Consider the following 43,537-nt stretch of genomic DNA (forward strand, 5'->3'; position numbering starts at 1 on the left):
AACGTGAACACGTGGACGGAATCGGCGCGACTCGCTGTCGTCTCTTTCGCGATTTCGAGCTGCGCATCGAGCGCGCGCAAATTGACATAGCCCGATGCGACCGATGCGACGAGCGCGAGAATCGTCGCGCGGCGGCCTTCGACGCTCGACAGCACGCTCGCGCGCGCCGCCTCCGTTTCGCGGCGGATCCGCCCGAACAGATCGATCTCCCATGACACGCCGAGCGTCGCGTCGAATGCGTTGCCGACCGGACTCGCACCACGCGGCAACAGCGCCGCCTGCGTCTGATCGAGACGCTGCCGCTGCGCGTCGAAACCCGCGCTGACTTGCGGAAAGAATTGCGAACGCGTCTGCACGAATTGCGCGCGATATTGATCGACTCGCGCAGCGGCGATCTTGACGTCCTTGTTGTTCGCCAGGGCCGTCGCGATCAGATCGTTGAGCACGGGATCGTTGAATTGCTCCCACCAAGCCGCGTCGGCGACGGCCGACATCTCCGTGTCCGCGAAGCGGAAGTTCGCGGGCACTTCGACTTTCGGCCGCGCATAGTCGGGGCCGAGCGTGCACGCGCCCAGGCTCATGATCATCGATGCACCCGCGAGCACGGCGCGTATCGATACGCGCCGCGCCGCGCGGCCTCGCGAACCCGGCCGTTGCCCGCTCCCGGTTTTGCCGGACGCGTTCGCATGCATGACGATCGGGGCCTTCATCTCAGTCGTCCCGCGTCGTCGCGGACGCCACCGAAGCCCCCGACGCGGGCGGCGCCACTGGGCCGGATCCGCCTTCGGATTCATGCGGCTCATGCTTCGATTTGTCGCCGCGCTCGGACAACGATTCAAGCAGGAAGAAGAACATCGGGATAAAGAACACGGCGATACAGGTCGCGCCGATCATGCCGCCGATCACGCCCGTACCGATCGAATGTCGGCTGTTCTGCGAGGCACCGACTGCGATCGCCAGCGGCACGCAGCCGAGAATAAACGCGAGTGACGTCATGACGATCGGACGCAGACGCTCTTTCGCCGCGCCGACCGCCGACTCGTAGACCGACTTGCCCTGCTCGCGATTGAGCACGGCGAATTCGAAAATCAGGATCGCGTTCTTCGCCGCGAGCGCGATCAACATCGTCAGGCCGATCTGGAAATAGATATCGTTGTCGAGTCCGCGCAGCAGCACCGCGAGCAACGCACCGAACAGCGCGAACGGCACGGCCATGAGCACGCCGATCGGCAAGCTCCATTTCTCGTACTGCGCGGCCAGGATCAGGAACACCATGACGAGGCCGAACACGAAGACGAGCCCCGACGTGCCGCCCGATTTGACCGATTCGTACGCCTCGCCGCTCCATCCGACGTCGTAGCCCGACGGCATTTGCGCGGCGAGTTCCTGAAGCGTCGAAATCACCTGACCCGAGCTGTAGCCGGGCGCGGCGTTGACCGTGATCTTCACGGCGGGGAAGTTGTTGAACCGCGTGATCAGATCGGGCCCGGTCACGTACTGATACGAGACGAACGACTTGAGCGGCACCATGCTGCCCGATACGTTGCGCACGAAGATCTGATCCAGATCGTTCGGCGTGAGCCGATACGACGGCTCGGCTTGCAGAATGACCTGCCAGAGCCGGCTCGACCGCGTGAACTGCGAGACATAGAGCGAACCGAACATCGTCTGCAACGCACTATAGGCATCGCTGATCGGCACACCAAGCGTCGAGGCCTTGTCGCGATCGACGTTCGCGCGCAATTGCTGAGACGCCGCGTTGAACGTCGACGTGACCCCCGTGAGTTCGGGCCGCTTCTTCGCGCGCGCGACGAAATCCTGCACGACCTGCGCCAGTTGCGCGATCGTGCCGTCGCCCGTGCTCTGGATCCACATCTCGGTGCCGCCCGTCGTGCCGAGCCCCGGAATCGCGGGCGGATTGATCGGCAGCACGATCCCCTCCTGGATCGTCGACAAGGACTTGTACGCGCCGACGAGCAATGCGCGCACGTTCTGCGTGCGAATGTTGTCCGACGAATAGCGCTCGTCGAATCCCTTGAGTCCGATAAAGAACGTGCCCGCGTTGTTCTTGATCTGGCTGTCGAGCAGGCTGTAGCCCGTGATCGTCGTCACGCTGTCGACGCCCGGCTGCTTCGAGAAGTAGTTCGTGACGTCGCCCGAGACCGCCTCCGTGCGATCGAGACTCGCGGCATCGGGCATCAGCACCGCGCCGAGCAGATAGCCTTGATCTTCGGGCGGCAGGAACGCACCCGGGATCGAACGCATCATCAGCACGGCCAGCGCGATGACGCCCGCGAACAGCAGCAGGCCGATCACATAGCGCTTGATCACAAGCTCGACGAGATTGCCGTACCCGTGCGTCATGCGCGAGAACCCGTTTTCGAACCATTTGAAAAAGCCGCGCTTTTCCTTGTGCGTGGGCTTGAGCAACACCGCGGCCAGCGCGGGCGACAGCGTCAGCGCGACGATGCCCGACAGGACGACGGAGATCGCGATCGTGATCGCGAACTGCTTGTAGAGCTGCCCCGTGATGCCACCGAGAAACGCGACGGGCACAAACACCGCGCACATCACGAGCACGATCGCGACGACCGGCCCCGAGACCTCGTCCATCGCGAGCTTCGCGGCGTCCTTCGGACTGAGCTTGCGCTCGGTCATATTACGCTCGACGTTCTCGATGACGACGATCGCATCGTCGACGACGATGCCGATCGCAAGCACCATGCCGAACAACGTCAGCATATTGATCGAGAAGCCCAGCGCCGACATGCCCATGAACGTGCCGACGATCGAGACCGGCACGGCGAGCACGGGAATCAGCGTCGCCCGGAAGCTCTGCAGGAAGATGTACACGACGACGACGACAAGGATGACGGCCTCGAAGAACGTCTTGACGACATCGGAGATCGACGCGCGCGTGAACTCGGTCGTGTCCATCGCGATCTTGTATTCGATGCCCTGGGGAAACGTCTTCTTCATGCTCTCGAGCGTCTTGCGAACCTGCTTCGACACATCGAGCGCGTTCGCGCCCGGCTGCTGATAGACCGCGATGACCGTCGCGGGCTTGCCCTGGAAACGGCCGCGAATCGAATAGTCCTTCTGCCCGAGTTCGGCGCGGCCGATGTCCTTGAGCCGCACGATCGCGGCCGCACCGCTTTGCGCGCGAATGATGATGTTCTCGAACTCCGCGGGATCGACGAGACGTCCGGACGTCGTGACGGCAAACGACTGTTCGACCGCCGATCCCGTCGGCGACTGGCCGAGCCGGCCGACCGCGAACTGCTGGTTCTGGTTCGCAACCGCGCTCTGCACGTCGGCCGCAGTGATGCCGAGCTGCGCCATGCGATCAGGCCGCAGCCAGATACGCATCGCGTAGTCGGGCGTGCCGAAGATGCTCGCCTGGTTCGCGCCCGGAATGCGCTTGAGCGCGTCGAGCACATAGATGTTCGCGTAGTTCGCGATATAGGTCGCGTCGTACCGCTCCTCGGGCGAGTAGATCGCGATGACCATCATGAAGGCCGACGATTTTTTCTGGACCTGGATGCCCTGCGACTGCACCGATTGAGGCAACTGCGGCAACGCGAGATTCACGCGGTTCTGCACGTCGACCTGCGCGAGTTCGGGGTTCGTGCCGATCTCGAAGTACGCGTTGATCGTCAGGTTGCCGGTCGACGAACTCGACGAGCTCATGTAGATCATGTTGTCCGCGCCGTTGACTTGCTGCTCGATCGGCGCGGCCACATTATCGGCGACGACGTCGGCGCTCGCGCCCGGATACGTCGCGGAGATCGTGATCTGCGGCGGCGTGATGTCCGGGTATTGCGCGATCGGCAACGAGAACATCGCGAGAGCGCCCGCGAGCGTGATCACGATCGAGATCACCGACGCGAAGATCGGCCGGTCGATGCAGAAGTGCGAAATATTCATTCGGCGGCCCCTTGGGCCGTCTTGCCCGGCTCGCCTGTGATCTTGAGTTGCGACTCGGCCGAGACGCGAATCGCGCCGTCGACGATCACGCGCTCGCCCGCATGCAGGCCGTCGGTGATGAACCAGTCGTCGCCATGCCACTCGCCGACCTCGACGACACGCTGATGCGGCTTGCCGTCGCTTTCGACGACCCACAGGAAGTGACTCTTCGAGCCTTGCAGCACCGCGCGCTGCGGCACGAGCAGCGCATTCGGCCGCACCGCGCCCGAGACGCGCGCGCGCACGAACTGGCCGGGCCGCAACGTGCCCTTCGCGTTCTCGAACACGGCGCGCACGAGGAAGGTCCCCGTCTCCGAACTGAATGCGGGGTTCGTGAAATCGATGTGCCCCTGCCCCGGAAAAACCGATCCATCGGCGAGAATCAATGTCACGTCGAACTGGTTATGCGGCGGAAAGCGCAGTTGACCGGTCGTGATCTGGTCGCGATACCGGAGCAGCTCGTTTTCCGAAATGCTGAAATTGACCCACATCGGGTCGAGTTGATAGACGTAGGTCAGCAGGCCCGAGGTCGTCGGCGTCACGTAGCTGCCTTCCTGTTCGCGCGCATAGCTCGACAGCCCGGTCAGCGGCGACTTGATGATCGTGTAGCTCAGATTGAGTTCGGCGGTTTCGACCTGGCCCTGCGCGGAAATGACGGCTGCCTCGGCCTGCTTCTCGTCGCCGATCGCGTCGTCGCGGTCTTTTTGACTCAATGCGTTCTGCGCGGCCAGCGGCAGCACGCGCGCGAGGTTTGCCTTGGAGACCGTCAGCCGCGCCTGCTGCTGCGCGAGCGCGCCCTTCGCGGTCTGCAACGCCGCTTCGAAAGGCTTGCGGTCCATCACGAACATGACCTGACCCGCATGCACGAGCGAGCCTTCGGTGTACGCGCGCTTGTCGAGAAAACCGTCGACGCGCGCGCGGATCTCGACCTCGCGCGAACTCTGCGTCTGCGCCGTAAAGATGAAATCGACCGGGGTTTCCTGTTGCGTGACCGTCATGACGGTCACGGGCACGGGCGGTATCGCCTGCGCAGGAGGCTTCTTGTCACACGCGGACAATGCGAACGCGAGGGCAAGCGCAGCAATGCGTGCGATCGCCACGCATCGGCGCCCGCCGCGATCGGCTAGCCGCCCTTCGTCTGAGACTCCCCGTCGCTGCGGCCTGACTCCCATTGACGCCTCCACATCGAACTCGATTGCGAGCACGTGAATCGCGCATGAAATACGGGTGCGTGATGCGTTCTTGAATACGGCTTTGGTCTGGAGCCGTTAAAGCCTAGCAATCGACTTTTCAAATAACAAGCGAGTGGAAGAAGACACTGCGACGACGCTAACGATCGCGGATCGCGATCGTTCGGACTGCGGCTCGAACGACGATTCCGCGGACGTCGATCCGGTTCATCAATCTGTGTCTGCAATGCACACAGTTTGAACGTCGGCAATCGGAGGGTATGAGGAACAGTACGTCGCAAACGGAGGAAAACGGGGGAACACGGCGGAAACGCGCATGACGAACGCGGCGTTGCAGCAATACCGCAACGCCATGCGGTGTGCGGTGTGCGGTGTGCGGTGTGCGGTGTGCGGTGTGCGGTGTGCGGTGTGCGGTGTGCGGTGTGCGGTGTGCGGTGTGCGGTGTGCGGTGTGCTCAGGCCTGCGGGACCGCGAAGAGTTCCGAGCGCAAGGCCTTCGCGCGCGCGGAGCCGAACGATGCTTCGAACTCGTGCTGGGCGACGCGCCAGCATTCGCGCGCCTCGCCGAACTTCGCACGGCCCGCATCGGACAGATTGAACACATGCGTGCGCGAGTCGTGCTCGGCCGTGCCCGTCACGATCAAGTTGTCGCGCTGCAGCGGCTTCATCGCGCGCACGAGCGTCGTGCGGTCCATCACCATCGATTCGGCCAGCTCCGCCATCGTCCAGTCGCCACGGCGCGCGAGCTTCGCGAGCAGCGAAAACTGCGCGGCCGTCAGGCCGACGGGCGCGAGATGGCGTTCATACAACTGCGTGACATAACGCGCGGCTTGACGCAGCGCGAAACAGTTGCATTCGTCGAAGGCAGGCGAGTCTTTGTTCATGCGGGCAAGGATATCTGTGCGTACGCACAGTGTCAAGTCGAAAGGCAGGATCGCGCAGCGCGCGCAGGGTCTTCGTCCCGCGTCAGTTCCGTGAATAAATGACTGCGCCGCCTTGCAGCGAAAGTTCGACGTGTTGCCCGGCCGCGAGCGGAACCTGGCCCGATACGCGCGCCGAAATCCAGCGCGACGGGTCGCGGTCGATCTGCAGCCGAATACTCGCGTCGTGGCCGAAATACGCGATATCGGCAACCCGTGCGGCGACTGTCTGCGCGGTGCTCGCATCGGCGCGCGGCGCGCGTGAGGCTTGCGCCGCCGCGCTCGACGGCTCGATCCGGATCTGTTCGGGCCGGATCATGACTTCGACGTCGGACGAACGATCATGTCGCAGATCGGCCTGCACGCGCACGCGGCCCAGTGCGCATTCGACGGTGCCGCCTTCGACGACGCCATCGAGCAGCACCGCCTCACCGACAAAGCGCGCAAGTGCCGAGGTCACAGGCGTCCGGTAGAGCGTTTCGGGCGTGTCGACCTGGATCAGACGCCCATGCCACATGACGGCGACTTGCGAGCCCATCGACAACGCTTCCGACTGATCGTGCGTGACGAGCAGCGCGGTCGCGCCCGACGCGGCGAGCGCGTCGGCGACGGCCTGCCGTGTTTCCTGACGCAGCGCCGTATCGAGCGCCGAAAACGGCTCGTCGAGCAACACGAGGGCCGGCGACGGCGCGAGCGCGCGGGCAAGCGCCACACGTTGCTGTTGTCCGCCCGAAAGCTGCTGCGGCGCACGCGTCGCGAACGACGCAGGCAAACCGACCATGTCGAGCAACTCGCTCACGCGATGGCGCGCCTTGCGCTGCGCGCGCGGCAGGCCGAACACGATGTTGTCGGCGACGCTCAGATGCGGAAACAACCCGCCTTCCTGCGGCACATAGCCGATCTGCCGCCGATCGGGCGGCAGATGCACGCCGGGCGCCGAGACGATCGTCGAGCCGACGCGGATCGAACCCTGTTCGGCGCGATCGAATCCGCAAATCAGGCGCAGCAACGTCGTCTTGCCGCTGCCCGAAGGCCCCAGAAGCGCGACGAGACGCCCCGATGCGACGTCGAGATCGACGCCGCGTAGCACCGGCACGCCGTCGAACGAATGCGTGAGACCTGCAATGCTGATCGCGGCCATATTCGAGTTATGCATCCTTTCCAAGTACGGCCGATCGCCCGAACAACACGATCAGCATCCAGGTCGCCGCGAGCGAGAGACCGACGAGCAGCGCCGCATACGGCGCGGCCGCGGCGAATGCGAGCGTCGACGTATCGGCCCAGACTTCGGTCGCGAGCGTATGCGTGCCGATCGGCACGAGCAGCAGCGTCGTCGTGAGTTCCGTGATGACGGTCGTGAAGACCATCGCCGCGGCCGCGCCGAGGCCCGGGCCCGCGAGCGGCACCATGACGCGCCAGACCGCCGCGAACCAGCCGAGCCCGAGCGAGCGCGCCGTTTCTTCGAGCCGCGGCTGCGCCTGCACGAGCGCGGCGCGCACGTTGACGAGCGCGAACGGCAGGAACATCAGCGCATACGTGAGCACGAGCAATTCCCAACTCTGGTAAAGCGGACGCAACGCACGCACGGCGAGCGACACGACCGCAAGCGCGATCACGATGCCCGGAATCCCCTGCATCAGATAGACGATGCGTTCGAACAACGTCGCCCATCGGCCGGGGTATCGCACGAGCAGCACGCCTAGCGGCAACGCGATCACGGTCGCGACAACGGCGGCCGATGCGCCGAGGCCCAACGACGCGAGCGTCGCGTCGAACACGCGGTCGAACGAGACTTCGGCGGGCGTCAACGCTTCGGCGCCCGGCTGCGTGAGCCAGAACACGATCATGCCGATCGGCACGCCGAGCGTCGCGACCGCGAGCGCGACGAAGCCCGTGAGCACGGGGACCACGCGCCAGCCGAGCGCGTAGATCACGGGCAAGCGGCGCGCGCCCCGTCCCGTCGTCTCGTATCGCGCCGCGCCGCGCACGCGGAATTCGAGGCCGATCAGAATCAGGCACAACACGATGAGCACGCACGCGAAGACGGCCGCGCCAGCGCCATCGAACGTCGTGCGGTATTCCGCATAGATCTCGGTCGTAAACGTGCGGAAGCGCAGCAGCGTGAACGCCCCGAATTCCGAGAGCACACCGAGCGCGACGAGCAACATGCCGCCGAACAACGCGGGCCGCAGTTGCGGCACGATCACGCGCGCGAACACGACCCACGGGCCGCAGCCAAGCGCGCGCGCCGATTCCTCGAGCGACGGATCCATCCCGCGCAACGCGGCGGCGACGGGTAAATACACAAGCGGGTAGTACGAACACGTGATGACGATCAGCGCGCCCGCGAAGTCCTGTAGATCGAGACTCAGCGACACCCACGCGTAGCTCGAAATGAAAGCGGGCACCGCGAGCGGAATCGCGACGAGAACCGCCCACATGCGTCGGCCGGGCAAGCGCGTGCGTTCGACGAACCAGGCGGCCGCGGTCCCGATGACGGCCGACGCGGCCGTCGCGCTGACGACGATCAGCACGGTGTTCCAAAGCAGTTCGCCGACGAGCGGCCGCCAAACGAGATCGCGGATATCGTCGAGCGAGAACTCGCCCGCGCGCAGGACCGTATAGACCAAAGGCGACAGCACCCACAGCGCGAGCAGCGCGCAGATGCCGAACAGCGCCCACGGCGCGCGTTTCGCGCGCCGTGCCGCGGGTGCATCGAGCGGCGCGGGCAAAGAGGCCGCGATCGGCTGCGAAGTCGGCTGTGAGGTCGACTTCGCAGTCGGCTGTGAAGCGCCCGCGTCCATCAAAGCAGACCGGCCTCGCGCAGCAGCTTCGCCGCCTGGCTGTCGTCGCCAAGCTTCTGCACGTCGATCGGCGGCGGGCTCAACTGATCGAACGGCTTGAGGATCGGATCGGCCGCGACGCCGGGCCGTAGCGGATATTCGAAGTCGATATGGCTGGCGGCCATGAGCTTCTGCGCACGTTCGCTGACGAGATAGGCGAGGAACTGCTGCGCCGCGTCACCGTTCTTCGACGCCTTGAGCGCCGCCGCGCCCGAGACGACGACGAGTGCGCCGACATCGCCGGCCGGGAAGTGATAGATCGCGCTATGCGTCGCCGCGTCGCCGATGCCCACATGCAGACGCGCCCAGTAATAGTTGTTGATGATGCCCGTCGCGACCGCGCCGCGATTGACGGCCGCCACGACGCCTTCGTCGTCGTCGAACATCTGCGCGTTGGTCTTGAGGCCCTTGAGCCAGGCGACCGTCGCATCGTGACCCTTCGTCGCGAGCACCGCGCTCACGAGCGGCAGGAAGTCGGCATCGCTCGGCGCAATGCCGACCTTGCCCTTCCATTGCGGCTGCGCGAGATCGAGCAGAGAGGCCGGCAGCTGCGATGCCTGAACCTTCGTCGTGTTGTAGGCGAGCACGTTCTCGCGCGCGACGACGCCGAGCCACGCGCCGGTCGGCGAGTTGTAGTGCTCGGGCACGGTCTTGAGCGTGTCGGCCTGCACGGGTGCGAGCAGGCCCTTCTCCTCGAGCAACAGGAGTTCGGGCGAATTCTCGGTCAAGTAGACGTCGGCGGGCGTCGCCGCGCCTTCGGCGACGAGCTGCGCGGCGAGCGCGGGACCTTCGCCGTCGCGCACGCGAACCGAAATGCCCGAGGCCTTCTCGAAGTCCTTGGCGAGCATTTCAGTCAATTGCTCGTGCTGCGCGCTGTACAACGTCAACGTCGCGGCGCCCGCTTGCATCGCGAAGCAGGCCGCGGCGACGCCGGCGAGCGCGAATCGCACAGGGAGGCGGCGAACCGGATTGAGCCACGAAAAGGCCATATCGATGTCCTGAGAGAGAAAGTAGAAGTGTTGTGACGACAGATACAGATACGTGGATACCGTGCCCGATCAGGCTTCGAACAACGCGGCGCCGATAAACGAACCGGGCTTCGCACCGGGCGGCAACGCGAAAATCGCGCTGCCGACATGGGTCGTGAACTGATTCATCAGGTCGGTCGCGGCGAGCCGCGCGTTGATCGGGACAAAAGCCGCGCGCGGGTCGCGCTGATGCGCGACGAACAGCAATCCCGCGTCGTATTCGAGTTCCTGGCGCCACGGCGGCCAGCGCTCGATATAGAAGTTCGCGCCGTCGTTGTACGAATACGACCGGCGCAACAGCTGCATGCCGTTGTTCTGTGCGCGATTCGACAAGCGCACGTGCGAGTTCTCGGGAATCACGGGATTGCCGTGCGGATCCTTCGCGTCGAAATCGAGCGCATCGAATTCCTTCTGTTTGCCGAGCGGCGCGCCCGAGTACTTGTGACGGCCGAACACCGCCTCCTGGAAGCTGACCTCGGTGTTGTCCCAGTGTTCGAGCGTGATCCGGATCCGGCGAAACACCGTATAGGTGCCGCCGCGCATCCATGCGGGTCCTTCGTCGCCGGCCCAGATGAATTTCTCCATCGCGGCCGGATCGCGCGTCGGCGGATTGTTCGTGCCGTCGCGAAAGCCCATCAGATTGCGCGCGGTCGTGCCGTCGCCGGGCTGCGACAGAAAGCCCGACTGAACCCACTTGATCTGCGCCTTGCCGTTCGCGAGCCGCGCGAGCTGACGCACCGCATGGAACGCGACCTGCGCATCGTTCGCGCACGCCTGAATGCAGAGATCGCCGCCGCTCTTTTCCTTGACGATCTGGTCGCCGTTGAAACGCGGCAGATCGACAAGCGCGTCGGGCCGGTGCTTCGCGATGCCGAACCGGTCGATACCGTCGCGCGTGAACAGCGTCGGCCCCAAACCGAACGTGAGCGTCAAGCGCGCGGGACCGAGACCGAGCGCTTCGGCCGAGTCCTCATAAATCGCTGCGCCATACGCGGGCGTCGATGCGCCGCCGTACCCGTCGCCGTTCGCCGCCCCGCCTGCGTTCACATCCGGGGCACTCGCACCTTGCGCCGTGTCGGGCAAGGTCGACATGGCGCCGAGTTCGGCGTTGTCGCCCGAGGCCGCCTGCGCGCCCGCACCCGCGACCGAGGCGGACGCCGTATCGGGATCGATCGGCTTGGCCGTGTCGCCGCGCGTCAGACGCGCCGACGCATCGGTCCAGGCCTTGAGCAGCGCGATCAGGTCGGCGCGCTCGTGCGTCGTCACGTCGAACGCCGCGAAATACGTATGCGTCTGCTGCGGCGTGACAATGCCCGCCTGATGCTCGCCATAGAACGGCTCGACCTGTGCGGCGGCCGCCGTATTCGCGCGCGCGCCCGGCGCGTGGGAAGACGGCTCGGTCGCGGCCTGCGCGATCCCCGTCATGCCCAGGCCCGCGCCGGCGGCGGCAAGTCCGCCGGCCTTCAGAAAAGCGCGCCGCGACGTCGGCCCGCCAGAAAACGGACAACCCGCCTGGGCGGGTTCCGTGGCGCTCGACCGAGCGTCTGCGTCGGGATCCGCCGCGCTCGCGCGCGGCGGATCGTCGGATTGCTTCGGGGTGTTCATCGTGCGAGTACCAGTGTGTTCACATCGTCTTCCACGTAGTAGAAGCCATCCCCTTCAGGCGTCATCACGATGCCGAACAGATCGCCGTTGCCCGGGGGCGATTGGGCCTTGTCCGTATCGATCCAGCGCGCATAGATTTGTCGGCCGTTCTCGGGGTCGATCTCCACGACCTTACCATTGAGCCCGTTCGTCACGAGCAAATGACCCGCGGGCGTCAGGCACATCGCGAGCGGACGCTGGAGCAGACCGTCGGCCGTCAGCGTGCGGCCGACGCCGGCGCTCGTGTCGCGCGTGAGCGCATCCTCGATCACACTGATCCGGTTGCCGATCGCGTCGGACACGTAGAGCTTGCCGTCCTTGAACGCGACGCCCGTCGGTCCGATCAGGAAGACGCCTCGGTCGGCGCGCTCGGAGAAGCCGCTCGCGACGATCGTCTGGTTCTTGACGACCGGCGGCTTGCCGGCCTCGATCGCGAGATCGACGCGCAAGACGGTCGCTTGCTTGAACACGGGCGGATCGACGTAGCCCGTGACCTTGCCGACGCCGAAGCCCGCATTGCTGATGAAGAGCGACGCCGTATCGCCGTTGTCGACGACGGCCATATTGCCCCACGGATCGTTGATGTTCTCGCCCGAGAACACGGTTGCGAGGTTGCCCTGCATATCAAAGACGAGCAGGCAGCCCGAACCCTTCGTATCGGTCGTGCCGTCGTTGCTCGGCGTACTGCCGACGACGACCCAGCCGCTCTTGAGCACGGTCATCGCGGTCGACAACCCCACGCCGCCCGGGCATTCCTTGAGATCGTGCGGCACGTTCGCGAACAGCGAGAGCTTTTGCGTCGCGGGGTTGTAGTCGACGATCGTCGTGCCGACGCCCTGAAGATTGGCCGCGTTGTTGAAATTGTCGATCAGCACGTCGTTGCGCTGAACCTTGCCCGCCGTAATCGGCGAGATCGCAAGCGCGTACGGATTCTGGTCGCCGTTGTCGGGTACGGTCGACGTCACGGTCTGCTGTTGGTGGATCGTCTCGAGCAGGCCTTGCGGATCGGCGCTCGCCGTCGCGGGCACGAGCAGCGCCGCACAGCACGCCGCGATCGCCGCAGCGGCAAACGCACGCGCTCGGTGCGCGACGCCGCGGTGCGCGCGCAATGTCTTCGGGTTCGAAAGGGCGGAGTGCTTCATCGCTTCACTTCCTGAATATCGGTCAATAAAAGTCATTGTCATGGTCGGTCCCGGCGCGCACGCTCGGGTTAGAACGTGATGTTGGTTCGCAGCCCGAGCACGAGCTCGTTCTTGATCTTTTCGGTCGGGTCATTGGGGTTGACGATCCCGCCGCCCGGGTTAAACGTGTACTGCACGTCGGCCTGCAGCATCCACCATGGCGTGACCTGGTACTGATACGTCGCTTCGAGCACGGTTTCCGAGCTGCGCAGCAACGCATACGTACCGGGGTTTTCGTCGATGAAATCCTGATCCGATTGGCGCACGCGATCGCTGACCTTGATATACGTCAGCGCGAGGCCGAGCGAGTCGTTGTCGCGGCCCGCGAACGGCGCCTTGAGCGTGGCGCCGAGGTTCGCGCTCGCGCGCACGAAGTTCTGGTCGGTCGGCGCGTACATCACGCGCGCGAACACGCCGAGCGCCTTCGGCTCGCCCGGATCGGGCCGCCAGACCATTTGGTCCGCGACCGCGTAGATGCTGTAGTCGCCGTTATGCGGCGCGCCGATGCCGTTGCTGGCGCTGCTCACGAGCGGGATGCCGTTCGTGTCGAAGCGCTGATCGGCAAATGTGCCATTGTGGTACCACGCACCGACCTTGTACATGCCGGGCAGCGCGTTGTTGTTACTGCCGTTCGAACCGAAATCCATATCGCCGTCGATCGGCTGATTGATCCCGTATTGCAGTTCGCCGATGAACAGCGTGCCGCCGCTCAGGCTGAAGTTCGTGCCGCTGTTGTCGGGACGATTGCCCGACGGATCGCCCGCGTACACGCCGAACAAGCCGGTCAGCGACGGCGTGATCTGGCCGCGCGCACGCACGCCGAGGCCCGACAGCGGATAGGCGGGGCCGCCCGACGGAAGATCGTACGACGGCACGCCCGGCCAGCCGAACATCGTGTTCATGAACGTCGCGGCATACGTGCTGACCATGAATTCCTGGTCGATGCTCTGCTGACCGATCTTGAAGTCGAGCTTCTTGTTCAGGAACGACTGTTGATACCAGAGTTCCCAGAGACGCGTGCCAGCCGGCGCTTCGATGCCGCTCGCCGTATTGAGGCTGTCGAGGTAGTACGTGCTCAGGCTGCGGCCGTGGATCTGCTCGGCGCTCACATTGAACAGACCGCCCTGAAGGCCGAACGCCTTTTGCGTGTCCATCTGCAGCGTCGCGACCGTCAGGCCGTCGTACGTGTAGCCCTTCTGCGTGCCGCCCGTCACGTTGCCCATCAGTTCGCTGGTTTCAGTCAACTGAAACGTGATGCCCTCGCGGCCGAGGAACGACCGGAGCCCCCCCATGTCGCCCAGCAACTGCTGGCGCGCCCAGATCCCCGAGAAAAAATCGGTCGGCTGAGCCTTGATCGCGGTATCCGCTTCGGGCGCCGCAATGGCGTCGGGATTGGCCGTGCTGGGATCGTCGGCCATCGCGGGCGTCGCGCTTGCAAACGCGACAGCGCAGGCCGAAGCGAGCAAACCCCGCTTGCAGAGTCGAGGCGACAGTCGACCCTGACGGGTCGTCGCGGCTTTACGCACGAGGCGCGGGCGTGTGCTGGTCATTCGTCTTCCTTATTGTCGGCGTGGATATTCCACACGTGGCACATGCTTGACGGCCCCTGGAAATATCTGTATTTCCGGTCGGCCCGTTTGAATGAGCTAAGAACGGAACGAAAAAATGGTATCGAGTGCGCATTAAACTGTCAACGCAAATACGAATGATTACCATTGCCAAGGACAGGACCGCGGCTTTTTAGACAATCATCAATATTCATTAGCTTTCAAATATCTTTCCGGATAATGCAAAACACTGAAATCCGTATGGATTCAATACTCACATCCGATGACAAACGATTGCGTCTGCGATCCGTCCCGCGCGGGCCCATAAGGCACGCGGCAAGCGCCGGAGGCGGCGCGCGCGCAATCCGCAGCAGGCACTTCAGATCGAAATCGTTTCCGGCGTGTGACAGCTTCGCGGAAATCGTCGATTCGAAAAATAATTGAATGGGATCTGAAAGATCGATGTATTTGGAGGCAGTGTGCCGAATTGCAACATTTCGGCATACGCTAAAGATTTAATCGGATTTATCTGATTAATCAGATCTAAAGAATCGACGGAAATCGACCGGGCGGCCGAATCGATTTTTTCAGCACGCGGATATTACGAACTGAAAGACATTATTTTTTAATAAAATACTTCACGGGCGCGCGCATTTTGAAACCGATCTATCTCGTACGCGCCGCCCCGAGGCTTCGCACGCGTGCGATCAGATGCCGAAGTAACGCGCCGCCAGCGCGAGCAAGGCGGGCACGGTCTGCACGAGCGCGATCCGCGGCGAGACGGTCCATGCGCCCCAGATGCCGGCGACACCGACGCAGCCGAGCGCATAGGCTGCAAACGCGGTCGAGAGCCGCGGATCGGACAGCGCGAAGCCGAGCAACAACGCGACCACGAGGAACAGGTTGTAGAGCCCCTGGTTCGACGCCATCGGCGCGGTCTGTTCGACGAGCGCCTGCGGCATCCGGAACACGCGCGCCGCGCGCCGTTTCCAGAAGACCATCTCGAGCAGCACGATGTACAGATGGATCAGCACGACGATCAGATAAAGGATCTTCGCGATCATGGCGTCTCTCGGCGTGTCAGGTAGGCGGGTTCAAATGGGACGGGCATCGTGTCAGATCTCCGCGGTCAGCGATTTGACCATCGAGATATGCGATGCGTGATAGCCGAGCTGCCGATAGAGCCGGAACGCGGCTTCGTTGTAGCCGAACAGGTGGAGGCCGATCTCCGTCAGACCGAGTTCGCGCACGCGTGCCTCGACCGCGCGAAACGCGCTCGTCGCAAAGCCTCTGCGCCGGTGGGCCGCAGCGATCTGGACATCGAAGACATAGGCCGTGCGCCGTTGCTTGTTCGTGACGATGCCGATCCAGATCGTGCCGACCGCCGCGTCGTGCTCGACGCTGTGAACGGTGTAGAGAAAGTGATCGCGCGTCGCCTCGCGTTCGGGCAGCAGTTTAGCGAGCGACTCGCGCGCGTAGTCGAGGGCGGCGGCAGGCGTTCCGCCGTCGGTACGCAAGGTGTCGGCCGCGTAACGCGGAATCGTCACCCGTTCGAATGCCTCGAAATCCGCCGCGGACATCGCGCGGAGTTCGATCGTTGGTCTGGTCTTTCGGGATCCCGTCGTCCCGTCCTCGCTGCGCATGTCGAATCTCGTTCTTATCGGCGCGATGCGCCGTTTTTGTTTCGCCGGATTCGCCGCGACCCGCGCGGCGCACCCGTCATGCGTCACGCATCGAAGCCGGCGGACGCGATGCGCCCGCCGTTCGACACGATCAGTTTTCTTCCGACCACGTCATGTTGTAGCGCGCCATGAGCGCCGACGACGCCGCCGGCCCCCAAGTGCCCGCCGTGTACTGGCGCGGACGATCGTTCGACTGCGCCCATCCGTTGAGGATCGGCTCGACCCACGTCCAGGCTGCTTCGAGTTCATCGCGGCGCATGAAGTGCGTCAGCCGGCCGCGCACGACGTCGATGAGCAGGCGCTCATAGGCCTCGGGACGACGCAGCGTCGACGCCTGCTCGAGATCGAGGCTCAGGCTCACCGGCAGCATCTGCATGCCGCTGCCCGGCTCCTTGGCCATCATCTGGAGTTGGATCGACTCTTCGGGCTGCAGCCGGATCACGAGACGATTGCTGCGATCGCTCGGGCCGTCGGGGATGATCGAGAACGGCAGGTCGGCGAATTCGATGACGATTTCCGACTGACGCTTCGCGAGACGTTTGCCCGTGCGCAGGAAGAACGGCACATTGGCCCAGCGCCAGTTGTCGATCTGCACCTTGAGCGCGACAAACGTTTCGGTGCCGCTCTCGGCCGGCACGCCGTCTTCCTGCAGATAGCCCTTGACCGGCTCGCCGCCGACGGCGCCCGCCGCGTACTGGCCGCGCACGGTGTCGCGCGCGAGATCGGTCGACGACATCTTGCGCAGCGAGCGCAGGACCTTGAGCTTTTCATCGCGGACCGCATCCGAATCGAGCGAAACGGGCGGCTCCATCGCGACGATGCACAGCAGTTGCAGCAGGTGGTTCTGGACCATGTCGCGCAGCGCGCCCGTGTGGTCGTAGAACCCCGCGCGGCTGCCCACGCCGACCGACTCGGCCACCGTGATCTGCACGCTCTTGATGTACGGCGCCTGCCAGAGCGGGCCGAACAGCGCGTTGCCGAAGCGCAGGACCATGAGGTTCTGCACCGTTTCCTTGCCGAGATAGTGATCGATCCGGTAGATCTGCGGCTCGGCGAAATAGCGGCCGACGTCGTTGTTGATCTCCTGTGCCGACGCGAGATCGTGGCCCAGCGGCTTTTCGAGCACGACGCGCGCACGCGCGTCGACGAGACCCGCCGACGACAAGCCGTCGCAGATCTGCGTGAAGAGTTCGGGCGACGTCGCGAGATAGAACACGCGCTGCACATCGCCGGCCGACACGGTCGCGAGCCGCTGATAGTCGGCGGCCGAGGTCACGTCGATCTTCACGTATTCGAAGATCGAGAGGAACGCCTGCCAGGCATCGTTCGACAGCGCCTTCGGTTCGATGAACGGCCGCGACTTCGTTTCGACGAATTCGAGGTAGCGCTCGCGCGTCCAGTCCTGTCGACCGATCGCGAGAATGCGCGTTTGCTTGGGCAGCGCGCCGTGCAGATGCGCCATGTAGAGGGCGGGCAGGAGTTTTCTTGCGGACAGGTCGCCGCCTCCGCCGAAGATGACCATGTCCAACGGGAGATCGGGCGATGCTGCGGAGCTTATCGTCATGGCTGTCGAACGCGTGGCAAATGTCTTCATCACGCGGCACGGGCAGGAGCTGACCGGATCCGCGCAATGCCGGATGGAATGTGGATGACGCCGATACAAGCAGGCGCAAGGATGTGCCGGAGCGCGCCGGGGCGCGAGCACGCTGCACTATAACGCAAAGCACGGGGTTTCTTCATGGCTGGCGGGCCGGCCGCGCAGGCTCCCCGCGCACGAAAACACGGCAATGGGCGGGCATCGCCGCGCGGCTGCTTGCCGTGCGTCGATCCGGGCCGGCTGGGCTACCACTCGAGCCAATGCCGCAAAGTCTCCTGCCGCTCGACGAGCTCTCCCGGCGTGCCCGCGAACGCGATCTTGCCGCGGCCCATCAGATAGACACGCGCCGCAAGGCGCAACGCGATCGAGAGCTTTTGCTCGATGAGTAACACGCCGAGCCCGTCGGCTGCCAGCGTCGCAAGCCAGTCGGCGATCTGTTCGACCATCGAGGGCGCAAGCCCTTCGGTCGGCTCGTCGAGAATCACGAGCGCGGGCTCGCCCGCGAGCGCCCGCGCGATCGCGAGCATCTGCTGCTCGCCGCCGGACAGCACGCCCGCGCGCGTGCCGAGACGCCGCGCGAGCGCCGGCAGCCTCGCAAGCATCGGTTCGCAGACTTCGCCGAAGGTGCGTCCGGGCCGCAGCCCGAGCAGCAGGTTCTGACGCACCGTCAGCGTCGGGAACACGTCGCGCGTCTCGGCGACATAGGCGACGCCGTGGCGCGCGAGCGTATCCGTGCGCCAGTGCACAGTCTCGACGCCGTCGACGCGCACACTGCCCGTGCGCGCGACGAGTCCCATCAACGCCTTCGCGAGCGTCGAACGGCCCGCGCCGTTGCGGCCGAGCATCGCGACGATCTCGCCGCGCCGGACGTCGAGCGCGACGCCGCGCAAGACCTCGACATCGCCGTAGCCGGCGCGCAGATCGTCGGCGGCAAGCAAGGGCGGCGGCGAGGCCGTCGATGTCGAAACGACCGTTGCGTCGCTCGTCGCGTTGGTCGTCGCGTTGGTCGTTGCGTTGGCCATTGCGTTGGCCGTTGCGTCGCTCATCGCGCTCGTCGTCGCGTCGCCCATCGAATGCGTCGTCGGACGTGTCATCGCGGCGCCTCGTCGAATGCGCCCGCATAAACGCGGTGCACATGCGGATTCGCGCGGATCGCGTCGGGCGCGCCGGTCGCGATGACCGTGCCTTGCGCCAACACGCTGATCCGGTGCGCGACCTCGAACACCACGCTCATATCGTGCTCGACGATCAGCAAGGTCGTCTCGTGCGCGAGCGCGCGCAGCATCTCGACCGTATGACGCGCCTCGTCGCGCGTCATGCCCGCCGTCGGTTCGTCGAGCAGAACCAGGCTCGGCGCGCCCGCGAACGCGATCCCGAGTTCGAGCAGCCGGCGTTGCGCGTACGGCAGCGCCGCCGCGCGGACCTCGCGCTCCGCGGCCAGCCCAATCGCATCGAGCAGACGCGCGGTCTCGCCGGCGAGATCGACGCGATTCGCGACCCGTTGCCAGAGCGTATCGCTGCCGCCATGAGCATGCGCGGCACCCAGCGCGGCGATCCGGAGGTTCTGCGCGACGCTGAGCCCGTCGAACAACGACGACATCTGAAACGCGCGCGCAAGCCCGCGCCGCCGGATGGCATGCGGCGGCAATCCGCGCAACTCATGGCCATCGAACACGATCCGCCCCGTTTGCGCATGTTGACGGCCGCTGATCACGTCGAACACCGTCGATTTGCCCGCGCCATTGGGCCCGATCAGCACATGCCATTCGCCGTCGCGCACGTCGAGATCGACCCCCTGCAGAATCTCCGTGCGCCCCGCGCGATAGCCGACGCCTTCAAGAGTCAACACGGACATCGCCGACCCTCCTCCTTGCACGCCCGAGCCGCGCCCATCCGAGCGCAAGACCCGCCAGCACACACGCCGCCGCGGCGATCCACGACCCCGCGGCCGTCGCGTCGATCCGCAGACCGAATGCGGCGAGCGTCGTACCGTCGCTCGATGCAAGCGTGAGCCGATAGAGCATTTCAATGCCGAGCACGAGACCCGCCGCGATCACGAGCGCGCCCGCGCACCGGCGCGGCGACGGCCACGCGCGCAACGTCTGCGGCAAGCCCACGATGCCGCGCGGCGCGAACGATACGACGCCGATGAACATGAGTCCGAGATAGAACGGCCAGGCGCGCGTGTAAAGCGCGAGTACGACCGAGCATCCGACATAGAGCAGCGTGCCCGCGAGCGGGCCGCCCCATCCCGACGCGCCGCCGAGCACAACCGCGACGAGCACGGCGCCCGAGCGCGCGAGACTGAACGCATCGGCCGACACCTGTTCCGTGGCGAGCGTCAGCAACGCGCCCGCGACACCCGCGAAGCCCGCGGACACGATCGACGTCCGGTACCGCACGCGCCGCACGTCGAAGCCGACGAACGCGGCGCGCATCGGCTGCTCGCGCACGGCGTTCGCCGCGAGCCCGAGCGGCGTGCGCGCGAACGCCCGCATCGCGGCGACGCTCGCAAGCGCCCAGATCGCGATCAGCACATACACGTGCCGCGGCGAACCGAGATCGATCGGAGACCAGCCATAGGTGCGGTCGGTCGCGATGCCGCCCTCGCCGCCGAACAATGCGGGCCATGCGGTCGCGCCGGTCGCAAGCAGCTCGCCCGTGCCGAGCGTGATCATCGCGAACGCGATACCGCCGCGGCGGCTCGCGAACCAGCCGAGCGTCGCCCCGCCGGCCACGCCCGCCAGCGCACCGACGAGCGGCACGAGCGGCGTCGGCAACGGCCAGCCTTGCGCACCCGCGAAGTTCAATGCATGCGCGGTCGCGAATGCGCCGAGACCCAGATAGACCGCATGCCCGAACGAGAGCAAGCCCGCCTCGCCGAGCAGCAGCGCGAACGACTGCGCGAAAACGAAGAGGATCATGCACTGCGTCGCGAACGTCAGCGCGACGCCGCCGGTCCAGACCGGCACGCAGGCGAGCACGGCAAGCAAGACGAGCACGACGCTCACGGCGTAGCGCAGCCGCGCCTGCGACGACATGCGCGCGTCGTCGGGGGCGCCCACCCCGGACACGGACGCCGCGACGGGGACCGAGCCGTCGAGCATGCGGTCCGCGGGCCGAAGCCGGTCGAGCGGGTTCAATTGTCCCCTCCGGCCAGGCGTGCGCCGAGCCAGCCGTTGGGCCGGAACAGCAGCGTCACGATCAGCAGCACATAGGGCAGCACGGGCGCCAGCCGCGCGAGCGTGACGCCCGGGTCATTCTCGGTGGCCGGAATCAGCGGCACGTCGAGCGCGACGGCGAAGGTCTGGATGCCTCCGATCGCGAGCGACGCGAAAAATGCCCCGCGCAGCGAGCCGAGCCCGCCGACGACCGCGACGACGAACACGATCGGACCGATCGACGCGGCCATCGTCGGCTCGACGACAAATGCGTATCCGCCGACGACGCCCGCGAGCGCGGCCAGACCCGCGCCGAGCGCGAACACGAACGTGAAGATCCGGTCGACGTCGTAGCCGAGCGCGGCGACGGCGTCGGCATGCGTACGCGCGGCCTCGATGACGAGCCCCGTGCGGCTGCATCGCATCGCAACCGTCAGCACGACGAGCATGGTCACGGAGACCGCCATCATGAACGCGCGGTAACGTGGAAACGGGACGCCGAACCATGTGAAGAGCGGACCGTCGAGCGCTGCGGGCAGCAGACCCGTCTGCGGCGACAGGCCCCACGCGAGTTTGACGATCTCGTCGCACAGATAGGCGAGACCGAACGTGAACAGGAGCTCGGCGCCCTGACCGTGCGTGCGCAGCCGCCGCAGGCCCGCGCGCTCGATCACGGCGCCCACGAGCGCGACGGCCAGCGGCGCGATCACGAGCGCAGGCCAGAACCCGATCTGCCGCGCGAGCGAAAATGCCGCGTACGCGCCGAGCATGTAAAAGCTCGCATGTGCGAAGTTCATGACGCCCATGAGGCTGAAGACGAGCGTCAGGCCCGCCGACAACATGAACAGCAACAGGCCGAACGCGAGCGCCGTCAGGCTATTCGTGAGCCAGAACGCGAGCGGTGCGGCAACGGTCATGCGGGGCTCCGGTCAAGAGTGAGGTCGGCGTAAAGCGACGCATGGTATCGCGCCGGGTATTGCTCCAGGTACTGCTCCGGGTGCTGCACGGGTATCGCACCGGATATTGCGCCGGATATCGCATCGAGCATCACGCCAGGGGATTGCGCCGAATTTCGGGTCGGCATCGCATTGTATTCAGCATAGGCGGACCGCGCGCCGGACATGAGGACCTGCGCGTCGCGCCCCTTGGCGTCACGGACTTGCGATCCGGCTGGGCTAGAATCCGCCGAACGGCCGGCGCGGGCCGTCGGATATCGACGACGGGATCCGCATGCGCCTGCTATCGCTGCCGCGCGCGCCGACAGGCGTCACACGCGGCGCCTCAACGACCTTCGATCGACTGGACCCCGATGAGCGAGCTTTCGCGCGAGACATCGCCGCCGCACCACAGCCAATATGCGCTCATGCGCGAACGTCGCTTCGCGCCATTTTTCTGGACGCTGTTCCTCGGCGCGACGAACGACAACATCTTCAAGGTGGGCTTCACGTCGCTGCTGACCTTCGACGCGGCTGCGTTCGGTCATGTCGACGCGCAATCGGCCGCCTTCATCATCTCGGCCATCTTCATCCTGCCGTTCGTGCTGTTCTCCGCGACATCGGGACAAATCGCGGACAAGTACGACAAGGCCACGCTCACGCGGCTCGTCAAGACGTTCGAGATCGCGATCATGGTGCTCGGCACGATCGGGTATCTGACGCACGCGCTCGGCGTCCTCTATGTCTGTACGTTCCTCATGGGCACGCATTCGACGCTGTTCGGACCCGTCAAGTACGCGTACCTGCCCCAGCATCTGCGGGCCGACGAACTCGTCGGCGGCAACGGCATCGTCGAATCGGGCACGTTCATCGCGATTCTCGTCGGCACGATCGCGGGCGGCGAAGCCGCGAGCCTCGGCACGCACGGTGCGCTCACGCTTTCGGTTTGCTGCATCGGCGTCGCGATCGCGGGCCGCGCATGCGCCGGCCGCGTACCCGCTTCGCCGCCCCCGGCAAACGATCTCGCGATCAACTGGAATCCGTTCAGCGAAACGTGGCGCAATCTGAAGCTCGCCGCCGTAGACCGCACGCTGTTCGTGAGCCTGCTCGGCATTTCGTGGCTGTGGTTCGTCGGCGCGACGCTGCTCACGTCGTTCTTCAGTTTTGCGAAGGATGTACTCGGCGCGAACGCCGACGTCGTGACCATGCTGCTCGCGACGTTCTCGATCGGCATCGGCGCGGGTTCGCTGCTCTGCGAGCGGCTCTCGCATCGACGCGTCGAACCCGGACTCGTGCCGCTCGGCGCGATCGGCATGTCCCTATTCGCCGCCGATCTGTATTTCGCATCCCAGCAGGCGTCGCATGCGGGCGCGTTGCTCGGCATCGGCGCGTTCCTCGCGCGCGGCGTGCACTGGCGCGTGCTCATCGATCTGCTGCTGCTCTCGGTCGCGGGCGGTATCTACAGCGTGCCGCTCTACGCGATGATCCAGAGCCGCAGCGCGCCCACGCACCGTGCACGCATGATCGCCGCGAACAACATCCTCAACGCGCTGTTCATGATCGTCTCGTCGCTGATGGCGCTCGCGCTCACGGCGGTGCATGTCTCGATCCCCGGCATCTATCTGGTGACGGCGGCGCTCAACGCGGTCGTCACGGGCGCGCTGTTTATCGCGGTGCCCGAGTTTCCGCGCCGCTTCGCGAGCTGGCTGCGCGGCGAGACGCGCGCGGCGTCGCCCCGCTGAGCGCTTCGGCGGCGGCACCTCCGCCGCCGTCGAACGACACGGAGCGCGCCTCGATATATATCGGCGTGCTTTGACGTACCTCAGCGTGCCTCGACACAGCTCGGCGTACGCCGACACGTCTCGGCGCGCCCGTGCCCCCGACAATCGATCTGCGACGACCCCGCGTCGGATCACGAACCCGCTGCAATCGATCATCCATACGTCCCATTCGGACCATTCGGACCATTCGGACAATTCTTAGTTTGACGATTGAAATGTCCGAGCCGCTGCGTCGACATTGCCGACTACACCGGGACAGTCGGCCGCGGTCCAATCTCGACGGCGCGACGATGTGCGAATCCGCATCCCAATGGGCGCGATCTCGTCATGCTTGACCTCGCGGCGTAAAGCCGATCGACCTTGGTCGATCGATTCGGCGCGCAGTCGACGCATTCGATGCATGCCGCACACATCAATCGCGCGCTGTTGATCAGCGGATGGGGCAATTGCCGGCGAATCCTTGGCCGGCGCGTTGCTTTTTCAATGCCCCGACTTATAGTCAATTCGTCCGGCCCGACACGCGTGCCCAGCATGCGCGGGACCTGTCGCGACGCTTACGCGTCGTTCACGCCCTGGGAGCCCACAATGGGGGAATCCATTCAGCCGTTTGCCAAATGGCTCGGCAGCGCGGTCGTCAGCGGGCTCATCACGGCAGGCGCCGTGGTCGGTCTCAACACGTTGATGAGCGCCGATGCGCCGACCTACGCGCAAACTCCTGCGCCTGTCGCACCCAACGCGCCGCATCTCAGCGCACAGCAGATCGATGCGCTGACCGCGCCGATCGCGCTCTACCCTGACGCCCTGCTCGCCCAAGTCCTCATGGCGACGACGTTCCCCGACGATGTCATGGCGGCGGCCGCGTGGTCGAAGCAGAATCCGAAGCTGCAAGGCGACGATGCGGTCAAGGCCGTCTCGGCGACGCCATGGGACCCAAGTGTGCAATCGCTGGTTGCATTTCCACAGGTCCTCGCGACGATGTCGCAGAAACCCGATTGGGTGCATGACATCGGCGGCGCTTTCCTGAGTCAACCCAACGATGTGATGGACTCGGTGCAACGGCTGCGCAATGCCGCATACAAGGCCGGCAATCTGCAGACGTCGCAACAGCAGAAAGTCGTCGTGCAACCCGCATCGGGCACGACGACGCAGACGATCGTCATCGAGCAACCGAGCCCACAAGTCGTCTACGTGCCGACGTACAACCCGGCGGTCGTCTATGGAACGTGGCCGTACCCCGCGTATCCGCCCGTCTACATGCCGCCGCCGCCGGGCTACGTCGTCGGCACCGCGCTGATGAGCGGGCTCGCGTTCGGCGTCGGCGTCGCGATCACGAATTCGCTCTGGGGCGGGTGCGATTGGGGCCGTCGCGACGTCAACGTGAACGTGAATCGCTACAACAACATCAATGTGAATCGGCAGATCAACGCGAATCGGTCGACATCGAACTGGGACCGGACCAACGCGATGAACGCGCGCAATCGCGGACCCGCGAACGGCGGTCCCGGCGGCGGCGCAAACCGGCCCAACGGGATCGGCGGCGCCAATAGCCCGGGCCAGAATCGCGATGCGTATCGCGGCCGCGACAACGGCCAGCGCGATCAGGCGCGCGAGGCCTTGAGCCAGCGCACAGGCCAGAACCTCAACGGCTCCGCGGGCGATCGCGTGCAAAACATCCGTCAAGGCGGCGGCCAGGGCGGCTTCGGAAACCCGGGCGGTCAGAACCGACCCGGCGCGGCTGGCGCGCAGGGCAGAGCCGGCGCCCAAGGCGGCATCGGCGGCCAGGGCGGCGCGGGCAATCGTCCAAGCCCCTCTGATCTCAATAGCCGCGCGCAAAACGTCAATCGCGACAGCGCCCTGCGCGACGCGGGCAACGGCGGCGCGAGCCGCCAAAGCATCGATCGCGGTCAGCAAAGCCGCGCGCAATCGAGCGGCGGCGCGCGGCCTGCGGGTGGCTTCGGCGGCGGGGGCTCGGCGGCCGGTGCACGGCCTTCGCCCGGCGGTGGAGGCGGAGGCCGCATGGGCGGCGGAGGCGGCGCGCGGGGCGGTGGTGGTGGGGGCGGCGGCGGACGCCTGCGCCGCTGATCGTCCGGTGATCGACCTCGCCCCCTCATTTGAATCGACGCAAGGAGCGTCTCATGACCCGGTTTGACTTTGTTTTTCCATCGCGACGCGTGCGGCGTGCACACAACCGTCCCGCACGCGCGACGCGTCGGCTTGCACGCATGCAAGTGTGGCTCGCGGCCGCGTGCGCGAGTCTGGGCCTGTTCGCGCATGCGGCGCGCGCGCAAGAGGTCTTTCCGACCCCCGACGCCGCGGCCGAATCGCTCCAGCAAGCCGTCGCGACGCAAGACGACGACGCGCTCAAGAAGATCCTGGGCGCCGACTACAAGCGATTCGTGCCGAACGCATCGGAAGACGACATCTATGCGTTCCTGTCGGCCTATTCGAAACACCATGAGATCGTCGATGACGGCAACGGCACCGCGCACCTGCAAGCCGGCGACTCGGGCTGGACATTGCCCGTACCGATCCGCGCAAGCCCGAAAGGCTGGCATTTCGATGTCCGCGCAGCGCATGACGAAATGGCCGTGCGACGCATCGGACGCAACGAACTCGCCGCGATCCAGACCGTGCTCGCAATCGGCGACGCGCAGCGCGATTTCGCCGCGGCGCAAGGCAAAACGGTCTATGCCGCACGGTTCGTGAGTCGCCCGGGCACGCACGACGGGCTCTATTGGCCGGCCGGCGAGGGCGAGCCCGAAAGCCCGCTCGGCGCGCTGGCCTCGGTCATGGACCCGAAAGCCCGTGAAGGCGGCGGCTACCACGGGTATCACTATCGGATTCTGACCGCGCAAGGCCCGTCCGCCCCGGGCGGCGCACGCAGCTACGTCGAGGACCGCGCCATGAGCGGCGGCTTCGCGGTCATCGCGTGGCCCGTCGAGTACAACACGACGGGCATCATGACCTTTATCGCGGGCAGCGACGGCAAGGTCTATCAACGCAATTTCGGACCCCAGACAACCGCCCGCGTCGCAACGATCAAGGCATTCGACCCGTCGTCCGATTGGACGCCTGTCCCCGACTCGCAAACCGCCGCCCAATAACCGACGGCGGTTCGTGACGCGATCTCATTCGAATAGAACGGAATTGAACGACCGTTTGCATCGCTACCGTTGAAACGCTATTTTGCGCGGGGGCGATGCAGATGGCCGCATCATGTCTCCATGCGCTTGCATGCCGCGCATCGCGCTTCGGTATGCTCAATTTGCATTACGGAAGTCCGAAGTCGCGCACTATAGGTACACGGTTTTTGCGAAATCAATATTGGAAAAAGAAAATCGCATCGAATGTGTTGCACAAATCCGACCGTCAAGCCCTGTATTACCGTACATTTCAGCGATTTCTTCGAATTTTCGTATTCTCCATCCTGCGGTCTGAAACTTGCGACCGCGTATCGCGCGCGATCAGTAGCTCTACGTGTCGACAGTTCGAGTTTGTGCTGGCAAGCTTCGGTTCGTGATTTCCGCACTGCGACACACGCATTGTTTATTCATATATGCATGACTCTTCTACGGCACCGGTCGTGACAAATCCGGCCACCGACGACCGGGTTTATCTCGGCCGTCAGCCCATCGTCGATCGCAGCGGCGCCCTTCATGCATTCGAACTCCTGTTTCGCAGCGATGCGATCAACCGGGCATCGATCGTCGACGACATGGAAGCGACGGCCCACGTCCTCGCGCGTACGTTCGTCGACGTCGGCATCGTCGCGGCGCTCGGCGGACATCCGGGCTACGTCAATGTGAGTCGCGATCTGCTCAACGACGATGTCGTGAGCCTGATCCCGCCCGATCGCTTCGTGCTCGAAGTGCTCGAAGGCGTGACCTTCGACACCGCACTGTTCGCGCGTTGCGCGCTCTTGCGCCGCGCGGGATTTCGTTTTGCGCTCGACGACGTCACGCGCTGGTCGGACACGCTCGAATCGATCCTGCCGCTCGTCGATATCGTCAAGGTCGATCTGCTGTTCTGCGAGCCCGATCATCTCGACGATCTTGTGCGCAAGCTCAAGGTGCACAACAAGACACTGCTCGCGGAAAAAGTCGAAACACGCGCGGACCACGATCGCGCGATGAAACTTGGTTTCGATCTCTTCCAGGGGTATTACTTCGCGCGGCCGCAGGTTCTCGTGTCGCGGCGCGCGAACTCGTCGCGTCACGCGCTGTTGCGTGTGCTCGGCTTGCTCAGCGGCGACGCCGAGATCAACGATCTCGAATCGGAGCTCAAGACGAGCCCGGGGCTCGTCATGCAATTGCTGCGGCTCGTCAATGCGACCGCTTTCGGACTTGCGCGACCGATCGCCTCGCTACGCGAAGCGATCATGGTGCTGGGTACGCGTCAGATTTCGCGCTGGGCGCAACTTCTGCTGTATGCCGACGGACGGAATCTGCCGATCGCGTCGGATCCGCTCGTGCTGCTCGCCGGCACGCGCGCGCGCTTTATGGAACTCGCGGCGGGGTTGCTTTGGCCCGGCGATGAACCGCGGCTCGATGCGGCGTTCATGACGGGCGTGTTTTCGCTCGTCGACGCCGTGTTCGATGCGCCGATGGAAGAACTGCTCGGCAAGTTGCGGCTTGCCGCGCCGATCGAGGTCGCGATCCGCGAACGCAGCGGCGATCTCGGTTTGCTGCTCGACGCGGCCGAGGCCGCCGAGACCGGCGATACGGCGAAGATCGAAAGAGCATGCGGACGTCTGCCCGAACTCACGCCCTACCTGATCTCGCATATCGGATTGGCGGCTGCGTCGTGGTTCGCGGAAAAGACGACGAATGAATGGGTACGCTGAGCGCGTGGGCGGCGGGCTCTAGCTTGCTGCCATGCCCGTTTCGCATGGGCCGCCGCGCGGCCGAATCGACGAAAACTCGGGCGGGCGAGCCCTGACGCAGGTCGCTCGAATCGCGTAGACACCCAGTCGTCGCCGATGATCGCCTAACGGCGCGTTGCACTGACCGGAAGGCCATGCGTCGTTCCTCGGTCGGCCACATCGCGGTCGGTGCCTGCGCCGCCGGACGGGACGCGCTCAACATCGGCACTGCAGATCACACGTGGCCGGGGCCGCCGAGCTGAACCGTCGACAGGTCGCGCATTGCCGAGGCAGTCGGGACCCATATCGACCAGACGGTGCGTTGTAAGACCGGCCGAGCCGAACATCCCGCACATCACGCGTTGCCGCACCCGCGGAGCCCGCTACCACGAGGCCAGCCAAAGACCATCCATTGGCCGCGACCGGACCCGTGACGCCAGCATCCTATCGGCCATCCATGGCCGGATCCGCCAAGCCGATGACCTGCGGGCACGGGCGGCACGCCCCTTCGGATTGCACGGGCTATATGCGCGCGGCTTTGTGCTTGCTCTTTCAGCCGAAGATGGCCAATGCGTCCATCGCGAGCGAGCCGTCCATCTTCTGCGCCCACAGACGTGCCTCACCGACCGAGCGGCGTTGTCCGCAGACGAGAAACGTCTCGTTGTCGAACAACGGGCCCACGGCGCGGAATTCGAGGCTCAGCAGCCGACGCGCGGGCAAATGGTCGCGCAGCGAATCGACGAGCAACGTTGCGACGAGCGGCGCATGGACCATCAGGCCCGGATAGCCTTCCTCCGTCGTCGCGTACGTACGGTCGTAGTGAATGCGGTGCTGATTGAAGGTCAGCGCGGAATACTGGAACAGCAGCACTTCGTCGACCTTCATCTCGTCGGCCCAGTCGTGCTCGCCGGGAGCCTGGCGCACGGGCGGCACCGGGTCGCCGGGCTTGTGACGGTCGCGGTAGACGATGTCGTGATCCTCGAGCACGGTCATGCCGCTCTGATTCCGATATTCGCGCTGCACGCGGACGAACAGCAGCGGATCGCCGGCACGGCCGGTCTTCTGATCGATGCCGACGACGCGCGACGTGCGCTCGACGTTGTCGCCGACGCGAATGGGCAGATTGAACGTGAGCTTTGCGCCCGCGAACAGACGCCGCTGGAGCGGCACGGGCGGCAGAAATCCCCCGCGGCGCGGGTGGCCGTCGGGATCGAGCTCGGAACGGCGCGTGACCGCCGGGAAATAGAGCCAATGGCGCAGCAGAGGCAAGGGATCGCCGTCGGTCAGGCGAGGCTCCTGGCGGTCGAGCGCCGCCGCGAGCACCGCCGGCGGTGTAGGACCGATGTCATCGAATGCCCGCTCCGAGCGACCAATCCACTTGCGCAAGTAATCGATATCCATCTACCCCGTCTCCCGCTCCCTGTTCAAACTTCGTGTGCCCATCGCGTGCCGCGAGGCCGTATCCCATCGTCGAGGCGCCACAACGACCCCTGGGGCTCCACAGCCTGCCAGAGTTCGTGCTCCGATGCCTTACGTGTATATCCCGTATTGTGACGATTTTTATTGCAGTCTTGTCGACGCAATACGGGTGCGTGATTCGAATCACGATCGCGGCGGAGCGATTTCTTTCGTCGAATCGCTTTCCGCATCGGATTTTCACTCGCGACATCTTATCAAGTCCGGCCCGATATTCAGTCGAATACCCGTCGCTGACGCATTCACGCCAGCCCCGCATCTGATCGATCAAAGATTGGGAATTTCCATCGAAACAATGCGCTACATAAGATTCGCCACCGATATTCGGTCAGAGGTGAGCTTTTTCGGGGATCGGCAAAGTGAGCCTCTCCAGGGTTTTCCGCGGGACGCGTACGAGGACCAGAAGCGTGAGGACTTACAGGGAATTGGGAGCGACTCAAGTGAGCTTTTACGGGGAATATTCGACCCCCGTATCGTGAGGGAAAACAGGTATCTCAAGGTGAGGTGAAACGGGGAACTAACCGAATTTGCCGCTTCGGTGAATCATCGCGATCACCGTTTAGTTCGGTGAGGATAAACGGGGAACTTGTGGGTGTTCATCGCTTGAATACGTGCTCGAATCCACGCCACGACACGGTTTGCGGTGAAAAAGGGCGATTTCGGTCCTCACCTTTCGTAAAGGTGAGAAGACGTGTTTACCTTCTTTCACCGACGAGACCTCCTTGGTGAGCTTTAACAGGGATATCGGTGACGACAGGTGAGCTTGATCGGGGAGATTAGGTGAGATCGAACAGGAATTTAGGTGAGGAAAAACAGGAAATATGGTGAGGTGAAACGGGGAATTCACCGTGCATTTCGGTGCCTATTTCGGGCTGTTGCACCGCAAGACGTGCGTGATCACGGTAAAAATGCGTATGCGCCGATCGAATCGGGCGAAATGACTGAACTTGAGGGGCCGAATTCCCTGGAAACCCTCACGTCAGCGCGACCGGTCCATCAGACGTGGTGAAAACGCATGGAGACGTCCATGTCGGACGCCAATTCAGGGCATCGAGTCAGGATCGAACTGCCGTCGAGCACGTTAAGTCAGCGTGGACCCCATCCTAGGCCGGGCTTCGTGGCTGAGGTTCCTCGGCGGGATCCTTGGCTGGGATCCTTGGCTGGGATCCTTGGCTGGGATCCTTGGCTGGGATCCTTGGCTGGGATCCTTGGCTGGGGTCCTTGGCTGGGGTCCTTGGCTGAGGGCTTCGGCGATCATCCATATCACGCGCTCAACACCCCTTGCGCCTCTCACTCCAATGGCGCCGTCGCGTCGATCATGTAGGCGTTCGGGTGCTTCACAAAACCGATGCGCGGGTAGTAATCGACCGCCTTCGGTGCGGACAGCAGGATCACCTTCGCCTTTGGTCCGAGCGCAGCCTGCGTGAGCCGGATCAACTCCCGTCCGACACCTGAACGCTGAAGCGCACTGTCGACCGCGAGATCCGACAGGTAGCAGCAATACGCAAAATCCGTGACCGAGCGCGCAATCCCGACGAGCCGATCCCCCTCCCACGCCGTGATCGTCAGGTTTGCGTTAGCAAGCATCGCATCGACGCACGCGTCGTCGTCGATCGGGCGACGCTCGCCGAGCGTCGAACGCACAAGCAAGTCCACGAACTGTTCGCGGTCGATCTTACGATCGCGCGCGTAGGTAATCGGCACGGCATCCGTCATGGCAAAGGGTGTCCTCTATCGTCGCCGACTCAAGCGTAGCCGGCCTAGGTGAGCCTATCCGGGGATCTCCAGGACCGCGTGGATCCCCGTGATACCCCGATTCGAAATAATCAGGCCGACAAACGCGGCGGCGCAATCAATCCGAGAATCGATTCAAGCGTCATGCCGATCGCCAGCAGGTCGGCGTCACCACCCGCGCGCGCGTCGAGGCTCAATCCGACCGGGATGCCGTTCGACGCGAGTCCGACCGGCAACGACAAACCGGGCAGCCCCGCGCACGAGCCCGGATCGACGTTACGAATCATCGCGCTCAACGCGGCCATCGATCCGCCCGGTTGGGCGACGCCATCGATCGACAGCGCCCCCGAATACGAAGGATCGATCAAGGGCGCCGTCGCGGGCACGGTCGGAAACACGATCGCCTGAACATTCTGTTGTTCGAAGTAGTCCGCGTATGCCTGCATGAGCTTTGGGCGCGTGTCGGTCAAGGCTTTTACGTACTGGTCGCGCGTCACGCTCTTGCCCGCCTTGAGCACGGCCTGTACGTCAGGACTCTTGACCTGTTCGAGCACGTCCCAGAACGAATGCGGCGCGGCGGTTTCCCACAGATAGCCCGGGAAATCCATGTAGAGCTCGAACAGCGTCAACGCCGAAGCCGTATTGCGCGTGAGCGTATCGACGTCGGGCAGGTCCGCCTCGACGAGCGTGACGCCATGCGCTTTCAACTTGTCGAGCGCACCCTGACACTGGCTCGCGACATCGCGATCGACGCCGCTCCAGAAATAGCCGCGCGGCACGCCGAGGCGGATCTCATGCGCCGGACGTGCCGTCACTGCAGGCGCGCCGGTCAACGCGTTATCGATGAGAACGATATCGGCGACGCTGCGCGCCATCGGACCGACGGTGTCGCGCGTATGCGAGACAGGCGCCACGCCGACCATCGAGTAACGCCGTTCCTTGCCGCCATTGCCGACCGAGGGCCTCATGCCGACCACACCGCACAGCGCAGCCGGCACGCGCAACGAGCCCACCGAGTCCGTGCCGAGACCGACCGGCGCGAAGCGCGCCGCGAGCGCGGCGGCAGTGCCGCCCGAAGCGCCGCCCGGAATGCGCGTGACGTCGTACGGATTCTGGACCGCGCCGAACGCGGCGTTCGTGCTCGTGACGCCGAGCCCCAGCTCGTGCATGTTCGCCTTGCCGATCACGATGACGCCCTTTTCGAGCAACGCTTGCAGTACGGGCGCGCTGACCGACGGCGTGAAATCCTTGAGGCCGGGCGTGCCCGACGTCGTCGGCACGCCCGCCGTATTGATGTTGTCGTTGATGACGAGCGCGAGGCCCGCGAGCGGACCGACCGGCTTATTCGCCGCGCGAGCCGCATCGATTCGTTTCGCGGTTTCGATCGCGCCCGTTTCGTTGAACGTAATAAATGCGTTAAGGGACCGATGCTCCTGTGCGCGGTCGATCAGCGCACTGATATAACGCTCGGCGCTCAAGCGGCCGGACTGCATCTGCGCAAGCGCGTCGGTCGCGCTCAGGTCGGCCTCGCGGCCCGAGCCCGCAGTGTGACGTGTGATGCCGGCGGAACCCGTTGCGCCGGCGGGGCCTGCGTCGGGCGGCACGCAGCCCGTCAGCAGGGTCGAGGTGGACGAGGCAACGGCGAGCGCCCCGGTAGTCTTCAACGCGGTGCCGAGAAACGCGCGGCGGCCTCGTGACTGCGACTCTTTCATGAATTCTCCAGACAGCAGGCGCGCACACGCGCGCCGATACGGTCTAGAGAGTATCACCCGGGTCAGGAGGTTCCGCGCTTGCCCCTAACGAAAGGCCCACCCCCCGGTGATCATGAGTCCGTTCGTCCAGAAAAACTGTGTTTCGATTCGCACCGGGCCATAGCGATACCCGAGCGAAGGGAGTACGCCGGGAGAAAACCCGCCGTAGTTGAGCGGCACCTTATTTCGATATTCCCCCCGATAGCCGTGCATCACTCCGCCGATGAGCTTTCCGTAAATCCCTGTGTCGCCGAGATTCCAGAGATACCCTCCGTAGACCAACTGACAAAACTGTCCAAATGAATTGCGGAACAGCGTCCCGCCGTATAACCAACCATCATCTCTACGTCGTTCAACGCCGATCAGCGGCGAGTACCGAAGATGAGCCGAGTCATAGTGGTAGTGAACGTTATAAAGATTCGTCGCGACGACCCACTCCGCGTCCGACCGGAGGGCTTCCGCGTAACCCGCTGTCGACAATAGGAACTGCGTGACGCCTACCGCCAGATTGCGCGCCCTCGCGACACGACAGACGGGCATGGCCCGCTTGCAACCGATTCGATTCGTAATATTCATTCTTTGCCCGAACACCCGAAAAACGACGCGACACGCCTCGATGCGTATCGCGATCATTTTCAGATGCGGTTCGACCCATTCGACTCATATCCGCGGGCGAGTCTAGTCGACGCTTTTTATATCGATTTTCACGGAAGCTCACGCGACGTGCGGAAAGAAATTCGACTTGCCGCGCCGTGAACTCGCAAGATTCAAGCGAACGGCGCACAAAAGAACCCTGCTTAACCTCACCTATCGATCGGAAGGCAAAACATCCCCGTGCGGTCTCACCTTCACCATGCACACGTGACGAGACAACTCCGCGAACGCACTCGACGCGGTCGTCGAACGCATTCACGCAGGTGACCGTCGCGCGAGCCGGGGCAAGAACGCCGGGGACTCGACACTCGGACGATGGACTATTTAGAACGAGGCTTTGCGGGCACGCATACGCGCGCCGGTTCGGTTCACTCCTGAGTCATGATGTGCATCGAGCTTGCGGATCGACAGTCAGCATGTCGACTCCGAAAGGCCTGTGAGTCGGGTGGGCAACGTGCCGCGCGTGCGGCCGGCAACGTCCACCGCGCGCTGAAGTCATGACCATGGCTTTTGCACGCGCGGTTTAGCGACGCGCGCAAACTGCGCGGTCGCGGCGATTCTCGACGGGGCCGGGCCTGACGCGTGATCACAATCCGGGCACCGAAGTTCGAATACGCCGTCGTCGTTCGACAATTCCGGCTCGCCATCGCCGCACGCGGGACAGGCTTGGACGATCGGCGCGAAACCGTCGAACGCGGTGCCAAGCGCTTGGACTTCGTCGGGTTCGAGGCGGCCCGTGTTCGCGAGCGTCGCGAGCAGGGCACCGGCGGCGGGCGGCACGCCGTTTTGCCGATCGGCGAGCGCGAGTTCGCGATGCAGCGATGCGATTTCGTCGGCTTGTCGGTTCGAAAGCGACTCGAGCGTATCGATACGACCCTTCGCGACACTCAATTGTTGAATGAAATCGTACTCACGCTTCGCGAGATCGCGGCTGCCGGACTCGTAGGTCGACGCCATGCCGCGCAACGTGTCGAGTTCGAGCAACAAAGGTTTCACACGCCGTTCGGCATTCGCGATCGCGTCCTTGATCTGATCGGCATAGGCTTCCGCGTTCTGCTGAAGCTTTGCACGCACAGCGGCCAGATCGGTCTGTGCCGCCTGTGCATCGGCGCGCAAACGCGCGACTTCGTGACGCAACGCTTCGTTGTCGCGATCGAGCAGCGACTGCAGCGATTGGGAATCGTTGCGGCGTGTCGCTGCCGCCTGATGTTCGAACTCGAGACGAATCTCGAGCGCGCGCTTTTCGGCTTCGGCTGTCGTCATCGAGGCACGTGCCTCGCGCGCGGCGTCGACCGCAAGGTCACGCTCGAGTTCGGCGCGGCGTACCGCGTCCGCGGCGGCGGCGCGCGATTCGGCCAGCCCGCGTCGCTCGATGTCGAGTTGCTCGGTCGCGGCATCGATCGCCTTACGATAAAGCTCACCGAGCAGCGCGCCGGCCGAATGCTCGAGTTCGGGCGGGATTGCGCCCACGGCGGCGCGCGACGCTGCCGTCTGACGAAGCTGCTCCCAAAACGCATCGATGTCTTTCGGGATATCGCCCGCGCTGCCGACGCCGGTGAGTTCGCGAACGGTCGCAACGGTCGGACGAATCGCGTGATCGACGAACAAACGCTGACACGCATGCAGCGAAAGCTCGCGTCGACGGCCGCCCGCACGCTTGAGCGCGTCAATTTCGTGGCGGATGGCCTCTTTCGCATCCGAATTCATGCGCGACCCTCGTTTATCATTTCAGCCGATACACATTACGTACAGGAAGATACGTTATCAGCGGATTTCGACGCAATCGCGGCACGTTTTTATTTGTCCGCAAACCGAGGCCATTTGACGCATTCCAATCCTCATCCGGCCGTGAAACAACTGCAAGATAATTGCCTAAGTTGTTGTTTAACAAGGTCGAAAACAAAAATCGAATTTTTTTCGAATGTTTCACGGCGTGCTTGGACAGCATGTTGAGCGTCGCGGCTCAGAGTTCGCTCTCGGCGAACGCGAGCAGATCCTTGTCGCTGACCTCGCCCCAAAGGCGTGTGGCGAGCCACGCAAAAAAGCCCGTCTGTGCGACCTTCGAGTGCAAACCGTTGCGGCGCAGTGCGGTGGCGATCACGCGCGGCGCTTCGGGCTCGTACTCGAGCATGAGTTGATCGCGCTGCTGCGGATCGATTTCGTTGAAATAGTCGGTCGCTTCGCGCGCGCGTTTGGACGCATAGCGCTCACGCAGCGTCGGGCCGCGTTCTGCCGCGGGCACGACTTCGTCGGCCGATCCGGCGGATCCAGCGGCCCCGGCCGATGCGAGCGTTTTGCGGGCAACGTCGCGCGGGGTGGCATAGCGGTTACGCAGCGCCGATTTGAAATAGGCTGCCGGCGAGTCGAGCGGCGGCGCCTTGACGCTGCGCACGCGTTCTTCGACGAGTTCGAGCGTCGCGCGCAGTGTCGCGTCGTCGTGCGAGACGAAGATCGCGGTCGCCTCTTCCTGTGCGATGCCAAGCTGCATGAGTCGCTCGATCACGGCCGCATCAATCAGCGGCGGAGCCGGCAAATCGAGTGCGGGTTGCTCGTTGAGCCGGATCCGGAACTGAAGATCGACGACTTTGCGGCCCTGCTTGTGCTCGATGAGTTCGACCTCGATATCGGTCACAGCGTTGATTTCCGCGATCGACGTCTTCAGCACGTCGCGCTTGAAGTATTTGTACTGCGGCAGGCCCTCTGTCACGGGGTTCCCCGACAGCGCGCCGTACCACCACTCCCATTTCTCGCGAGAGCTGAGCCGCGACGGATTGGTCGCGAAGCGCCGGCAGATCTCGTAGAGCGCGAGACTCGCCCCGCTGCGCAACATCGTCTGGTAGTAGATCGAGAGCTTCGTATAGGCGCCCGGGCTCATGACGAGATTGGCGACTTCGGGCGGAAAAGCGAAGCCGAACCAGACACGCCCCCCGCGGCGCTTGAGCCCGGCGGAATTCACGATCTTCACGGACGAGACCAGACGTTCGCTCGTCCATTGCTTCTCGTCTTCCATGTAGATCCGGATGTCCTGCAACTCCTGCACGCTTTTCTTGAGGAGCTCGGTATCCTTGCTGTCGTAGGCAGCGTCGCGAGCGAGATCGGTCAGCGGGATCCAGAAGTACTTCTGGGCGACGGGCGTATCGATCGGTGCGTTTTGGCCCGGCACGCCGAGCTTCTGCGCGTGATAGACCATCAGATTGAAGGTCTTGCGGGAGAGCAGCGAGAGGCGACCTTCGGACACGCGCAGGCCGATGGCCTCGTTGGTCTTGCGGAACTCGAGCGCGGAGCCGCCTGCGGCGAGCTCGGTGGTCTGTTTGGGTTTGGCCTTCGCCATGAGGTCAAAGTGAATCGTAACTTTCACCAATCATGACCGAAAGGTGAACCCCTTGCAATCACCTCTAAGGCCTTGATTTCATGCCGTTCTTATTTCCGCCTAAAGTTCCCTGAAAACCCTCACCCGAGAAAGTTTGCAGCCACGCGGGTTTACGGGAAAGGTGAGGGGAAGTACCCCGAAAAGGCTCACCAAAAATAATTTTTTGGGGCGGACCTCCGTCAGTCGGTCGTATAGGACGTCAAATCCGATCGAAAACGCATGCGATGATCGGGGCGAAAGCAAGGTCCCCGAAAAGGCTCACGAAGCATGAAAAAGGTCCCTGTATCCACACACTGAGCTCCCCGCCACGCCTCACCGTGTCCGCCGATTCAACCTGTTTCGACTCACCGAGAACCCCGCGAACCCTCACTTCCCTACCTGTGGGGCCTCACCTTATCGCCCGGAAACCCGCGCCAGTATTGGCTTTCAGCGGTCGTTAACGTTTTTAAGGTTTACAAGTGTTTACTTTTAATTCTCTCAAGCGAACCAGCGAGTTTCCTGAAAAAGCTCACCCCCACAAACAACCCATCGCAAAGCACGCCTAGGTGGCTGAACACAAAGCAGTTTTGCAAGAACTCATCGATCCCTGGAAAAGCTCACCAGCGAATGTGATGCCACCGCAACCCGATGCTTGTACGCGCATGACTTATGGGATCACCTCGGCGGATTGCGGTCGTTCGTACAAGCGAATCCGACCGGGAACGACTGCCCGTACGTCGAATCCCCGAATCGGCTCACCATCGAGCCGGATTATCGGGGATTTAAGGCGCTCGTTCATGCTCTCGCGACGCGAATCAACCTTTTTAACGTTGCAGCGGCATGTGAGGCCGTTAGGGCACGCCCAATGACCCGTTTGAGGTCGAGCTAGGCTTTGCGACTCCCTGTAATAACTCACCTGTGAAGTAATTATTCTTTGTTTTCAATGGGTTAGGTTTCATCTCAGCGCACGTTTCCCGAAGTCCGAACGCGCGAATTGATGGCATCGGTACGGGCGGTGTCGAAATGGTGCGCTCCCGCGCGGCAAGCTTGTCATCACGATCGTGCTGAGGCGGCGGTCTCGAGTGATTTGGCTCAGTGGGAATCCCTGCAAAGACTCACCACGGTGCGCGGAGATCCCTGAATCGGCTCACCTTGTCGTTCCCTTGTATGCGCTCACTATTGTGTAAAAGCGCAAAAAGTCTCAATGGTGAGTGTATTCGGGGTACTTCGTCGCGGAATCTCGCCAGAACCCTGCAAAACCTCACCTGATACGTCGTTTGCTTGTGTCCGGCTTTCGCCCGAGGCTCGCGAGTCAAGCGGAGTGGCCGAATGGCACTTCGTATTCGATTGGGGCAACACGAGCCGCGAAGGCTCGCTCGGGGCACACGTCCCGCGTCGACGTCGACGTCGAGAAATCGCCGATTCCCACTTGTCGGCAGTTTTGAGCGCCTATTTTGAGCCGCGGTGGGCGTTTATCAGGCGCTTATCTGTCCTGTTTGGACGGGTCATCCCTCTTGATCCCACAGGCACACATGGGTGGGTTTTTGGTCTCCCCTACCCTCTTGCAGGCTCGGAGGTGTCACTTTCACGGGTACGGGAGAGCATTAGTCGGTGACGCTTGGGGGGACCCGTTATCCAGGGACGTGCCGCGCTCACTGGCGCGCGTGTTCCAACGCCGAACTGACGCGGTAACGTCTATTCGACGGCGACGCGTGGGATCGATACAAACGTTGGGCAAGGCAATGTGGAATGTCCAGCGCCATGGGTAGCGAAATCGGCGCGAAGGGAACGACGCCCTGATTGACTGACTCTACGGTGCTGTAGCGAAGGCATGGTGAGTCTCTGGCGCGTTAGCCGAAGTCTTTTGAGCTCGGGTTAAAGCCTGGACTGCTCCTGCCCCTGCCCTTGAGCCTGGGCCTGAGCCCGAGCCCGAGCCCGAGCCCGAGCCCGAGCCCGAGCCCGAGCCAGGCCGTAGTCCACGGTTAAGCGCAAAGTCGGGCACGCCATGTCGATGACTGAGACCCTGCCGTCACGCGACTAAAGCTAAGGTGAGAGGATTCGGGGATGCGCCCGACGGCTTGCGCGCCTTGTCGAGCCATAGACTCGACAAGGCACGACGACTTGTCGGCGTCTTGCCAGCGGTGGGATTGAGGCCGGCGCGCTCAGCGGGTGCACTACGTCGGATCGACTTCCGAGAGCGTAAAGCGCCGCTTGAGTTCTTCGACGAGTGCGTCTCGCTCCCGAGCATCTGGAAGGTGCACTTCGAACGCGACTTTGCCGGAGTCCCACTCCTTGATGAATCCGACCTGTGCATTCCCCGACCGGATCTTGTATTGCCGGCTGACTTCCTTAGGCTTGCGAGCGGGCTTGGCTTGCCGCTTTTTGCGAAGACTTTCGAGTTCGCGGCTGCTGAGGTCCTCGTCGACAATGCGCTGCATCAGTGTCACGACGTCTTCTTCAGGGGCCGACTTGGCAAACAGAAAAACCTCATATCCGACCGCGACGCCGAATTTCGCCGGATGCTCGCGAAGTTTGTCGAGTGCATTCGCGGGCAGCTTGAGCAAGGCAAGCGTCTTGTTCACGGTGCCCCACGACAGCCCCGTCAACTCAACGAGCGCCTCTTCGGAATCGACCTTCTTCTCCGTCAAAAGCCGTTGCCAAGCGAGCGCGTTGTCGAGCGAGGATTGAGCATTGCGTTCCGCGTTGAGCAGGAAGCTCATGCGATAGAGCTCGATATCGGATGTGATCGGCTCGATCAGACATTCGATTTCATTTTTTCCAGCAGCTTGAATCGCACGTTTTCTATAGTGGCCGTCGATCAGAATATAAAAACCTGGCCGGCGCCAATCCTCACACGCGAGCGCGGGCACGCGTTGGCCGTGTGTCGCGATCGACGCCGCACGTTCCTTCACGACTTCGTGGTTGTAGATCTGGCGTGCGTTGAACGGATTGTCCACGACGCGATCGAGCGGCAGCTTTACAAGTGGACGCCCGTCGGATTTGGGCGCCAGGACTTCCGCAGGCGCTGTCACTTCACTTTCAGCGCTGAAAGTTGTCGATGCTCCGCGGCCGGACCCGGCAAATGCACCCGCGAGGCCCGCTGGCGCTCGTTCCATCGCGGCTTCTGCTGCGGCGAATCGTTTCTCTACGGAGTCCGTCTCGGCTTTGAGGGACGCGCGTAAGAGGTCTCGGCGGTTTTGAGTTTTCGCTGTCATATCGGATCCGGTCCTTACTGTTTGACAAGTCCAAGGACTTCGTCGACGAGTGCGTCGACTTCAGAGACGGCGTCTTTTGCACGCGGTACGCGATGCACGGTACCCCCCATCAATTGACATTCGCGGTAAGCGGAACGGGAACCGAGCCACGCGCGAAGCAAGGGGACTTCTTCGTCTTCGGCGAGTACGTCGATCGTATCGCGGGCGAGCGTCGTATTCTTTTGAACCATATTAGGTACGAGCCGCGTTTTAAGTTGCTCGTTTGTTACCTGAGCCTGTGCTGCAAGTTGCTTGGCGGCGACGACGGCCCACATGTCTGCGGGCGCGGGAACAACCGGAATCAAGGCGAGGTCGGCGACGAGCATGGCGCTCGACGGCGATGGCGAATGCACGGCAGGCGGGCAGTCGATCACGATGAAGTCGTAGTTTTCAATCTGATTCCGAACCTCACGATGCATTTTGCCGCCCATCATTGCGAGATTCGACAATGTCGCGGGAAACGGCGATTCGTCGGTGGCTTGAGAGGCCCAGCGCGTCGCGGTGCCTTGTTCATCCATATCAATGACGAGAACGCGGTTGCCGCGCAATCCTAACGTTCCGGCGACTTGCATCGAAACGGTTGTCTTTCCACAGCCGCCTTTCTGATTAAAGACCGCAATCACCTTTGCAACCATTGGTATCCCCTTTTGCCACTTTCAGCGCTGAAAGTGCGACTCATGTGTGGCTAGTACTCTATGGGTCTGAATCTGAAAAGTCAAAGTTATATAACTTTGGACCTATTTATTTGGTGATTTTAGGCATCGCGCATCTCCTCGTGAAGGATTGCCAGGTGGACAAATTCCGTACGCAAGCCGAAAACGCATCAAAACGCTCCAGGAGCGGTTGAGGTGGTCTAGACGTACGAATGCCCTAACACTTAGTCTCGAGCCCGTTGTAATGCGTTCTGGGATGTCGCTTTTTTAGGCAGTTTGGCCAGATTGGCCGTTCGGGAGCGCTATTTCACGAAGAGGACGCGATGCGAGACGCTTGAACATTTCGAGTATGTGGTCGGGCCACGGAGCCCTGGGACAAACGAAAATCGTCTCGAGCTTGACGGCTTATTTTGTGGCTGGTCGCGTAGATTCATGACAATCGAGGGTCGCGCCGCAGCGCGTGGCGAGCAGTGAGTTATTTGCTCGGCTCGACGGACCATCGTTCTCGAACGGAAAATCGGGGCAAGCAAATTCCCGACGAAATTTTTGCCTGAATTGCAGTGCCGTTTGCAATGCGATCAGGTTGGTTCGGGCTTCTCGTTGTGATGAAAGGTGCGCTTGCAGGGAACGGACGGCGTTGACCGATCGTGAGGCCGGCAAGTTCGTTTCAAGCGTGTGCTTGATGTCCCAAATGCGGACCCAGCCACTAACCCGGTCGCCAACCCCGTCTCGGTTCGTATAGTGATCGCTCGTCGCGTAACGATCGATCCTGTCATTGGGCATTACGACAGTGCTTTGTCGACCCGTACCCTCTCGTTGAATGGTGATCCAATCAATTAATCGCGCCGCAGGGCACTTCAATGTGAGCGGATTGATTGATGCACTGGTGGAAGATCGATTGCGTCGCGCCTATGGCGCCGAGGTCGTTGTGTACTTTCAGCGCTGAAAGTGCATCGGTGTGTTCATCACAAGTACGTTCTAATCACAATGCTTCATGTGACGTCCACACTGCGGATGCATTACCGCGTCTACGTGGCGAGATGAGTCGAGTACGCTGTCTAGCGACAACCCGTGTATCGGCAAGAAAACCTCAAGCTCACAACGACGGCGATCTTCCAACAAATTCGACTTCCGCGATGTTGTGTTTCCGCAGAATTTGACCGCTGTTGTCGGATCCCCCAGTTTCAGCCTCAAATTTCAATGACGTAGTGTGTAAGGAACGGAAATTTTTTCCGGACGATTCGCGATGCCTCGGAGAGTTCGGCACTGAAATGATTTGAAATGAATGGGAGAGCGTCTCTACCTCGACAGCACTTCATCCATTCGCATTGACCGGACCGTTCCCTACCCGCTCGCGTTTTGAGCGAATAGCGCGTGATCATATGTGGCATCGCGAGCAACGTATTTCCCCCGGTACCCTGCAATCGTTGCGGCGTCCGACCCTCGACTTGCCAGCCTGCTGGTAACGAGCGCGCTCCCGTTGTCGCACATCGCGTGTGTTTGGAATTCACGCTTCACTTCTGTCTGTGCTTCGATCCCGTTATTGCGGCATCTCATATTCGCCCGCGTGATCTTCTCGCCATGCGACAGGCGAATTCTTGTACCGCTCGATCGAGTGTTTAAAATTGAAAATATTTGAATCAAATAGATAAAGACGCTCGCGCGTATAATTGCAAGCTAGCTTACTTATCCGATCTGTGCCGTGTCTGTCTGTTGCCGTTGCGAACCCCTCGTCCCGACCTGTTTCGAACTCCACGTTCTCGTGCCCATGGCGGCGCGCCATGTTGCGCGAATCAATCTGGATCACGTGACGGCCGTAACCGGCGCAAGGAGCTAAGAGATGCAACATTTGCTGTCGTCAGCCAGCTATTTGCTGCATTTCATGACGAGTCTGCGGCCGTTTGTCCAGGCCGGAACCCGCACGATTCGAGTCGAAACTGATACCTACTCGCTCGAAGGCAAAGCCGCCATCGAGCGAATCTCCCTCGATCTCAAGGCCGGACGGCTGACGCGTTTTCGCCTGTTTGACTCCGAACTCGGTAACCGAGATGTCGAGGTCAACTATCACGGCAAATAGATTGCGGATGCCGGCCCCATGCGGCATTGGCGCCCCCACCCGGGCGCGATTATGCGATCGCTAGCCGAGGCGTGATTCCTCTCCTGCTTGGCTAAGCGATCCACGCCGACGTTCAAGCAGCATGGCCAACGTGGGGTCCGCACACCCAAGCACCCGCACACCCAAGCACCCAAGCACCCAAGCACCCAAGCACCCAAGCACCCAAGCACCCAAGCACCCAAGCACCCAAGCACCCAAGCACCCAAGCACCCAAG

Annotated in this window: 29 protein-coding genes and 1 pseudogene (1 of these 30 cut by a window edge); 5 read left to right on the forward strand and 25 right to left on the reverse strand. The window is 63.3% G+C overall.

Translation table 11 applies throughout. The annotated features are described in order from the left end of the window. From D7S86_RS20810 to D7S86_RS20890, 17 genes are all read right to left on the reverse strand, one after another. Positions 1–587: the start of an efflux transporter outer membrane subunit gene (locus D7S86_RS20810; protein ID WP_205962864.1), read on the reverse strand. It extends 865 nt beyond the left edge of the window; 587 of the gene's 1,452 nt are visible here — the first part of the coding sequence; the start codon lies at positions 585–587; its stop codon lies beyond the left edge, outside the window. Between the two features lie 124 nt (positions 588–711). Next, positions 712–3,927, reverse strand: a complete 3,216-nt coding sequence (locus D7S86_RS20815) for an efflux RND transporter permease subunit (protein WP_121088850.1) — start codon at positions 3,925–3,927, stop codon at positions 712–714. Beyond that, a complete protein-coding gene (locus D7S86_RS20820; protein ID WP_121088852.1) occupies positions 3,924–5,138 on the reverse strand; it encodes an efflux RND transporter periplasmic adaptor subunit in 1,215 nt (404 codons plus the stop codon). The genes D7S86_RS20815 and D7S86_RS20820 overlap by 4 nt, the downstream gene beginning before the upstream one ends. Before the next feature lie 472 nt (positions 5,139–5,610). Then, complete coding sequence (locus D7S86_RS20825) at positions 5,611–6,039, reverse strand: MarR family winged helix-turn-helix transcriptional regulator (protein ID WP_121088854.1); 429 nt, start codon at positions 6,037–6,039, stop codon at positions 5,611–5,613. 82 nt (positions 6,040–6,121) lie between these two features. Further along, the gene (locus D7S86_RS20830; protein ID WP_121088856.1) at positions 6,122–7,216 is read right to left on the reverse strand and encodes an ABC transporter ATP-binding protein; all 1,095 of its coding nucleotides are present in this window, start codon (positions 7,214–7,216) and stop codon (positions 6,122–6,124) included. 7 nt (positions 7,217–7,223) lie between these two features. Continuing rightward, positions 7,224–8,879 (reverse strand): ABC transporter permease, encoded by a 1,656-nt coding sequence (locus D7S86_RS20835; RefSeq protein WP_121088858.1) that lies wholly within the window; start codon positions 8,877–8,879, stop codon positions 7,224–7,226. Further along, positions 8,879–9,907, reverse strand: a complete 1,029-nt coding sequence (locus D7S86_RS20840) for an extracellular solute-binding protein (RefSeq protein ID WP_121088860.1) — start codon at positions 9,905–9,907, stop codon at positions 8,879–8,881. Before D7S86_RS20840 ends, D7S86_RS20835 begins: the two co-directional genes overlap by 1 nt. A 69-nt stretch (positions 9,908–9,976) precedes the next feature. Continuing rightward, positions 9,977–11,371: a Dyp-type peroxidase gene (locus tag D7S86_RS20845; protein ID WP_158602045.1), complete on the reverse strand. Its 1,395-nt coding sequence runs from the start codon at positions 11,369–11,371 to the stop codon at positions 9,977–9,979. 176 nt (positions 11,372–11,547) lie between these two features. Then, complete coding sequence (locus D7S86_RS20850; protein ID WP_240648317.1) at positions 11,548–12,732, reverse strand: NHL repeat-containing protein; 1,185 nt, start codon at positions 12,730–12,732, stop codon at positions 11,548–11,550. 68 nt (positions 12,733–12,800) lie between these two features. Beyond that, complete coding sequence (locus D7S86_RS20855; RefSeq protein WP_121088864.1) at positions 12,801–14,321, reverse strand: carbohydrate porin; 1,521 nt, start codon at positions 14,319–14,321, stop codon at positions 12,801–12,803. Positions 14,322–15,025: 704 nt separating this feature from the next. After that, positions 15,026–15,382, reverse strand: a complete 357-nt coding sequence (locus D7S86_RS20860; protein ID WP_121088866.1) for a DUF1304 domain-containing protein — start codon at positions 15,380–15,382, stop codon at positions 15,026–15,028. A 51-nt stretch (positions 15,383–15,433) separates the two neighbouring features. Continuing rightward, positions 15,434–15,961, reverse strand: a complete 528-nt coding sequence (locus D7S86_RS20865) for a GNAT family N-acetyltransferase (RefSeq protein ID WP_147432410.1) — start codon at positions 15,959–15,961, stop codon at positions 15,434–15,436. Between the two features lie 130 nt (positions 15,962–16,091). Beyond that, on the reverse strand, positions 16,092–17,564 hold the full coding sequence (zwf, locus tag D7S86_RS20870; protein WP_121088870.1) for a glucose-6-phosphate dehydrogenase: 1,473 nt from the start codon (positions 17,562–17,564) through the stop codon (positions 16,092–16,094). Positions 17,565–17,842: 278 nt separating this feature from the next. Beyond that, on the reverse strand, positions 17,843–18,535 hold the full coding sequence (locus D7S86_RS20875; protein WP_420813287.1) for an ABC transporter ATP-binding protein: 693 nt from the start codon (positions 18,533–18,535) through the stop codon (positions 17,843–17,845). Positions 18,536–18,687: 152 nt separating this feature from the next. After that, positions 18,688–19,452 carry an ABC transporter ATP-binding protein gene (locus D7S86_RS20880; RefSeq protein WP_121088872.1) on the reverse strand — a complete coding sequence of 255 codons (765 nt, stop codon included), beginning with the start codon at positions 19,450–19,452 and terminating at the stop codon, positions 18,688–18,690. After that, positions 19,433–20,740 (reverse strand): branched-chain amino acid ABC transporter permease, encoded by a 1,308-nt coding sequence (locus D7S86_RS20885; protein WP_147432411.1) that lies wholly within the window; start codon positions 20,738–20,740, stop codon positions 19,433–19,435. The genes D7S86_RS20880 and D7S86_RS20885 overlap by 20 nt, the downstream gene beginning before the upstream one ends. Further along, positions 20,737–21,675: a branched-chain amino acid ABC transporter permease gene (locus tag D7S86_RS20890; protein ID WP_121088875.1), complete on the reverse strand. Its 939-nt coding sequence runs from the start codon at positions 21,673–21,675 to the stop codon at positions 20,737–20,739. The genes D7S86_RS20885 and D7S86_RS20890 overlap by 4 nt, the downstream gene beginning before the upstream one ends. 392 nt (positions 21,676–22,067) lie before the next feature. Between D7S86_RS20890 and D7S86_RS20895 the strand changes: the two are divergent. The 4 genes and pseudogenes from D7S86_RS20895 to D7S86_RS20910 form a co-directional block, all read left to right on the forward strand. After that, positions 22,068–23,402, forward strand: a pseudogene (locus D7S86_RS20895) (MFS transporter); the annotation flags it as partial. A 657-nt stretch (positions 23,403–24,059) separates the two neighbouring features. Continuing rightward, positions 24,060–25,556 (forward strand): DUF3300 domain-containing protein, encoded by a 1,497-nt coding sequence (locus D7S86_RS20900; RefSeq protein ID WP_240648319.1) that lies wholly within the window; start codon positions 24,060–24,062, stop codon positions 25,554–25,556. Between the two features lie 140 nt (positions 25,557–25,696). Then, the gene (locus D7S86_RS20905) at positions 25,697–26,578 is read left to right on the forward strand and encodes a DUF2950 domain-containing protein (RefSeq protein WP_166444144.1); all 882 of its coding nucleotides are present in this window, start codon (positions 25,697–25,699) and stop codon (positions 26,576–26,578) included. A gap of 479 nt (positions 26,579–27,057) precedes the next feature. Continuing rightward, on the forward strand, positions 27,058–28,317 hold the full coding sequence (locus D7S86_RS20910; RefSeq protein ID WP_240648320.1) for an EAL and HDOD domain-containing protein: 1,260 nt from the start codon (positions 27,058–27,060) through the stop codon (positions 28,315–28,317). A 570-nt stretch (positions 28,318–28,887) separates the two neighbouring features. Here D7S86_RS20910 and D7S86_RS20915 read toward each other — a convergent pair. From D7S86_RS20915 to parA, 8 genes are all read right to left on the reverse strand, one after another. Beyond that, a complete protein-coding gene (locus tag D7S86_RS20915; protein ID WP_121088881.1) occupies positions 28,888–29,736 on the reverse strand; it encodes an HTD2 family dehydratase in 849 nt (282 codons plus the stop codon). Positions 29,737–31,101: 1,365 nt separating this feature from the next. Further along, positions 31,102–31,527, reverse strand: coding sequence for a GNAT family N-acetyltransferase (locus D7S86_RS20925; RefSeq protein WP_121088885.1), 426 nt, complete (start codon positions 31,525–31,527; stop codon positions 31,102–31,104). Positions 31,528–31,637: 110 nt separating this feature from the next. Then, the gene (iaaH, locus tag D7S86_RS20930; protein WP_121088887.1) at positions 31,638–33,257 is read right to left on the reverse strand and encodes an indoleacetamide hydrolase; all 1,620 of its coding nucleotides are present in this window, start codon (positions 33,255–33,257) and stop codon (positions 31,638–31,640) included. Positions 33,258–33,341: 84 nt separating this feature from the next. Then, on the reverse strand, positions 33,342–33,872 hold the full coding sequence (locus D7S86_RS20935) for a sn-glycerol-3-phosphate transporter (protein WP_147432412.1): 531 nt from the start codon (positions 33,870–33,872) through the stop codon (positions 33,342–33,344). A gap of 573 nt (positions 33,873–34,445) precedes the next feature. Then, the gene (locus D7S86_RS20940) at positions 34,446–35,657 is read right to left on the reverse strand and encodes a DNA-binding protein (protein ID WP_121088892.1); all 1,212 of its coding nucleotides are present in this window, start codon (positions 35,655–35,657) and stop codon (positions 34,446–34,448) included. A 256-nt stretch (positions 35,658–35,913) separates the two neighbouring features. Next, positions 35,914–37,308, reverse strand: a complete 1,395-nt coding sequence (locus D7S86_RS20945) for a replication initiation protein (RefSeq protein WP_147432413.1) — start codon at positions 37,306–37,308, stop codon at positions 35,914–35,916. Positions 37,309–39,473: 2,165 nt separating this feature from the next. Next, positions 39,474–40,514: a ParB/RepB/Spo0J family partition protein gene (locus D7S86_RS20950; RefSeq protein ID WP_121088896.1), complete on the reverse strand. Its 1,041-nt coding sequence runs from the start codon at positions 40,512–40,514 to the stop codon at positions 39,474–39,476. A gap of 14 nt (positions 40,515–40,528) precedes the next feature. Beyond that, positions 40,529–41,188 carry a ParA family partition ATPase gene (parA, locus tag D7S86_RS20955; RefSeq protein WP_121088898.1) on the reverse strand — a complete coding sequence of 220 codons (660 nt, stop codon included), beginning with the start codon at positions 41,186–41,188 and terminating at the stop codon, positions 40,529–40,531. Positions 41,189–43,046: 1,858 nt separating this feature from the next. Between parA and D7S86_RS20960 the strand changes: the two genes are divergently transcribed. Further along, positions 43,047–43,283 carry a hypothetical protein gene (locus D7S86_RS20960; RefSeq protein WP_121088900.1) on the forward strand — a complete coding sequence of 79 codons (237 nt, stop codon included), beginning with the start codon at positions 43,047–43,049 and terminating at the stop codon, positions 43,281–43,283. Positions 43,284–43,537 lie beyond the last annotated feature (254 nt).

The organism is Pararobbsia silviterrae, from assembly GCF_003628125.1.
Classification (GTDB): Bacteria; Pseudomonadota; Gammaproteobacteria; order Burkholderiales; family Burkholderiaceae; genus Pararobbsia; species Pararobbsia silviterrae.

Bases quoted from the DNA above. Each gene is read 5' to 3' on its own strand.
- D7S86_RS20815 (WP_121088850.1), bottom strand. From the start codon at position 3,927: ATGAATATTTCGCACTTCTGCATCGACCGGCCGATCTTCGCGTCGGTG.
- D7S86_RS20820 (WP_121088852.1), bottom strand. From the start codon at position 5,138: ATGGGAGTCAGGCCGCAGCGACGGGGAGTCTCAGACGAAGGGCGGCTA.
- D7S86_RS20825 (WP_121088854.1), bottom strand. From the start codon at position 6,039: ATGAACAAAGACTCGCCTGCCTTCGACGAATGCAACTGTTTCGCGCTG.
- D7S86_RS20830 (WP_121088856.1), bottom strand. From the start codon at position 7,216: ATGGCCGCGATCAGCATTGCAGGTCTCACGCATTCGTTCGACGGCGTG.
- D7S86_RS20835 (WP_121088858.1), bottom strand. From the start codon at position 8,879: ATGGACGCGGGCGCTTCACAGCCGACTGCGAAGTCGACCTCACAGCCG.
- D7S86_RS20840 (WP_121088860.1), bottom strand. From the start codon at position 9,907: ATGGCCTTTTCGTGGCTCAATCCGGTTCGCCGCCTCCCTGTGCGATTC.
- D7S86_RS20845 (WP_158602045.1), bottom strand. From the start codon at position 11,371: ATGACGGGGATCGCGCAGGCCGCGACCGAGCCGTCTTCCCACGCGCCG.
- D7S86_RS20850 (WP_240648317.1), bottom strand. From the start codon at position 12,732: ATGAAGCACTCCGCCCTTTCGAACCCGAAGACATTGCGCGCGCACCGC.
- D7S86_RS20855 (WP_121088864.1), bottom strand. From the start codon at position 14,321: ATGACCAGCACACGCCCGCGCCTCGTGCGTAAAGCCGCGACGACCCGT.
- D7S86_RS20860 (WP_121088866.1), bottom strand. From the start codon at position 15,382: ATGATCGCGAAGATCCTTTATCTGATCGTCGTGCTGATCCATCTGTAC.
- D7S86_RS20865 (WP_147432410.1), bottom strand. From the start codon at position 15,961: ATGCGCAGCGAGGACGGGACGACGGGATCCCGAAAGACCAGACCAACG.
- zwf (WP_121088870.1), bottom strand. From the start codon at position 17,564: ATGACGATAAGCTCCGCAGCATCGCCCGATCTCCCGTTGGACATGGTC.
- D7S86_RS20880 (WP_121088872.1), bottom strand. From the start codon at position 19,452: ATGTCCGTGTTGACTCTTGAAGGCGTCGGCTATCGCGCGGGGCGCACG.
- D7S86_RS20890 (WP_121088875.1), bottom strand. From the start codon at position 21,675: ATGACCGTTGCCGCACCGCTCGCGTTCTGGCTCACGAATAGCCTGACG.
- D7S86_RS20900 (WP_240648319.1), top strand. From the start codon at position 24,060: ATGGGGGAATCCATTCAGCCGTTTGCCAAATGGCTCGGCAGCGCGGTC.
- D7S86_RS20905 (WP_166444144.1), top strand. From the start codon at position 25,697: ATGCAAGTGTGGCTCGCGGCCGCGTGCGCGAGTCTGGGCCTGTTCGCG.
- D7S86_RS20915 (WP_121088881.1), bottom strand. From the start codon at position 29,736: ATGGATATCGATTACTTGCGCAAGTGGATTGGTCGCTCGGAGCGGGCA.
- D7S86_RS20925 (WP_121088885.1), bottom strand. From the start codon at position 31,527: ATGACGGATGCCGTGCCGATTACCTACGCGCGCGATCGTAAGATCGAC.
- iaaH (WP_121088887.1), bottom strand. From the start codon at position 33,257: ATGAAAGAGTCGCAGTCACGAGGCCGCCGCGCGTTTCTCGGCACCGCG.
- D7S86_RS20935 (WP_147432412.1), bottom strand. From the start codon at position 33,872: ATGAATATTACGAATCGAATCGGTTGCAAGCGGGCCATGCCCGTCTGT.
- D7S86_RS20940 (WP_121088892.1), bottom strand. From the start codon at position 35,657: ATGAATTCGGATGCGAAAGAGGCCATCCGCCACGAAATTGACGCGCTC.
- D7S86_RS20950 (WP_121088896.1), bottom strand. From the start codon at position 40,514: ATGACAGCGAAAACTCAAAACCGCCGAGACCTCTTACGCGCGTCCCTC.
- parA (WP_121088898.1), bottom strand. From the start codon at position 41,188: ATGGTTGCAAAGGTGATTGCGGTCTTTAATCAGAAAGGCGGCTGTGGA.
- D7S86_RS20960 (WP_121088900.1), top strand. From the start codon at position 43,047: ATGCAACATTTGCTGTCGTCAGCCAGCTATTTGCTGCATTTCATGACG.